This is a genomic window from Nesterenkonia aethiopica (assembly GCF_039534665.1).
Taxonomy (GTDB): Bacteria; Actinomycetota; Actinomycetes; order Actinomycetales; family Micrococcaceae; genus Nesterenkonia; species Nesterenkonia aethiopica.
In genome coordinates this window covers 57,332-111,796 of sequence record NZ_BAAAVT010000013.1, presented here as the reverse complement: position 1 = coordinate 111,796, position 54,465 = coordinate 57,332, and the positions used below count along the sequence as shown (strand labels likewise).

Sequence of the window (54,465 nt, the reverse complement as noted above, 5' to 3'; positions counted from 1 at the left end):
AAGCTTCTCGTGATTCCGCTCCGAGGCCGTGCCGAGAACCCTGGCACCGGAAGCCGAGGCCAGCTGGGCCGCGAGATGACCCACTCCCCCGGAGGCGCCGTGGATGAGCAGGGTGTCGTCCCCGGAGAGACGCAGGGTCTCCAGGGAGCGCAGCGCGGTGAGACCCGCCAACGGCAGGCCTGCGGCCTCATCGAAGGACACGCCCGCGGGCACGCGCGCCACGGAAGTGGCCGGCAGAGCCACAAACTCGGCATAGGTGCCGCCGTGGACGACATCCTTGCGGGCGTAGGACGCCACTCGGTCTCCTGGAGCGAACTCGGGGACGTCGGGGCCCACCGCCTCCACCACCCCGGAGACGTCCCATCCCGGGATCACGGGGAACACCGCATCAAGCATCGCGTCGAGCCCACCGGCCATGAGCTTCCAGTCGACGGGATTGACCGCGGCGCGCTCCACCGCGATCAGCACCGCGCCGGGGCCCAGCTTCGGGGTCGGCTGCTCGGTGAGCTGCAGAGTGTCAGGTGAACCGTACTCGGAATAAGTCATCGCACGCATGGTGGCGAAAACCGTCCCAGCCGCGCACGCATTCCCGCTGTTCGCCATCAGATGAGCTGCCGGACGCCGGCCGAGCCCCGGACGAACCCGCAGGCTTTGAACACAGCACGATCCTGAGGGTCAGAGAAATCGGCGAAGAGCCGCCTGTGTCCCGCCTCTCGTGCCATCTCCGCGGCGCGCTGCACCAGCGTCTCCCCCAGCCGGTGATGCTCGGGATCCAAGAGCAGCTCCAGGACGACGGCGTCCTGGTCCCGGTCGCCGATCACCCGCACGAACCCCACCAGCCGACCAGAAGACGTCGCGGTCACCCAGCTCTCCCGGCCGTCAGCGCTGCGCGGAGACCATCCCGAGGCGGCCCCGTCCGGGTGCACGCGGACGCGCAGGCCCTCAAGTGCCTCAGCATCGAGCTCTCCGTCCACCTGAACGTCGGGCTCGGAGTCCGAGTCTCCGTCCCGCCGCCGACGACGGCGCCCGGCCCTGCGCTCAGACCGGTTCCTGGCGAAGGCACCACCCAGAGAGGCGGCGATGGTGACGAACAACCCCACGGCCAGCAGCGCGTAGAGCATGGTGAAGACCTTCGCCAATGGGCTGCTCGGCACCAGGTCCCCATAGCCGACGGTGAGGCCGCTGACCACGGAGAAGTACAGGGCATCGAGGACGGGCCACCCCTCGCTGAGCGTGTAGAAGATCGTGGCGCTGAGCACGAGCATCAGCAGACTCAGCAAGGCTCCGCGAAAGACGAGGTCCTGCCACGCCGTGCGGAGGGCTGAGAGGAAGCGGGTGAGCATCAGCGTCAGTCCGAGCATGACGGCATCCTACGCCGACACCCGCCACCCCGGACCGGCCAGGACGCGTATGCTCGGGCCATGGAACACCAGCAGCTGAACTCCGGAACCAGCATTCCACGCATCGGATACGGCACCGGCCGGTCGTCGGACCCGGCCAGGAACGTGGCCGCGGCCCTGCAGGCCGGCTACCGTCACATCGATACTGCCCAGATGTACGGCAACGAGGCCGGCGTCGGGGAAGGACTTCGCGCCTCGGGCGTCGCCCGGAATGACGTCTTCATCACCACCAAGCTCGACAACGGCAACCATGCGCCCGACGACGTCGACCGCAGCCTGGACGAGTCGCTGGCCCATCTCGGCCTGGACGCCGTGGACCTGTTCCTCATCCACTGGCCGGTGCCGATGCTGGAGATCGACTACGTGGACACGTGGCGAGCCATGATCGCCGTCGCCGAGTCCGGACGGGCGCGAGCGATCGGCGTCTCCAACTTCGAATCCCACCATCTGGAGCGGATCATCGAGGCCACCGGCGTGTTCCCAGCCGTGGATCAGATCGAGGCGCACCCGTACTTCTCCAACGATGAGCTGCGCCGCTGGTGCTGGAACCACGGGATCGCCGTCGAAGCGTGGAGCCCGCTCGGCAAGGGGGACGACCTGACGGACCCCGCCGTCATCGAGCTCGCCGACCGGCTGGGACGCACCCCTGCCCAGGTGATCCTGCGCTGGCACCTGCAGCGCGGCGACGTGATCATCCCCAAGACGGACCAGACCGAGCGGATGGCCAGCAATCTGGAGGTCCTGGACTGGGAGCTCGCAGCCGAGGACGCCGCCGTCCTCGACGCCCTGGACCGGGGTGAGGACGGCCGCCGGACCGCGCACCCGGACCACGTGCCGGCCGCGGGCTGAGCCGGATCAGTCCTCGTAGACGATCTCCACGCGGCGATTCGCGGCGTAGGTGGCGGGGTCCTCCTCCTCTTCGGTGACTGCCGGCTCGGTGTCGCCCTTGCCGGAGACCTCCAGCGTCAGATCGGGCCTCTCCTCGCTCAGGACGTCGGCGACCGCTTCGGCCCGCCGCTCCGAGAGCTCCTGGTTGTCGAACTCCTCGCCCGTGGGGACGGAGTCGGTGTGCCCGGTGACCTGCACCTCGGCGCTCTCTGGTATCTCGTCCACCAGCTCGGCCAGGTGGTCGCCGGCCCTGTCAGGCAGCTCCCAGCTGTTGATGCGGAAGAGGATGTCGGTGGACAGGGAGATCAGGTTCTCCTCGGCGTCCTCCACGGTGGGATCACCCAGATGTTCAATGAAGTCCTGCGCCGCGTACCGGTAGATGAAGGGGTCAGCGTCGTAGGCGTGCACGGCGTCGTCCATCTTCAGGTCCTCGGGGCGCTCCGGCGGGCCATCGAGGGTCTCCGTCTGCTCGACCGGGCCCCCGACATGTCCGGGATGGACCGCCGCCGTCGTGCCCAGCAGGACGACCATGCCGACGGCGACCCCTGCGGGGATGCGCACATCATGGCTCCTCATCGCTGGATCTCCACGTCCTGGAACTCCTGAACCCCGGGGACGACCGCGACGTCGACCGTGTCGATGTCATCCTCAGGAGCAGGGAAGTACGCCCAATGCGTGATGAGCTCCCCATGCTGAGCCTCGATGTCACCGACTGGCGACGCCCACGCACCGGTGGCAAAGGATCCGCCGAGCCATCCGCCTCCCTGGGCGAACTGGTTCGTGGTCTGCCGCGGCACGTGATAGGCCTTCAGATTCTCACGGTCGTTCACCACGGGCAGCAGAGTGGTGCTGCCCAGGCTGTGCAGGTTCTGGAAGAGATGCACCTCGGAGGGGTCCTCGTACTCCGGCACGAAGCTCACCGTCAGCAGCATGGCGTCGTCCACCACCTCGAGGGAGTGCAGCCCCATGGTGACTTCCCCCTCGGCGAAGCTGCCCTGGATGGGGTACGTGATGGTCTTCACCGCGTCGTCCATGGTGAGCGTGACGTCCTCGGCGGGTTCACGCGGCTCGTCGGGCGAATCCTCAGACGCCGGTTCCGGGCTCTCCTCGGACGTGGACTCGGGGCTCTCCTGCCCCGAATCGTCGTGCGGTTCACCTCCGAGCGTTCCGCATCCGGTCAGGGCCACGACTCCTGTCAGTCCGATGATTGTGGTCAGCGATCGAGACACCATGACGACTCCTCGGAATTCACTGCAATTTGCATATGCAATACAGTATGTCGTGGAGCGTGGCGGGTCAAACCCTCCAGGGGGCTCAGGATCCGAGGAACTGCCGCAGGACTGAAGTGAAGACCTCCGGCTGAGCCGCGTGGACCCAGTGACCGGCGTCCTTGATACGCAGCAGCTGCACCTGAGGGAAGAGCTCTCGCATCACGGGCCGGTGTTCCTCGTCGATGTAGTCCGAGTCGGCGCCGGCGACCCAGAGCACGGGCCCGGTGAACTGCGCGTCACCGGCGTCAGGGAAGCCGCCGATCACGTCGAGCTCGGAGCGCAGGAGCTCCAGATTGGACAGCCACCGGAACGCCCCGCCCTCACGGACCAGGCTCTGCAGCAGGAAACCGCGGGTCATCGCTTCCGGAATCGGCTCCTGGAGCTGCTCCTCGGCCTCGCGGCGTGAGCTCAGCCGGGTCACGTCGAGGGTGGCGAGGCTGTCGAGAAGATGTTCGAACTGACCCATGGGTCCCCCGGAGGACACCGGAGAGATGTCCACCACCACGAGCCTGTCGATCAGCTCGGGATGACGCAGGGCCAGGACCATGGCAACCTTGCCGCCCATCGAATGCCCGACCAGATGGACGGGCCCCTCGGCCGCGACGCCGGAACTCAGCTTCGCAGCCACATGATCGGCCATCTCTGCATAGTCGATTCGCTCGGTCCACTCGGACCGCCCATGATTCGGCAGGTCCAGCAGCAGGCTCCGGTGCTCCGGAGTCAGGCCCTTCGCGATCTGGGTGAAGTTCTTCCCCTGCCCGAAGAGCCCGTGCAGGAAGACCACCACAGGGCCACCCTCTCCGATCAGGGTGGTGTGCAGGCTGAGATCCGTCGAGGTGCTCACAGCCCCCAGCCTACTGGCGGCGGACTCAGGTTCCCACCGGGACCTGCGTGACGGGCCGGACGGTGTGCGACCAGGCAGTGAAGACGCCGAGCAGTCGAGTGCCCACCGCAGCGAACGCGGCGTCGACGTCGGCACGCCAGGCATCCACCACGCCGCTGGGCACCGGCCGCGAGGAGGAGAAGGCCACCACCATGGAGGGCACACCGAGGGAGGCCAGCACCTCCAACATCTCGCGACGCTCCTGCCCGTCAGCCTGCCAGTCGGTCTCGCTGATGAGCATGGGCGGCGGGTAGGCGACTCCGCGCTCGTCACAGGGAATCAGCAGCAAAGTGTCCTCAGCACGCAGCTTCTCGCTGAGCACCCGGTCTACGACGGCGCCGGCCACGCGCGGCGAGGTCAGGGGGACGGCGGTCCAGTCCTGGGGGAGATCCTCGAAGTTCATGCCCCGATCCTGGCGGCCCGCAGCGGGCGGCCACCACCCCCTTCGGGCATCTGTGGAGAACCCATCCACACCTGCGCGGACCTCCGGCTGCCAGGTCGAGGTTCAGGCATCCGATGCGGCAGACTCGTCCCCATGGACGATCTGCATGTCTTTCCCGGCCCTGGTGCGCCGCACGGTCTGCGCGTGCCGGAGGCAGAGCTGGACGAACAGTTCTCCCGCGCCTCCGGCCCCGGCGGGCAAGGTGTCAACACCACAGCCTCCCGCGTGCAGCTCAGCGTGGATCTCGCCACGACGACGGCACTGACCGAGGAGCAGCGTCAGCGGGCCCTCCACCGCCTCGCCTCCCGGCTCACCGGGACCATGCTGACCATCAACGCCTCGGAGCACCGGTCTCAGCGACGCAACCGGGCCGCCGCGCGGCAGAGACTGGCCGCCCTGCTGCGCGATGCCGTGTTCCCAGAGACCCCGCGCCGGCCGACCCGCCCCACACGGGCCTCACGCCGTCGGCGGCTGGAGGCGAAACGGAGACGCTCCGAGACCAAGCAGCACCGTCGTCGCCCTCACCCCGAATGACGGCACTCTGCAAGCGCCTCAGACACCTGCGCGGCGCAGCACGGTGACGGCGAAGTCGGCGTCGTCATGCCAGGCCCGCAGGTCCCAGGTGGCGAAGCGATGCTCGACCCACAGCCCGGCGTCGGCGGCATGCCGGTCGAAGTCCTGCAGGCTCAGGTGGCGGTCCACGTGGAAGCCGAGGATCAGAAAACCCTCCCTGGTCACGCAGTCGCGGACGCTCCGCAGCACCTGGACCTCGGTCCCGGGGGCGACGAACACCATGACGTTGCCCGCCAGCAGGGCGGCATCGAAGGGCTCGGCCTCCCCCAGCATCTCCAGCGTCAGCTCGGAGAGGTCTGCCACGGCGTAGCGGGGGCCCGGGTGATCCTGCCGCGCTGCGGTGACGAGCGCGTCGTCGGCATCGACGCCGACCACCGTGTGGCCGCGGGCATGGAGCTCACCGGACAGCCGCCCGGTGCCGCAGCCGGCGTCGAGGATCCGGGCCTGCCGCGGGACCATGGCGTCCACCAGACGCGCCTCACCGACGAGGTCCTTCCCCTCGGCAGCCATGCGGCGGAAGCGGTCGATGTACCACTGCGAGTGGTCATCCCCGGTCTCGGTCACCCAGCGGGTCGGTTCAGTCATGGGCTCCACTGTACTGTCGGCGCGTACGACCATCGGGGGCAGCGCTCGGACGGGACACAGAAGTCCAGGCGACCGGAATCGCTGCAGGCAGGAGCCCTCCCGGGTTCAGGCGACGGCGGCGCGGACGATCTCTGCGACGCGACGCTCCGTCACATCGTCCAGCTCGTCGACGAACCACGCCGACGGAAGGAGCCGCCCCTCTCCTTCGCCTGCCGGAACGGGTCCGGCCTTCTCACTCACCCCGAGCGAGATCAGCTCGTCATTGCGGATGAACACCAGGACCGGGGAGCTCGCCGACTTCGCGTAACCGGGCATGCCATACCAGATACGTGGCTTCAGATCCGGCGCGGCCTCGAGGATCAGGTCATGCAGGCGGCGCATGACAGTCCGTCGGGGCTCGTCCATCGCCGCAATCTTGCTGACGACCTTCTCGTGGTTCTTCGCAGTCCTGTCCGTCATGATCATGTCCTTTCGTCAGCCGCCTCGGGCAGGCGGCACTGTGGTCTTCCGCGCAGGTCGATGCGCGGCACCCCATCCGGACATGTCCCGATCTCCTCAGGCCTCTCCGCAATGATTCAGGCGATCCGTCGCCTGGAAGTGCAGTCGACGACTGAGTCCGCCGTCACCGGAAGAGTACCAAACAGCGGGGCCGCGGGAGTGCCTGACGGTTCGTCTCATGACGGCGACGAGCGCCCCATCCTGACGCTGCGGAGGGGAGATCGACGTTTCCTTCCATCCCATCCAGCAGGCACCGACCGATGCCCGGGCGATAGTCAGCACGTGATGGTACGGCCGCCGGCGAGCGGCAGCGGTCACGCGTCCGTGACGCGGTAGCGGAGCAGGACGCCCCCGGTGTCCACCGTGCGTGACTCGAGGAACCGGACCGGACGCGCAGCGACGCGTGCCTTCAGCAACGGTGTGCCGGAGCCGAGGATCACCGGAGCGACACCGATCAAAAGTTCATCGACGAGGCCGGCCTCGAGAAGTGAATCTACGAGCTCCGCACTGCCGAAGACGTAGATGGGCAGGTCGGTGCTCTGTTTCCGGCGCGCGAGTTCCCCGACAGGATCGGCGGTGACCTCGGTGTTGTTCCACTCGGGCTCGGTCAGCGTCCGGGAGGCCACGAGCTTGGGGATTCTGTTCATGTACCGTGCGATCTCCGGCTCACTCGTGTCGCTCGGCCAGTGGGCCGCCATTCCTTCATAGGTGGCGCGTCCGAAGACGAGGAGCCCGGCCTCCTCGCCGAAGTGGAGGCTGAGATCGCGCAGATCGTCTTCCCAGATGTGTTCGTGGAGACGGAGGTCCCACGGCTCGTCCCCTTCGAAGAAGCCGTCGATCGACATGATGTTCCACGCGATGAGCTTTCCCACGGGGGACCTTCCTGACAGCGAGATCGAGTGAGGCCCACACAGTAGCCCGCTGGCCCACCCCGCACAACTGCTGCTCGGCCCGAGACGAGCGGGAAGCCTCACGCGCCCTTCAGCGGGGCCACAGGCCCGCCAGAACCATGGCCAGCACACCGTCGGCGAATTCGTCATCCAGCGGGCCGGTTCGCAGCAGCCAGCGATGGAAGACCGGGCCGAAGAGGAGCTCCGCCGCCAGCTGCGGATTCACGGACTCACCGGCCTGGCCAGCCTGCACCGCTGCCGTGATGCGCGCAGCGGTGGCGTCGAGCTGAGGCCGGAGCAGACGGTGCACCAACTCGTCAGCGACGACGAGGTCCGTCTGAATCTCTGCGGTGATCGCGCGCTGGAGGCGGTCGGTGGCGGGCTCGGTCAGCGCGGCGACGGTCCCCCGCAGCACGGCCCGGAGATCTGATTCGAGGTCACCGGTGTCCGGCAACGCCACGGACCCTCCGTCCTGAGAGTTGGCCTCCAGAATCGCATCAAAGACGACGGCGGCCTTCGACCTCCACCAGCGGTAGATCGTCTGCTTGCCGACGCCGGCGGCCGAGGCGATGCCTTCGATGCTCAGCCGGGCATAACCGACGTCGCTGATCAGCTCGCGCGTCGCAGAGAGGATCGCTCGGCGGGCTCGATCACTGCGTCGGGACGCGTCAGGTTCCCGCGCTCCCGACGTGGAGGTCTCCGGCGTAGGCGTCATGCCGGTAGAGTACCTCATCGCGAGACGAGACGCACCGTCTTGACAGGATCAAGCGTCGCTCATGATACTGGCGAGACGAACCGTTTCGCTGAAGGGAACTTGCCATGCCTGAGACACCAGCTCCCGTCCGCACCTGGCTCATCACCGGCGCAGGCCGCGGGCTGGGTCGCGCCTTCGCGCAGGCCGCCCTGGCACAGGGAGACCGCGTCATCGGAACCGTCCGCAGCCCCGGAGCGATGTCGCAGCTGCTCGATGCCCATCCGAGCTCAGTCCGGGAGGTTCTGCTCGACGTCCGTGACGCCGATGCCGTCGCCGCCGTCGTCGATGACGCCGCCCAGGAGTTCGGCGGTCTCGACGTCGTCGTGAACAACGCCGGCGCCGGCTTCGTCGGCGCGATCGAGGAGGTCGAGGAGCAGCAGGCCCGCGACCTCGTGGACCTGAACCTGTTCGGCGCCATGTGGGTCTCGCGCACCGCGATCCCCCACCTGCGGGCCGGCGGCGGTGGCGATATCGTGCAGATCTCCACGGTGGGCGCCGTCGGAGCCATGCCGACGTTCGGGGTGTACAACGCCAGCAAATGGGCTCTCGAAGGGTTCAGCGAGGCGCTGTCCGCCGAGGTCGCGCAGTTCGGGGTCCGGGTGACGATCGCCCAGTTGGGCGGCTTCGCGACCGACTGGGCCGGGACGAGCATGACGTTCGCCGAGCCGAAGCCCGAGTACGACGCGCTGCGCACCGACCTCTTCGGTACCCCCGCTGTCCCGTGGCCCGCCCCTGATGCCGACACGCAGCCGACGGACGCTGATCCTCGCCTCGCCGCCGACGCCCTGATCGCGCACCTAGGCGACCCCGACCGCCCCCTGCGGGTCCTGATCGGCGACGACGCCCCGGAGCAGGCCACCCTGGCCTACGCCGCCCGCCGTGATTCCTACGGGACACTCCGACGGTTCGACTGGCCGGAGGACTCGGCCTGATGAGTTCCCCTTCCCCTGCCTGCCGCTAGCATGAGCGCATGGAGAGTCGATGACGGGCTGGACCTTCGACGCAGAGCTCATCGAATGGCGCGGGCCTGCGCCGTTCGTGTTCGCGCCCATGCCGGAGGAGCTCTCCGCCCAGCTGAAGGAGGCCGCTCGGGGTCTCATGTACTGGGGGCAGGTGCCGGTGCGCGCCACCATCGGCGCCACCGACTTCGACACGGCCGTCTGGCCGAAGGACGGCCGATTCCTCGTGCCGGTGAAGGTGGCGGTGCAGCGGGCCGAGCGGATCGACGTCGGCGACCACGTCACCGTCACGGTGAAGGTGCGGGATCAGCGACCGTGACGGTCCGGGTTCTCCCAGGGCCAGGCGACGACCAGCCAGTCCGCCACCGCCTGGGCGAGCGGCTCGTCCAGCTCGGCGCGGTCCTGCCGCACCCAGGACTGCACCTCCACGTCACGCTCCGGGGAAGCGCAGGGATACAGGTACACGCAGCCGATGACGTCGTCGTCGGGATCGAGCACCGTGAAGGTGAAACCTCGACGCGCAACGAAGTCGGCCGCGTGCCGGGTGAGGTCGGTGAGGTTCTCGTCCGGGCTCATGCCCTGCTCCGGCGGCCAGGAGCCGTCCGGATACCCCGGAGTGGCCCTGATGTGCGCGATGCTCGATGTCCACGCCCGGAGGTCGGCCTCATTGTGCTGCGGACCCAGCGGCTCGAGCCGGAACTGCCGGGTGGCCAATGCGGTCGGCGGGTCGAAGTCTGCGGGGATGAACTCGTGAGGCGCCATGAGGAGAGCCTACGCGCCCCTTCGGGCGCAGAGCTGCCGCAGCCCGCTCACGCCGTGAGCCTCAGGGCCACCGGTTCCACCGTGCGAGGCCAGACGCTGAAGAACCCCAGCAGCCAGGTGCCCGCATCGTCGAAGATCTCCTGCAGATCAGTGGCCCAGGCTGCGACGACAGCGTCGGACAGGCGATGACGGAAGGACGCCGCCACCAACGCAGAGTTCAGCTGCAGGGAGGCCAGGGCTTCCACCATCTCTCGACGCTCGGACGGGCCGACGTGCCAGTCGATCTCGCTGATCAGCACCGGGGCGGGGTAGGCAACGCCTCGGGCATCGCAGGGCAGCAGAAGCATCGTGCTCCGAGCACGGTCCTTCTCACTGATCAGCAGATCCACCGCATCGGCGGCCAGCTGCTGGGAGGTCAGGGGCATGTCGGTCCAGTTCTCCGGGAGGTCTTCGAAACTCATGTCTCGATCCTCCGTCGGGCGCCGCACCGGCCACCACCCCCTCCGGGCATCTGTGGATAACTCGCGGCTGAGGATTATCTGCGCCCCCTGCACAGCGGCCATCGCCCACTCGAAGCGTGCCCAGCAGAGACTTCCGAGACGGTGCGCGTACCATCGGGAGCATGGATCGCATCTTCGACACCATCCGCTCGCTCGGCTTTCGGCGAGGCCCTGACCGTCTCGTCGCAGGAATCGGCGGGGCCATCGCCGAGAAGCTCGGGGCGAACGTCTGGCTCGTGCGGGCTCTGCTGCTCGCATCGTTCCTGCTCCCAGTGCTGGGGGTCGGTGCCTATGGGATCGTCTGGCTCCTGACGCCGCGGCAGGATGGCCGCATTCCGCTCGAGCAGGCCCTGCGGCGCACCTGAGAGCGGCGGGAGCCCTCAGTCCACCACTGCGGCCACGGCTTCGATCTCGACCAGCTGGTCGTCGTAGCCGAGGACGGTGACCCCCATCAGTGTGCTCGGGACATCATGGTCTCCGAACGCATCACGCACCACCTCCCAGGCCGCCACGAGATCAGCCTGGGACGACGACGCCACCAGCACGCGCGTGCTGACGACGTCATCGATCCGGGCTCCTGCCGCGGCCAAGGCGTCTTTCATCGTCGCCACACATACCGCCGCCTGACCGGCATAGTCACCGACGGATGAGACTCACGGCACTGGGCATAGGACCAACATCCCAGATCAGACGACCTTGTAGCCTGGGGATGATGGCACGTCCAACCGACGACAGGCCCAGCAATGTCGAAACGACTCACGCTCGATCTGCATGACATCTACAACAAGAGCCGCGACATCGACCGCGCACTGGCCGAGATCATCGACGAAGCCGAACGCACGAAGGTGAAGACCGTGGAGATCATCCCGGGCAAGGGCAGCGGACAGCTGAAGAAGCGGGTGCTGCGGTACCTGGACCGCAAGGACGTCAAAGCCAGGTACCACCGGGTGGAGAAGGACAGCAAGAACTTCGGGCGGCTTTTCGTCCATTTCAAGCACTGAGATGCTGGTCCACACCACGTCGCCCCAGTCCGACGCTGTCGAACCGCGCATACGTCCAGGACATAGACTCTGCCCATGGTGGACACCCCGACTCTTGCCCGCGCCTATCTCCACCGGCTTGAGGCTCGGGACTGGGAGACCTGGTCCGAGATGTTGCATGCCGACGTCGTCTACACGACTCCTCAGAGCCGCGAGCGCTGGCACGGAAGGCACGCCTTCCTGCGCTTCAATCGTTCCTACCCTGGCGAGTGGCACCTTCAGGAGAAGTGGATCCTCGGTGATGCCGGGCGCGCCGTCATCTGGTTCACGTGGACGGTGGGCGACGAACGAGGCGACGCGCAGGCGTTTCTGACCTTCGATGAGGCGGGGCTGATCACCGAGGTGACCGAATTCTGGCCCGAGCCGTATGAAGCTCCCGAACGGCCGGCGCCCGCGACCGTGCGGTATTGAAGCGACCGACCCGCTGACCGGCGGGGCCCGGACCGCATGTTCGCGGACCGTCAGTCCACGACGGCCGCGACGGCTTCGATCTCCACCAGCTGGTCGTCGTAGCCGAGGACGGTGACCCCCATCAGCGTGCTCGGGACGTCATGGTCGCCGAACGCATCGCGCACGACCTCCCAAGCCTCCACGAGGTCGGCCTGGGATGAGGAGGCCACCAACACGCGCGTGCTGATGACGTCGTCGATCGTGGACCCTGCGGCGGCCAACGCCTCCTTCATCGTCGCCACACATGCCGCGGCCTGGCCGGCGTAGTCCCCGACGGCAACCGTCGCGCCGTCGGCATCGAGCGGGCAGGAGCCGGCGAGAAAGATCAGCCGGGCCTCGGCCGGCGCGGTGGCCGCGTAGGCGTACTCGGCGACGTCGGAGAGCTTCTCGGAACGGATCAGAGTCACGGCGCTGGGCATAGGCCCAGCATGCCACACCGGGGGGTGGTGGACTGAGACGTCGACGACTCGCTCAGGACGCCTTCTTCGCCACACTCGATGTGAGCTGCATGCGGCCGAATCCGGGCACCGTGGCGTCGATGTCGTGGTCGCCGACGCCGTCGTCGATGAGGCGGATGCTCTTGATCTTGGTGTCGGCCTTGATCGTGCCGGACCCGGAGCCCTTCACCTTGAGGTCCTTGGCGATGGTCACCGTGTCGCCGTCGGCGAGCGGGTTGCCCACCGCATCGCGGATCATCACGGACCCGGGGGCTTCTCCGGCGTCGTCGGCGCCCGCCTCGGGCGACCACTCGTGACCGTCCATCGGGCAGACCAGCAGGGAACCCTGCTCATAGGTGTATTCAGATCCGCACTCGGGGCACGGCGGCAGCTGCTCAGACATGAAACGGGACTCTACCCGTTCCCGCGCCCCCTCGACCTCATTCGATGGGCTGCTGCAGATCGACGACCCACTTCGTGCCCTCGGGGTCCAACGGAGTCTCGCGATACACCTCGCGGCAGACTCCCGTCGGCGTCAGACCACGCGCGTCCACTTCGACGACAAGCGCCTGCCAGGCTGCCTGGATCCCCTCGATGCCGTCTGCCTCGAACGTCGTGGTCAATGCCCGTGGCACCGAACCCAATGTCACGACGTCCAGCCCAGGTGGCGGGGCGACGTCGCCGATCTGCTCACCAGCGGCGGCGAGCACTCCCGCATCCGTGACTGTGTAATGGGCGATGCCTGGCCCCGTTCGCGTCAGGCCCGCCTCGTCGATCTCCTGATTGACGCGCCCGAACATGGGCCCGATCTGAGGCTCGATCTCTTCCATGGACGACGCAGTCGCAGAGAGCTGGACAAGTCGGACTGCCGGGAGGCTCGTCTCGGTGAAGTTGCTCGTGGACATGGTGGTTCCCTTCTCTATCGATCGGAGCCTCGCTCGGACCCGCTGCAGCCGCAGCTGATCTGCATCGATCTGAGCCATCAGCGCGGCCTCGCGCTCGTGGAGCATTTCGACCAGCCGGGCGTCGCTGAGCCCCTCGAGGAGCATCTCACTCACCTCGTCGAGGGTGAACCCGAGCTCCTTCGTCGCCACGAGCTGATTGGCCCGATCCAGTTGGGCCACCTCGTAGTAGCGATACCCGGTGAACTCGTCAGTACGCGCCGGCGTCAGCAGCCCCAGCTGGTCGTAGTGCCTCAGCATGCGCACCGAGACACCGGCCAACCTCGCGAAATCTCCGATTCTCAACATGACCACTTCACCTCACAGGCTCACACAGTGTCAGAGTCAAGCCTGCGGTGTCACCATGTCCGAAGGATTTCCGCGGGGGATCCGGCTGCTGCTCCCGTCTTCCGTCGAGTGTGCCCTTCGCTAGGGCCGGATCAGGTCGCCCCCGTTAGCTTCTTAAGGGCACCGTTTCTCCGGCAGGATAAGTGGTGTTGTCCGGTCCGGCTCCTGGGCATGATCGTTTGCCCCCAGTCAATGTGATGATCCGGGGGGTGTTGTCACCCAGGAGCTGGTCACGGGCGGATCGTGGATCGCTGATAGAGGCACGACAGTCCCACTCCTTGAGGGCTTGTTTTCTAACGTGGATGCCGAGCATGACCCGCCCACCGACTCACCCCAGATCCTGGGCCGCGGACCGGATGACTGGCCGCGCTGAGCGCCTTGCCCAGGGCGGTGACGAGGATTCACACCGAAGAGGAGATAGCGCTCATGGCCTGGGATCTTCAGGACTTCGCGCTGTTCATCGGCCTAGACGTCGGCAAGGCCGAACATCACGCCACCGCACTGACCCGCACCGGCGAGAAGGTCTACGACAAGGCCCTGCCCAACGACGAGACCAAGCTGCGGCAGCTGCTGGACGAACTCACCCAGGAGCACGGGCCGGCGTTGTTGGTCGTCGATCAGCCCGCCACGATCGGAGCACTGCCGGTCACCGTGGCCCAGACGATGGAGCAGGTCGAGGTGGCCTACCTGCCGGGGTTGACCATGCGCCGGGTAGCTGACCTGCACGCCGGCTCGGCCAAGACCGATGCCCGGGACGCGTTCATCATCGCTGAGACCGCCCGCACCATGCCCTCTGCGCTGCGACAGATCGCCGCCTCTGATGAACAGATCGCCGAGCTGGCGGTGCTGGCTGGCTTCGATGATGACCTGCTGGGCCAGACCACCGCAGCCAGGAACCGGCTGCGCGGGCTGCTGACCCAGATCCACCCGGCTCTCGAGCGGGCTGTGGGCTCGCATCTGCATCACTACGGAGTCCTCGATGCTCTAGCGGCCTGGCCGACCCCGCAGAAGCTGAAGACCGCTGGCCGGGGCCATGTGCGCAACCGCATCAAGAAACACAACCCTCGCCTGGCCGAGAGGCTCACCGAGACGATCTTCGAAGCCTTGGATGCCCAGACCGTCGTGGTCGCCGGCACCGGGGCCGCGGCCACGATCATCCCGATCCTGGCCAACCAGCTCAAAGAGCTCTACACCCAGCGGGCCCACGTGCTGGAACAGGTCGAGGCACTGGTGGAGGCCCACCCTCTTGCCCAGGTCCTGACCTCGATGCCCGGAATCGGGGTCAGGACCGCCGCCAGAATCCTCACCGAAGTCGTCGGCAAGGACTTCAAGACCGCCGGCCACCTGGCCTCCTACGCCGGGATCGCCCCCACGACCCGGCGCTCCGGGACTTCCATTCGCGGGGAGTTCGCCAACCGCGGCGGCAACAAGAGACTGAAGTCCACTCTGTTCACCAGCGCCTTCGCCGCATTGCACCACGGGCCTTCACGGGCCTACTACGACAAGAAGAGAGCCGCTGGGAAGACCCATAAACAAGCCGTCCTCGCCCTGGCCCGCCGCCGTCTGGACACTCTCTACGCCATGCTGCGAGACGGCACTTTCTACCAGGAACCAGACAACGCCCGCGCAGGCTCAGGCCACGCCCTCGCGGCTTGACGAAAACCATAGAGGCACCCCCCGCCAGTCGACGGGCTGAGCGCGGCCCTGGAATACCGTGGAGCACGTAGAGCTGGCCACCGTGGGATGAGTGCACTGGCACAACACGGAACGTCCTCACGGCTATCTCTCAGATCTGCCGCCGGTGGAGTTCGAGGACCTGTTCTATGCTGAGCTAACCAGCGTCACCGACCTTGTGGAATCCCAATGGCCGGGGCCTCCATCGAACCCAGGGCGCTTCAGAACAAGAAGACCTGGTCGTCGCCCGAGAGCAGGGCAAGCATCGTCTACAAGGGGACCACCTACCGGGCGGTCGTGACCAGCCCACTCAAGGAACTGAGGTGCAAGCCGTGATCTTCACACGCCTCTTCCGCAAACCCGCATCGCAGACGGAAACCTCGACTGAGATGGTCCATGTGGTCTACAAGAAGCACCGGAGAACTCTCGATGAGGCCGTCATCCTAGCGACGGCCGACGAAGAGATCGCCAGGCACCTGTCCAGAGGCTACGAACGAGACCCTGAGTATGTCCTGGAATGGGAGAGCCTCCCGGTGCCCGACGCCTCACCACAGGAGCTCGCCGACGGGGTCACCATCCACGTGCTGAGCAACGGCGGCCCCTCAGACACTGAAGCTGAAGACATCTCAGCCATCGGACTGATGGCCTTCCTCTCCCGAGAACGCGCAGAACAGGCCCTGGAAGATGCCTCCCGTGATGAGTCCTTGATCGCCCCTCGGCTGAGGACTCTGGTCCTCGGACGCGAACTTCCACACGGTGTCTGAGGAGCATTCGTGGCCGTCGATGAACCAACTCAAGATCACCGGAGACCAGTGCAGCCTAGGCATGAGAGACCGCAGCGGCGAACCACTCCGACGGCTCACACGTCGAAGCGGACCAGCACCGCATTCAACCACGTCGGGCGATCCTACACACGGCACTGCTCAGCCTCAGACCCTCAACCCTGGCCAGCATCTCAAGACAGCCTACTGGTTGTGTTTTACGATCAGTCACCGATATCCTCAGACTGATCGCAAAGTGAGATCAGTCAGGAGAGCGCCATGACCACGCCAGCAGCGAAAGCCATCCTCGTCCCCGGAGCCTGGATGGGACGTTGGATCTGGCAGCAGTCCGCCGAGCGGCTGCGAAACCGAGGCATCGACGCGGAAGCGATCACGCTCAAGGGGCTGGCATACGGTCAATCCGATGCAGACATCGCAGCAGTACGCCTCGACGACCATGTCAATCAACTCGTCGAACACGTCAGCGGAGACAGCTCGCGGCCTGTCGTACTGATCTCACACTCCTACTCAGGCATCGTCACATCCTCAGCGGCGGACCGCCTCAAAGACCACGTAGTTGGCCTCATCCATGTCGGTGCATTCATCGCGAAGGACAAGCGATCCCTCCTCGACGACTGGGGCGGGTCAGACGTACAGCGCGCGCAGGAGCGAGCCGACATCGAGGCAGCGGGCAACTTGTGGCACGCCCCCACTCGGCAGATGCTCGACTTCGAGACCGACCTCTCCACCAGTGACCGAGACCATCTGGCCTCAAGCTTCTCACCACACCCAGGACGAACTATCCTCGACCAGGCCCACCTATCGACCCCTGCAGAACGGCAGCCTTCGACCTATGTCGCCCTCACACCCAGCGGAGGGTTCGACGAGGCCTGGAAGGAGGCTCCCCCCGTCGCCAGGTCGGCTGCCGGATGGCGGCGCAGGCATCTCGTCAGCGGACACTGGCCCATGGTCTCGGCCCTCGACGCCACGGTCGATCTGCTCGAGGCGGAGGTCCGGCACTACGCTTCCGCGAAGGCCTGAGCAGTGGCTGCGACCGGACGGTCGGGTTGCCCGATCAACCTCGCCGTCGAGCTGTTCGGAGACCGGTGGACGTTGCTGATCCTGCGTGACATCGCCTTCGCCCATCGTCGACACTTCCGCGAAATTCTGCGCGGCTCGGATGAGGGCCTGACCAGCAGCGTCCTCGCCGACCGCCTCGACCGACTCGTCGCCGCCGGCATCCTCACCCGCGCCGATGACCCGACGCACAAGCAGAAAGCTGTCTACAACCTCACTGACAGCGGCATCGATCTCGTCCCCGTCCTCGCGACGATCGGGACCTGGGGCGCAGCACATTGCCCCGCCGACCCCGACAAGGCCGTCATTGCGCGCGAACTGGACTACGAGATCCCTGCGTCGTGGGCTGCGCTCATGAAGAGTCTTCGAGCCAGGAACGCAACGTGACACCTACGCATACGGAACGGCCAGGCCTGCGCTGCCCGCACATGCAAGCTAGACGTTGAAGCGGAACTCCACCACGTCGCCGTCCTTCATCACGTAGTCCTTGCCCTCCATGCGCACCTTGCCGGCGGACTTGGCGTCGTTCATGGAGCCGGCGGCCACCAGGTCGTCGAAGGAGACGATCTCGGCCTTGATGAAGCCCTTCTGGAAGTCGGTGTGGATGACACCTGCCGCTTCCGGGGCGGTGTCGCCCTTGTTGATCGTCCACGCGCGGGCCTCCTTGGGCCCAGCGGTGAGGTAGGTCTGCAGGCCGAGGGTGTCGAAGCCGACGCGGGCCAGCTGGTCCAGGCCTGACTCCTCCTGGCCGTTGAGCTCCAGCATCTCGCGGGCCTCCTCCTCGGAGAGCTCCACGAGGTCCGCCTCCAGCTTGGCGTCCAGGAACACGGCCTGGGCCGGGGCCACCAGATCGGCGAGCTCCTGCTGCCGCTCGGCGGAGCCGAGCACGGAGTCGTCCACGTTGAAGACGTAGATGAACGGCTTGGCGGTCAGCAGGGACAGCTGAGCCAGGTTCTCCATGTCGAGCTTCTCCGACGCGATGGCTGAGAAGATCGTGTCGCCGCGCTCCAGCACCGTCTGCGCGGCCAGATAGGCGTCCAGCTGCGCCTGTTCGGCCTTCTTCTGCTTGACCTGCTTCTCGAGCTTCGGGATCGCGTTCTCCAGCGTCTGGAGGTCGGCGAGCACCAGCTCGGTGTTGATGGTCTCCATGTCCGAGGTGGGGTCGACCTTGCCGTCGACGTGCACGACGTTGTCGTCCTCGAAGACGCGCACCACCTGGGCGATGGCATGGGCCTCACGGATGTTGGCCAGGAACTGGTTGCCCAGCCCCTCCCCCTCGGAGGCGCCCTTGACGATGCCGGCGATGTCCACGAAGGAGACGGTCGCCGGCAGGATCTTCTGCGAGCCGAAGATCCCGGCGAGCGTGTCGAGCCGCTCGTCAGGCAGATTCACCACCCCGACGTTGGGCTCGATCGTCGCGAACGGGTAGTTCGCCGCGAGGATCGTCTGGCGGGTGAGCGCGTTGAAGAGTGTCGACTTGCCCACGTTGGGGAGTCCCACGATTCCGATAGTCAGTGCCACGGTCACCTAACCTATCGCGCGCAGTCACACGGATGCGACTCGGAAGGCCTCTTCTGGTCCTCCCTCAAGACTTAAGAGAAAGTCGGCGACAAGCCGACTCCGCCCCGATAGGATCACACCACGTCGACCGCCCGATCAACTCCACGTCGCTCTGATGAGGCGCAACTGAGGGAAGGACACCCCATGGCATCTGCCACGGAACACTCACCCCATGAAGCAGAACAGGAGGACGGGCCCACCACCGGGGGGCGCCTGAAGAACTCCAAGCTCAATCCTCCGGTCTTCTTCGGTGCGGCGGCCATCATCGTCGCCTTCACGCTCTGGGCCTGGCTGGCCCCCGAGACGGCCTACACCACGCTGGAGGCGGCGTTCCTCTGGATCGGTGAGAACCTCGGCTGGTACTACATCCTCACCGCCGGCATCGTCGTCCTGTTCGTCCTCATCGTCGCCTTCTCCCGAGTGGGCCGCACCAAGATGGGGCCGGACCACTCCTCCCCGAAATACAACCTCTTCACCTGGACGGCCATGCTGTTCGCCGCCGGCATCGGCGTCGACCTCATGTTCTTCGCCATCTCCGGGCCGGCCACCAACGTGCTGACCGCCCCGGGCACCGAGGAGGGCACCGCGCAGGCCACCGAGATGGCCGTGCTGTGGACCCTCTTCCACTACGGGATCCCCGGCTGGGCCATGTACGCCCTGATGGGCATGGCCTTCGGCCTCTTCGCCTACCGGTACCACCTGCCGCTGAGCATCCGCAGCGCCCTGTACCCCATCATCGGCAAGCGGGCCAAGGGCGTGGCCGGGGACGGCATCGAGATCGCCGCCGTCGTCGGCACCATCTTCGGCATCGCCACCAGCCTCGGCATCGGGGTGGTGTTCCTCAACTACGGCCTCGAATGGCTCTTCGGCATCCCCCAGGGCACCGCCGCCCAGGTGGGCCTCATCGGCCTCTCGGTGATCGTGGTGACCTTCTCCACCGTCTCCGGTGTGGACAAGGGCATCCGCCGCCTGGCCGAGCTGAACGTGGTCTTCGCCATCATCCTGATGCTCTACGTGCTCATCGCCGGCCAGACGGTGGACCTGCTCAACGGCCTGGTGAAGAACGTCGGCGACTTCATCGCCTACTTCCCCTCCATGCTGCTGGACACCTTCGCCTACGACATGCCCGCTGACGGCTGGCGCGAATGGTGGACCCTCTTCTTCTGGGCCTGGTGGATCGCCTGGGCGCCCTTCGTGGGCCTCTTCCTCGCCCGCATCTCGCGAGGCCGCACCCTGCGCCAGTTCGTGGTCGGCACCCTCATCATCCCGTTCGGCTTCATCCTGCTATGGATCTCCATCTTCGGCAACGGCGTGATCTGGGAGTTCATCTCCGGGAACATGGACTTCATCGAATCGGCGGTCAACACCCCCGAATCCGGCTACTACACGCTCTTGGAGCAGTACCCGGGGGCCACCTTCACCATCGGGCTCTCCGTGCTGACCGGCCTGCTGTTCTACATCACCTCTGCTGACTCCGGCGCCCTGGTGATGTCCAACTTCACCTCCAAGGCGGAGAACACCACCGACGACGGCGCGCCCTGGCTGCGGATCTTCTGGGCCCTGGCCACCGGTGCCCTCACCCTGGCGGTGCTGATGCTCGACGGCGTGTTCACGCTGCAGATGGCCACGGTCATCATCGGTCTGCCCTTCTCCGTGGTGATGTACATCCTCATGCTGGGGATCTGGCGCGCCCTGCGCATGGAGCACTACAGCCAGGCCTCCCAGGAGGCGTCCATGCCCTGGGTGCTCTCCGGACGCATCCGGGACGCCTCCGACCGTGGCGGCGGCTGGCGACGGCGCCTGGCCCGACACATGAACTTCCCCACGGCCAAGCAGGCCACCCGCTTCATGGAGGAGACCGCGATCCCCGCCGTGGAGGAGGTCGCCGCCGAGCTGAAGGCCCAGGGGGCGGACGTCAGCTGCAGCCGTGGCCATCACCACGACACGGGCATCCCGCATGTGGACCTGCACGTGCGCTTCGGCGAGCAGAGCGAGTTCAAGTACCAGGCGTACCCGGTCTCCTACGCGGCGCCCAACTTCGCGCAGAACATGAAGGCCGTGGAGGACGAGTACTACCGGGTGGAGATCTTCTCCGCCACGGGCTCCCAGGGCCACGACATCATGGGCTACACGAAGGAGCAGATCATCAGCGACATCCTCGACGCCTATGAACGGCACCTGACGTTCCTCACGTTGAGCGAGGACGTCCACACGCAGGCACTCAACACGGTGAGCCACGCACCGGATGAGTGGGAGACCGACCACAAGAGCTGACCCCGAGCTCGGCCACGAGCTTGACGACGAGCTGACAAGGAGCACCATGACCACTGCAACGCTGTTCATCGACGGAGCGTGGGTCCCCGCGGCCTCCGGCGAGACCCGCACCATCCACTGTCCCGCTGACGGCCGCGAGGTCGGCGTCGTCTCCGAGGCGGGCGAGGCCGACGCTCTGGCCGCCATCGCCGCGGCACGACGGGCCTTCGACTCCCGCGAATGGGCCGACACCCCCGCCGCCCAACGCGGAGAGCTGCTGCTCGGGGTCGCCGCGGCGATGACCGAACGCAAGGACGAATTCGCCCGGGCCGAGGCCCTGGACACCGGCAAGCGCCTGGTCGAGGCCGAGATCGACATGGACGACATCATCGGCTGCTTCAAGCACTTCGGGAAGCTGGCCGACTCCGACCCGGGGCGCCTGGTCGACGCCGGGGACCCGACGGTCATCTCCAAGGTCGTCTACGAGCCCGTGGGTGTCTGCGGGATGATCACCCCGTGGAACTTCCCGCTGCTGCAGGCCGCCTGGAAGATCGCCCCCGCCCTGGCCGCCGGCAACACGTTCGTCCTCAAGCCCGCCGAGCTGACCCCGCACACCGCCATCCTGATCATGGACGTCCTGGACAAGCTCGGGCTGCCGGCCGGTGTGGCGAACCTGGTCACCGGTGCCGGCGCCGCCGCCGGCGCCCCGCTGGCCTCGCACCCGGATGTGGACCTCATCTCCTTCACCGGTGGACTGGTCACGGGCCGGAAGATCGCCGCCGCCGCCTCCGAGACGGTCAAGAAGGTCGCCTTGGAGCTGGGTGGGAAGAACCCCAACGTGGTCTTCGCCGACGCCGACTTCGACGCCGCCGTCGACAACGCCCTGAACGCGGGTTTCCTGGACTCCGGGCTGGTCTGCTCCGCCGGCAGCCGGCTGATCGTCGAGGAGTCCATCGCCGAGAAGTTCGTGGACGAGCTGGTCCGCCGGGCGGAGAACATCCGCATGGGCGGCCCCTTCGATGAGCAGGCCGAGACCGGTCCGCTGATCTCCGCGGAGCACCGGGACAAGGTCACCGCCTACGTCAAGCAGGGCGTCGAGGAGGGCGCGACTCTGCGCACCGGCGGCCACTGGGGCGGTGAGGAGCACAAGGACGGCTGCTTCTACGCCCCCACGGTGCTCACCGACGTCCGCCGCGGCATGAGCGTGGTCATCGAGGAGGCCTTCGGCCCGGTGATCACCGTGGAGACCTTCACCACCGAGGAAGAGGCCATCACCACCGCGAACGACACGAACTACGGCCTCGCCGGCGCGGTGTGGACCTCCGACGCCGGCCGTGCCCACCGGGTCTCCTCCCGGCTGCGCCACGGCACCATCTGGATCAACGACTACCATCCCTACCTGCCGCAGGCCGAGTGGGGCGGCTTCAAGCAGTCAGGCATCGGCCGTGAGCTCGGCCACGCCGGCCTGGACGAGTACCGCGAGGCCAAGCACATCTACCAGAACACCGAACCGGCCGTCTCCGGCTGGTTCTCCATGCCCGAGAAGTGAGTGAGGAGACCTTCGTGACTGAGAAGACCTTCGACTACGTCGTCGTCGGCGGCGGCCCCGCCGCCCCCGCCGTCGCCGCCCGCCTCAGCGAGGACGCCGACGTGACCGTGGCCCTGCTGGAGGCCGGCCCGACCGACACCGACAAGGACGTGGTGCTGCAGCTCAACCGCTGGATGGAGCTGCTCGAGTCCGGCTATGACTGGGACTACCCCATCGAGGAGCAGGCCAAGGGCAACTCCTTCATGCGGCACGCCCGCGCCAAGGTGCTGGGCGGATGCTCCTCCCACAACTCCTGCATCGCCTTCTGGGCGCCCAAGGAGGACATGGACGAGTGGGAGCAGCTGGGCGCGGCCGGATGGAACGCCGAGTCCACCTACCCGCTGTTCCAGCGTCTGGAGACCAACGACGCCGACGGCGACCACCACGGTCGCTCCGGCCCTGTGCACCTGATGACCATCCCGCCGCACGACCCCTGCGGCGTGGCCCTGCTGGACGCCTGCGAGCAGGCCGGCATCCCGCGCACCGAGTTCAACTCCGGCGAGACCGTGGTCAAGGGCGCGAACTTCTTCCAGATCAACCGGCAGGAAGACGGCACCCGCGCGTCGTCGTCGGTGTCCTACCTGCACCCGATCCTGGAGCGGGAGAACCTGACCGTCCTCACCGACAGCTGGGTGCGGAAGATCCTGATCGACGACGAGAAGCGCGCCACCGGCGTGGAGATTGTCGCCAACGCGTTCGGCCGCGGAGAGACCATCACCGCGAACCGGGAGGTCATCGTCTCGGCAGGGGCCATCGACTCCCCGAAGCTGCTCATGCTCTCCGGCATCGGCCCGGCCGAGCATCTGGCTGAGCACGGCATCGAGGCGGTCGTGGACTCCCCCGGGGTGGGCGAGCACCTGCAGGACCACCCGGAAGCCGTCATCGCCTGGGACGCCAAGCAGCCGATGATCACCGAGGGCTACCAGTGGTGGGAGATCGGTATCTTCGCCGACACCCGCGAAGGCACCGACGTCCCCTCGGACAAGCCCGGGCGTCCGGACCTGATGATGCACTACGGCTCGGTGCCCTTCGACATGCACACGCTGCGGCAGGGCTACCCCACCAGTGACAACACCTTCTGTCTGACCCCGAACATCACCCACGCGAAGTCCCGTGGCACGGTGCGGCTGCGCTCCCGCGACTTCCGGGACAAGCCGAAGGTCGACCCCCGGTACTTCACCGACGCGGAGGGCCACGACATGCGCGTGGCCGTCGAAGGCATCAAGCTGGCCCGGCAGATCGTCTCCCAGCCGGCCATGGCCGACTGGGCCGGCGAGGAGCTCTTCCCCGGCAAGGACGTGCAGACCGACGAGGAGATCGCCGACTACGTCTCCCGCACGCACAACACCGTCTACCACCCGGCCGGCACCGTCCGGATGGGCGCGGTGCAGGACGAGATGTCCCCGCTGGACCCGGAGCTGCGGGTCAAGGGCGTGACGGGCCTGCGCGTGGCCGACGCCTCGGTGATGCCGGAGCTGACCACGGTGAACCCGAACATCACCACCATGATGATCGGCGAGCGCTGTGCCGACCTGGTGAAGGCCTCCCGCTGACATCTGTCATGGGGCATCGATGACATCGTCCCTATGATCTTCGCGACGCCCCGGGCGAGACTGATGGCATGAACACCGCCATCATCTCCGCCCGGGGCGTCTCCATGTCGTTCCCCGACGGCGCCGGGGGCCGCACTCAGGCGCTCGACGGCGTCGACCTGTCCGTCACCCGCGGCGAGGTCCTCGCCCTGCTGGGCCCCAACGGGGCCGGCAAGACCACGCTGCTGGACACTCTGCTGGGCCTCACTGTCCCGGAATCCGGCCAGGTGCTGGTCGACGACGACACCCCGCGGGCCGCCGTCCAGTCGGGTCGGCTCTCCGCCCTGCTCCAGACCGGGGGGCTGCTGCCCGACCTCACCGCCGCGGAGACCGTGCGTATGGTCGCCGCCCTGCACCGGGACCCGGCCGATGTCGACGAGGTCATGGACATCGCCGGGGTCCGGCCGTTCGCCTCGCGGCCTGTGGGCAAATGTTCGGGCGGGCAGCAGCAGCGCCTGCGGTTCGCCCTCGCGCTGCTCCCCCGTCCGGAGATCATCATCCTGGACGAGCCCACCGCCGGCATGGACGTCTCCGCCCGGCATGAGTTCTGGGCCCGGATGCGCACGCAGGCCGACGACGGCGCCACGGTCATCTTCGCCACGCACTACCTGGAGGAGGCCGAGCAGTTCGCCCGACGCACCGTGCTGATGGACCGTGGGCGAGTGCTCGCCGACGGGCCCACCGACGAGGTCCGATCCCGGGCCGGGGCCGCCCATGTGGGCGTCATCTGGACGCCCACGCCGGAGGAGCTCGAGGCGGTCCCGCACGTACTGTCCGTGACCTCTGAGGGACAGCGCATCAGCTTCCGCACCGACGACGCCGACGCCCTCGCCAGGCACCTGCTCACCCGGACCGGGGCTCACGGGCTGACGGTCCGCCCGGCGAGCTTGGAGGAGGCATTCCGGCTGCTGACCGAGGACACCGCATCGGAGGACACCGCATCCGAGGAGGTGCCGGCATGAGCGGGCACTACCGACTGGGGCGGTACATCGCTCTGGACTTCTGGCGGAACCTGCGCAACATCGGCAACAGCTTCTTCGTGATCGTGCTGCCCACCGCGCTGTTCCTGTTCTTCGGCACCACCATGGACTGGTCGGACAATCCGGTGGGCGAAGGCAATGTCAGCGCGTGGACGATGATCGCGATCGCCTCCTACGGCGCGGCGATGGCCACCACCTCCATGGCCGGGGCCGCAGCCCTGGAGATCCAGCAGGGCTGGGGGCGCCAGCTGGCGCTGACCGCCATGCCGCACGGCGCCTTCGTGGTGGCGAAGTCAGTGGTCGCCGTCGGCATCGCGGTGCTCCCGGTGGTGGTGCTCAACGTCGTCGGCATCCTCACCGTGGCGGACATGCCGCCGGGGGTCTGGCTGGCCACGGCCGCACTGACCGTGCTCGGCTCCCTGCCGTTCGCGCTCTATGGGCTGGCCATCGGCCTGAGCTTCCGCTCAGACGCCGCCGTCGGTGCGGCCACCGGGCTGCTGGTGATCTTCAGCTTCCTGGGCAATGCGTTCATGCCGCTGGACGGGGTCCTGCTGGACATCGGCCGTTTCACCCCGATGTACGGAGTGGTGGCGCTGGCCCGCTACCCGCTCACCGACGGGGACCTGATCTCCATGGGGGCGATGGGTGAGACCGACCCGCTGTGGGCCGTGCTGGCGAACGTGCTGGCCTGGACGATCATCTTCGGGACCGCCTGCCTGCTGCTGCAGCGCCGCCGGACCGCCCGGCGCTGACTAGCGGCGGGGCGGAGAGGGGTCTTGGCATGATGGGGCAGGATGGTGCCATGGGGATTCGCATCTACCGGCTGCTCTACACCGGCATCTGGCTGGTGTTCCTGAGCCTCCCCGTGGCCTACGCATTCGACCCTGAGGTCTCCCCCGGCGCGAGGCTTCTCGCCCTCGGCGCCACGGCCGTCTTCATCGGCATCTACATCGCCCACTTCTGGCGCGATGTCCCGGCGTTGGAATCCCCAGCAGGGGTGCGTCGGACAGTGCTCATCGTGATCATCCTGGGCCTGCTCGCGGCGGCCACCCTCCCGGCAGCCGGATATGCGGCGATCTCCTTCGCCCCCTTCCTGACCGCGTCCCTGGTCTTCGCTCTGCCGGTACGCCCCGGGGTGCTCAGCGGGATCGCCGTGTGGGTGCTCGCCGCCCTGGCCTGTCTGCCCTTTGCGGCGTCGCTGTGGCCGATCCTCGGCACGGGCCTGGGTGTGCTGTTCATCGTGCTGATCCGGTTGGCGGACAGCATGGAGCATCGGCAGCAGGCCGCCGAGGAGGAGCTGCGGCGCGCGGCGGAGCGGGACGCGATCGCCCGGGATGTGCACGATGTGCTGGGCCACTCCCTGACCGTGCTGTCCATCCGTGCCCAGCTGGCGGCCCGGCTCATCGACCACGACCCGGCCCAGGCCCGGGAGGAGGTCCAGCGCATCGACGCCTTGGCCCGTGAGTCCTTGGGCCAGGTCCGCTCCACGGTGGCCCGGCTGCGCACTCCGCGGCTGGAGGCCGAGCTGGACTCCGCGCGGGAGGCCCTGTCCGCTGCGGGCATCAGCGCCGAGGTCACGTCCGAAGGGCAGCCTGACTCCGCCCATGCGGAGCTGTTCGCCTGGGCGCTGCGGGAGGCGGTCACCAACGTGGTCCGGCATGCGGAGGCGACATGCTGCCGGATCCGGGTCCAGCCCCAGCGGCTCCAGGTGGAAGACGACGGCGTGGGGCTGCCCGGTGATGCTGAGGGGACCGAGGCCGGACAGGGTCAGGGCTTACGTGGTCTGAAGGAACGTGCGGCCGGAGCAGGCGCGGACCTTCAGCTCAGAGAATCCAGGATTCGCCCGGACCGTCCCGGCACCGTGGTGGCGGTGGTCCTGTGATGAGTTCCCCGACGATCCGGCTGCTGCTGGCCGATGACCAGGACCTCGTGCGAGGCGGACTCGCCGCTCTGCTGTCCCTGGAGCCGGACCTGGAGGTCGTGGCCCAGGTGGGCCGCGGCGACGAGGTGCTGCCAGCCGTCCAGGCGCACCATCCCGACGTCGCCCTGCTGGACATCGAGATGCCCGGGATGGACGGGATCGAGGCGACCGCCGCCGTGGTCGGTTCCGGAGCACAGTGCCGGTGCCTGATGGTGACCACCTTCGGGCGTCCCGGCTACCTGCGACGCGCCATGGAGGCCGGGGCGGCGGGTTTCGTGGTCAAGGACACCCCGGCCGAGCAGCTGGCGCAGATGGTCCGGCGTGTGGCCGCGGGACACCGGGTGGTGGACCCCGCGCTGGCTGCCGACTCGCTGTCCGGAGGCATCGACCCGCTGACGGACCGAGAACGTGAGGTGCTTCGCGCCGCGGCCGACGGGGCCTCGGTGCGGCACATCGCCGAACAGCTGCACCTGTCCCCCGGCACCGTGCGCAATCACCTCTCGGCCGCGATCGGCAAGACGGACGCGGAGAACCGGTATGGGGCGGCTCGCGTCGCCCGGGAGCGGGGCTGGATCTGATGCGGGCGCCCTGCTGATGCGCAGCAGTCTCCTGGACCTGGCCCCGTTGCGTGACTCCGCAGCGTTCCGGCGCCTCTGGCTGGGCGGCACCGCGTCCGCGTTCGCCGCGCAGCTGGCGGTCATCGCCGTGCTGTTCCATGTGTGGGAGGAGACCGGCAGCCCGCTGGCCACCGGCCTGGTCGGCTTGGTCTCCGCCGTGGCGATGACCGCCGGATCTCTGCTGGGCGGCACCGCAGCCGACGTCCACGACCGGACCCGGGTGCTGCGCTGGACCACGCTGGGTCAGCTGGTGGCCGCTCTCGGGCTCACCGTGCAGGCGTTGCCCGGGCTGGCGCTCGGTGGGCACTCCGGTGTGGCTCTGGTGCTGGGACTGGTGGCCGGCAACGCCTTCTGTGCCGGATTCGGGGCGGCCTCCCGGCGCAGCCTGCCGGCCCGGTTCCTGGAGGCCGCCCAGCTGCCGGCGGGTATCGCGCTGCTGCACCTGGGGACGCAGGCGGCGATGCTGCTGGGCCCGGCCCTGGGTGGGGTCCTGATCGGCGCGTTCGGCCTGGCCACCTGCTTCGGCGTGTGCGGCGCGGCGCTGACCGTCGCCTGGTGGACGGTGCTGCGCCTGCCCCGCGTGGCTCCGCCGCCAGGGTCCGGCGCCCGGCCGTGGGCGATGACCTGGGAGGGTGTGCGCCACGTGAGTCGGCCCGGTGCCGTGCGGGGCGCCTTCGGCACCGACCTGTTCGCCACGCTGCTGGTGATGCCGGTCTCGCTGTTCCCGATGATCAACGACCTGCGTCTCGACGGCGCCCCGGAGACCCTGGGACTGATGACCACCTCTGTAGCCGTGGGCGGGCTGCTGGCCGGGGTGCTCTCCGGGACGGTGGTGCGCCGTCAGCGGCTCGGTCGGATCCAGTCCGCGGCGGCGGCGGTGTGGTGTCTGGCGCTGATCGGGTACGGCCTCAGCCCCGTCCTGGCGCCGATGCTGCTGTGTCTGGCCCTCGCCGGAGCTGCGGACACCGTCAGTGTGATCACCCGCGGGGCGATCGTGCAGCTGGTGACCCCGGACTCACGCCGCGGGAGGGTCTCCGCGGCGGAGCATGTCATCGGTGCCGCGGGTCCGGATCTGGGCAATGCCCGTGCCGGCTTGGTCGCGCAGTTGGTGGGTGCTCCGGCCAGCCTGGTGGGCGGCGGAGTGCTGGCCCTGGTGGGCATCGGCTGGATCGCCGTCCGGAACCGGCATCTGCGGGACTTCCGGCGCTCAGCCGAGCGCTGGACGGACCGAGGCGAGCAGTGAGCTACAGCGCCACGCTCTCCGCGGCCGGGTTCAGCAGCTCCGGGGAGAGGTTCAGCACCCGCAGCCGGGACTGGGCGATGATCTGCTCATCGGTCAGTGCGGCGATCTGTGCGGACTCCTGGTCCTGGCTGCGGCCGTCGTCGAGCCCACCCTTCGGCAGGGAGCTGGACACCGGCCCCAGCGTCAGCGGCACATCCACCACCGTCACCGAAGCGGGTGTCAGGGGGATGGACTGGGCCCGGTCGATCAGGCCCAGGTGCTCCAGCAGCACCCGCAGCGCCGCGCCGTGGCTGACCGCGACAGCGGTGCGCACCTCGAAGCTCAGGTCCGGCGAGGCTGTGGGCTCGATCTGCGCGGTGTCCCGCACGATTCCGCAGAAGGCGGCGAGCATCCTCTCCGCCAGCTGCTGGTGGGTCTCTCCCCCGGCCGGCGTGTAGGTGCCGGCCCGCCACCCGGCGAACTCCTCCGCTTCGCGGTCACGGATGTCCGCGGCGTAGGCGCCCTCCCACTCCCCGAGGTTCTGCTCCATGAGCTCGTCCCATACCCGCGGCCGCAGGTCCAGCCCGAACTGTGCAAAGGTCTGCTGGGTGCGCGCCAGGGAGGAGACGTGCCCCTGCCGAGGGTTCTGCGCCCTGACGAAGCCTCCGGTGATGGCGGCCTGCCGCTGTCCCGAGGACGCCAGAGAGATGTCGGAGCGGCCCTGCAGACGGTGGTCGCGGTTCCAGTCGGTCTCACCGTGGCGGCACAGCAGCACGCGGATCATGGCAGGGCACTCCTGAAGATGGGGATCTGGTGACGAGGACACTCTATGCTCGAACGATGACACAGGCCCAGCGGAGCAGCAGCGGATCGGCCTCCGTGACGTACCACCGGTTCTTCCCGAACACTGACCTGATCCGGGAGGTTCATCTGCACCTGGAGGACTCCCCTCGGCTGGCGGCCCGTGTCTCGGCACGCGACGTGACGGCGCTCCGAGATGCGCGCGACGTCGCGTCCACGATCCTCGCGGAACGAGGTCTGGGGACTGAACTCGCCGCGCTCGTCGATGCCCTGTCTCCCGGAGCCGGCCTTGCCGATCCCACGACCGCTGCGGTGACGGACTGGCGTGATGTCCTGCTCGCCATCGCCGTCATCGACGGGCTGGCTCCCCCGGACTGCGACCCCCTGCTGGCCTCGCTGGACCCCGACGATCCGCTGGGACGTCTGGTGGGACCGTATCTGCCGCACGGCCCCGGCTGCCCCTGCGAGCCGTTGCACTGAACGTGTCACAGGAGGATGGAATGCTGGTGGGCATGGAATCCTTGCTGTTTCTTCTCGGTCTGCTGCTCGGCGCGATCCTCGGGGCGGTGGTCGCTGTCGTGCTGCTGCGCCGACTGCGCCGGGAGCCGGAGGAGGATGATCGGGATCAGCTGCGGGACGCGTGGCATGCCGCTCAGCTGGACGCCGAGGCTGCGAAGGCCCGCCTGCAGGCTCTGGAGCAGCGCCGGGACGACGACGCTGAGGCCGCCCGTGAACGCGAGTCCCTGGTGGAGATGCTGCACCCGGTGCGCCAGGGCGTCACCGAGATGCAGCGCCGCATCCAGGAGCTGGAGAAGGAAAGGGCCGCGCAGCATGCCGCGCTGAGCCGGCAGCTCACCGAGGCCGCGCACAATGACCAGAAGCTGTACGCCTCCACGCAGACGCTGCTGGGGAGCCTGCACTCCACCTCCGCGCGGGGGTACTGGGGCGAGGTGCAGCTGCGCCGCATCGTGGAGGCCGCCGGGATGATCCCCCATGTGGACTTCGTGGAGCAGCACTCCGGCACCGGAGGCGACGGCGCCATGCTCCGACCGGACATGGTGGTCCGCCTGCCGGGCAACCGCCAGCTGATCATCGACTCCAAGGCCCCACTGAGCCCGGAGGATCCCGCCGCTCAGGCGAAGGCGCTGAGGCACCATGTGGGAGTGCTGGCCTCCAAGGACTATGCCTCCACGGTGGAGCACTCCCCTGAGGTCATCTTCTGCTTCGTGCCCGCCGAGTCTCTGCTCTCCTCCGCCCTCGAGGCCGAGCCGGAGCTGCTGGACCACGCCCTGTCGCGCGGCGTCTCGCTGGTCTCTCCCGCGTCACTGCTCGCCGCGCTCAAGGCGGTGGAGACCTCCTGGCGGCAGGAGCGGCTCGCGCAGAACATCCGAGAGATCGTGGAACACTCCCGGGAGCTCTACCGTCGCCTCGCCAAGATGAACACGCACCTCTCCGCCACGGGCAACCGGCTCCGCCAGGCGGTGAGCGCCTACAACCAGCTGATCGGCAATATGGAACGTCAGGTGCTGCCCAAGGTGGAGACGATCAGCCGCCTGCAGCTCGCCCCGCAGGACGACGAGCCCGGCGGCGACGAGCAGGCGCCCTTGGAGGACCTCGGCGAGACGCTCACGCTGGACCCAGTCGACGCCGACGTCAACGAGCTCGGCCCCCGGCTCTCCCGCGGCGCGGAGTGACGTCCCGGCGGCAGGAGTCTCAGCGGTCAGCTGAGTAGGCGTAGTAGGCTCTGCCAGGAATCACCACCCACGATGAGGGACACCATGAGCGACCAGCACCAGCCCCCACACGGCCAGCAGTGGCAGCAGCCGCCCCACTTTCCGCAGCAGGGCCAGCAGCCCCCGCCCCCATACGGGGCCTACCCGCCCCTGGGGCCTCCCACCAAGAACCATGCGGTAGCGATCATCCTGTCGCTCTTCCTCGGGACCCTCGGGATCGACCGCTTCTACCTCGGGCACATCGGTCTGGGCATCGCGAAGCTGCTCCTCAGCTGGGCCACGTTCGGGATCTGGCAGCTGATCGACCTCATCGTGATCATCACCAAGGGCACCCAGACGCTGAAAGCCATCCGCTGGGAGTGACGGGCGGCATAGGCTCGGGTCACAGGCTCAGGCCGAAGACCCACAGCAGCAGCGTCATCGAGACCAGAGTAATCACGACGACGGCGGCGACGTTGAGCCACACGCCTCCCTTGACCATCTGTCCGATGGTCACGTACCCGGAACCGTAGGCGATCGCGTTCGGCGGGGTCGCCACCGGCAGCATGAAGGCGCAGGTGGCGGCGAGCGCCACCGGTGCTGCGAGCACCAGCGGGTCGACACCGGTGCCCATCGCGACGCCGGAGGCCACCGGCAGGAACGTCGCCGCCGTCGCCGTGTTGGAGGTCATCTCCGTCAGGATCAGCACGCCGGCAGCAGCCAGCAGCACCAGCACCCAGACGGGCACGGTGTTCAGGCCCTCCATCTGCTCACCCATCCAGGCGCTCAGGCCGGAGGCAGAGAACTGCGAGGACAGCGCGAGCCCGCCGCCGAAGAGCAGCAGCACGCCCCACGGCAGTTTCGCCGCGTACTCCCAGTCCAGCAGGCGGCCCCCACGCTGGGCCCCACCGGGCAGCAGGAACAGCAGCAGCCCCACCACCATGGCGATGCCGGCATCGGAGATGAACGGGTCATCCATGCCCATCAGCTGCTCGGACACCAACGGGATGAACACCCAGGCCACCGCCGCGGCCACGAAGATCAGCAGCACGCGCAGCTCCCCCGAGCTCATCGGGCCCAGCTTGTGCAGCTCGCGGCTGATCAGATCGGCACCACCCGGGATGGTCTTGATCTCGGGGCGGAACAGAAACCGGGTGAGGACCACCCACACCACCACCAGCATCACGATCGCGATCGGCACACCCACCAGCATCCACTGGCCGAAGCCGATGGTGACGTCATGGTTGCTGGCCATATGACCCACCAGCAGCGCGTTCGGCGGGGTACCGATGATCGTGGACACCGAGCCCACCGAGGCCGCGTAGGCGATCCCCAGCATCAGGGCGGTCCCGAAGTTGGACTTCACCGCCTGGGCCGCCTCCCCTGGATCGGCGTCGCCGTCGGCGTCGGCGGCCGAGGCTGTGGCAGGGTCCTCCCCCTGGGTGATGCGGTGGACCAGCATGAGCACCGAGATGCCGATGGGCAGCATCATCACGGCGGTGGCGGTGTTGGAGACCCACATGGACAGGAATGCGGTGGCGATCATGAAGCCACCGATGAGGTTCGCCGGCTTCGAGCCCATGGCCCGCAGCGTCATCAGAGCGATCCGCCGGTGCAGGTTCCATCGCTGCATCGCCAGGGCCAGCATGAACCCGCCCATGAAGAGGAAGATGATGTTGTGCCCGTAGTTGGCACCGATGACGTCGACGGTGACCGGGTCGTCACCGGCCTCCGCGGCGGGCACGAGCACCGGGAAGACGACCAGGGGCACCAATGCGGTGGCCGGGATCGGGATCGCCTCGGTCATCCACCACACCGCCATCAGCACGGCAGTGGCGGCGGTGAGCCGCGGCCAGACCTCGAGGTCGCCGGGCATCACCAGGTAGATGAGCACCGCACCCAGCAGTCCGCCGAACAGGCCGATCATGCGACGCAGGAAGGTCGGCTTCGGCAGGGGCTCGGCCCGAGCGCCCACGGAGAGATGCTCACGCTGATCGCGGGCAGAGGCCTGCGGGTCGTACTTCTTCAGGTGGTCGCCGGTGACACGGGAACTCGGGGTCATCATCGATCTGCGCTCCTGGTCTGAGGTCGTCAGGGCGTCACAGATCACACAGCGTGACGCACCGCACAGATTCTACCCCGTGGTAGGTCTCCCTCAGTCGCGCTTGCGGCCCCCGCGCGTGTTCGACTCGTCCCCGACCTCCTGCAGCGCCTTGCGGATCTCCTTAGGCAAGCTGAAGATGATGTCCTCCTCGGCGGTGACGACCTCCTCGACGTCGTCGTAGCCGTACTCCTCCAGCAGCCGCAGCACGTCCTGGACCAGGACCTCCGGCACCGACGCACCAGAGGTCACCCCGATGGTCTGGGCGTCCTGGAACCAGGCCTCGTCCACCTGGTTGGCGAAGTCCACCCGCTCGGCGCGCGTGGCCCCGTACTCCTTGGCGACCTCCTTGAGCCGCACGGAGTTCGAGGAGTTCGCCGAGCCCACCACGATCACCAGGTCGGTCTGCGGGGCTACCTTCTTGATGGCGGCCTGCCGGTTGGAGGTGGCGTAGCAGATGTCATCGCTGGGCGGGTCCTGCAGGTTCGGGAACCGCTCCTTGAGCTTCTGCACGGTCTCCATGGTCTCGTCCACCGACAGCGTGGTCTGCGAGAGCCAGATGAGCCGGTCCGGGTCCGGGACCTCGATCTGGTCGACCTCCCAGGGGCCGTTGACGATCGTAGTGCTCTCCGGCGCATGCCCGAAGGTGCCCTCGACCTCCTCGTGCCCGTCATGGCCGATGAGCAGGATGTGATAGTCGTCCTTGGTGGTGAATCGGACGGCCTCCCGGTGGACCTTGGTCACCAGCGGGCAGGTCGCGTCGATGGTCCGCAGCTTCCGGTCCTCGGCGGTCTGCTTCACCGCCGGGGAGACGCCGTGGGCGGAGAAGATCAGCAGCTCACCCTCGGGGACCTCGTCGGCCTCCTCCACGAAGATCACGCCCTTCTCCGTGAGCGTGTCCACCACGTGGCGGTTGTGCACGATCTCCTTGCGCACGTACACCGGGGGCCCGTAGCGCTCCAGGGCCTTCTCCACGGCGACGACGGCGCGGTCCACTCCTGCGCAGTAGCCGCGCGGGGCGGCGAGCAGCACCTTCCGATCGCCCGAGAACGACGATGCGGCGGCCACCTCCTCCGGGCTGCGGCGCTTGCGCGGCACCATCGGCGTGGGCACGGAGATGTGCCGGGCGCGCGAAGGAGCTTCCGTGGTCGCACTGGTAGTCATGCGGCCCAGTCTACCGGCCGGACCCCGCGGAATCAGACCCGGTGCAGGGGATCGTGACCCACGGAACGTCGCCCCCGCGCACCGGTGGCCGCCGCCCCCAGCAGGCCGATCACGACGGCGGCGCCTCCTGCGGCGGAGAAGACCCACCAGGCCGGCTGGGCCCAGTCCGTGAAGCGTCCCTCCACATGGTCCAGCAGCACCGCCACGGCCTCCGGCACCGGCTGGTGCGGGGTCATGTCCGGGGAGGCCACGGTCAACGCCATCCAGATCCCCGCCACCACGGCGACCAGCCCGGCCAGCGTCAACGCCGCCCAGCGTCCTCTCCCCGCGCCGATCAGCAGCGCCAGCGCACCCAGCACGACGGCGGCCCCGGCGATCATGGGCCAGTGGCGGGCCGCCTCGGCGGCGGTCGCCCAGGGGTAGGGATCCACGCCGTCCTCGGCGAGGGCGTCGAGGTCGACGACCACTTCAGGGGCCAGTGCGTCGAAGCTGGACTCGTCGAGGAACGGCAGCCAGCCGAGGATCCCGTCGAGGCCGTCGCGCAGGGGCTCGGTCATGGCTGCCGCCACGGGGCTGAGGTCCAGCGTGATGTCCAGATCCTGGGGGGATCCGGTGCCGCCCTCGTGGAACAGCCGGTCCAGCTCGGCGTCCACCCCTTCCCGGGTGGTCTGCAGCGTCTCGTCCCAGGCCTGGAGGGTGCGGTCCTCCTGCAGCAGGGATCCGGCGACCCCGGAGACGGCGTCCCGCACCCCCGAGGGCAGTGCGTCGACGTCCTGACCGGTGAGCTCCTCCGCCAGGAGCCCCACCACGGCCTCGCCGAAGGGCTCCTGCGCGGGGAGATCTCCGGCGATCTCCCGGACGGGCTCCTCCTCGCGGAGCAGCTGGTCGATCTGGCCTCCGGCGAGCGCGGCCGCCGCCAGCAGGGCGGCGAGCAGGGCGCACAGTGTGCTGAGCAGGTGTCGCACGAGCCTCCTGTCCGCGTCCCGACTGCGTTCCTCCACAGGACGGGACAGCCCAGGGGCGTCGTCCACAGTCCGGTCGGCCGGGAGGAACGTGTCGGCGGGGATGAGTAGAGTGTCTGGCAGCACCGATGGTACCGGCGTCCGAGGAGGAACAGTGACCCAGGCACACCCCGGGGACGGTCCGCAGCGCTCTGCGATGCCGGCCAACAGCCGGGAGACCTCTCCGGAGACTCCGTGGCCGCTGAGCCACTTCTCCGGGAAGCTCAAGGCGCACATCGAGAAGGTCACTCCCACCTGGGTGGAGGGCCAGCTGGTGGAGTTCACCCTGCGCAACGGCAATGCGTGGATGACGCTGCGGGACCTGGAGCAGGAGGTCTCCTTCAGCGCGGTGGCCTGGCGCAACGTCGCCTCCGGGCTCGACGGCGTGGTTCAACCCGGCTCCCGGGTGGTGGCCCAGGTGCGTCCCAACCTCTATGAGAAGACCGGCAGGCTCTCCCTGGTCACCCAGCAGATGCGCCCGGTGGGTCTGGGCGATCTGCTGGCCCGGGTGGAGCAGCTGAAGAAGCAGCTGGCCGCCGAGGGGCTGTTCGCCGCCGACCGCAAGAAGCCGCTGCCGCTGCTGCCGGCCCGCATCGGGCTGATCACCGGTCGGGACTCGGATGCGAAGAAGGACATCCTGCGCAACACCCACGCCCGGTGGTCCGCCGCGCAGTTCGAGATCCGGGAGGTGGCCACGCAGGGCGCCGCCGCCCCGGTGGAGGTGGCCGCGGCCCTGGCCGAGCTGGACGCGGACCAGCACGTGGACGTCATCGTGATCGCCCGCGGCGGCGGCGCGCTGGAAGAGGTCGTCCTGCCGTTCTCCGACGAGCGTCTCATCCGTGCCGTGGCCGCCGCCCGGACCCCCGTGGTCTCGGCCATCGGCCACGAGGCGGACCGTCCCCTGCTGGACGAGGTGGCCGATGTGCGCGCTTCCACCCCCACCGGCTCGGCCAAGCTTCTGGTGGTGGACGAGGCGCTCGAGCGGGAGAACATCTCCCAGGCACGCGCCCGGATGTCCACCGGGGTTCAGCGCATGGTGGCCCGGGAGGCCGAATGGCTCAGCGCCGTACGCTCCCGTCCGGTGCTGGCCCAGCCGGAGACGATGGTCACGGTGCGCGCCGAGGAGCTGACAGGGCTGCGCCGCCGGGCCCTGGTCTCCGTGGAGGCCTCCGTGGCACGGGCACGGGACTGGGTCGGTCAGGCCCGGGCGCGGGTCACCGGCCTCTCGCCGCAGTCCACGCTGGACCGCGGCTATGCGGTGGTCCAGACCCATGCCGACGACGGTGCCCTGGACGCCGAAGGGCTGCCCGCGGCGCGCGGCGGGTGGCAGATCGTCCGCGACACCGAGACGGTCGCCGTCGGGGCACCGCTGCGCGTGATGGTCGCCCGCGGAGAGCTGACGGCACGGGCCGCGCGGGTGATCGAGGCCGAGGACGAGAACGGATCGAGAGAAGGCAGCACATGACGCAGAGCACTGAGCAGAACTCCGAGCTGAATCCCCAGCACGACCCCGGGCAGAGCTTCGCCGGGGCCCAGCTGGAGGACATCGAGACGATGAGCTACGAGCAGGCCCGGGAGGAGCTGATCTCCGTGGTCACCAAGCTGGAGACCGGGGGCGCCCCGCTGGAGGAGTCGCTCGCCCTCTGGCAGCGCGGTGAGGCTCTGGCCGACCGTTGCGAGCGGTGGCTCGACGGTGCCTCCGCCCGCCTGGAGGAGGTCCGGCGCAGCCTGGAGGGGGCCGAACCCGACCAGGGCTGAACCGCAGCCGGCTGACCTGCTGCGGGGCGCGCCGGAGCTCAGCTGCTCAGCAGTCGCTGCCGCTCCGTCTCGATGTCGAATCCGGCCCGCGGCCACCCCAGCTCCAGGTCCTCCAAGGTGGAGATCAGAAGCTCCTGCACGGCCAGTCGGGAGTACCACTTCCGGTCTGCCGGCACCACGTGCCAGGGAGCCCAGTCGGTGTCGGTCGCCTGCAGCAGCCCGGAGTAGACAGTGCGGAACAGACCGAAGTCAGCCCGTGCGTCAGCATCGGAGGGGTCGTACTTCCAGTGCTTCTCCGGACGGTCCAGCCGGGAGAGCAGGCGCTCCAGCTGCTCCTGCGGAGACAGGTGCAGGAACACCTTCACCACGGCGATGCCGCGGCGGACCAGCTCCTCCTCGAACAGTCGCAGGACTTCGGTCCGTTCGGCCAGGGCCTCCGGGCCGAGCGTCCCGGTGACGGCCGGGACCAGCACGTCCTCATAATGCGACCGATCGAGGACTCCCACATGGCCCGGCGCCGGGAGCCGGCGGATGATCCGGCGCAGGAAGTGTTCGCGCCGTTCGGCCTCCGTCGGCCGACCGAAGCCGGTCACCGAGACGCCCAGGGGATCCATCGACCCGACCACATGCTTGACGGTGCCGCCCTTGCCGGAGGCATCCATCCCCTGCAGCACCAGCAGCACCCGAGGCCCCGGCGACACCTCGGCCAGGGCGGCCGTCACCTCGGAGGTGAGCAGCCGTGCGGGGCGATCCCGCTCGGACGCCTCGCCAGACGGCGCCCGGTGGACGAGTCTCTCCATGACGGCGCGGCGGGTCGGCTCTCCTGCGGCCGCCTGATGCGCCCAGAGCCGCTCCTGCGCCTCGGCCAACACCTCCGCACGCTCGGCGAGCAGCCTCTGGCCCCGGGCCTTCTTGCCGGAGAACTGCAGACGCCGCCGGGTGGGGACCTCGTCGAGACGCAGCGGGGATCCCCACCGATCGGCCCTGAAGATCCGGCGGGGGTCGGCGTCGAAGGGCTGGTCTCCCATGGCTGGCCTCTCAGCCGCGTGCCGCGGCGGTGCGATACTCCTCCAGGAACTCGGCGATCCCGGCGATGGCGACCTCCAGGTCCTCCACACTGGGGAGCGTGACGAGCCGGAAGTGGTTGTCATCGATCCAGTTGAACGCCCGTCCGTGGGAGACCAGGATCTTCTGCTGCCGCAGCAGCTCGATGACGAACTGCTCGTCGTCGCTGATCGGGTACATTTCCGGGTCCAGGCGCGGGAACAGGTACAGGGCGCCGTCGGCCTGCTCCACCGTGACCCCGGGGATCTCCGCCAGCAGCCGGTGGGCCGTGGTGCGCTGTTCGTAGAGACGCCCGCCCGGCGCGATCAGGTCCTCGATGGACTGGTGACCTCCCAGGGCCGCCTGGATCGCATGCTGGGCCGGCACATTGGCGCACATACGCATGTTCATCAGCAGGGTCAGGCCCTCCAGATAGTTCTTCGCCCGGTGCGTCGGCCCCGAGACGAAGATCCATCCGGACCGGAAGCCCGCCACCCGCCAAGTCTTCGACAGTCCGGAGAACGTGATGGTGAAGACGTCGTCGGCCAGCGTGCAGACGTTGACCATCTCCGCGTCGTCGAAAGTGATGTTCTCGTAGATCTCATCGGCCAGCAGGATGAGGTTGTGCCTGCGGGCGATGTCCGCCATCGCCTCCAGGACATGGCGGGGGTACACCGCCCCTGTGGGGTTGTTCGGGTTGATGATCACCAGGGCCTTGGTGCGGTCGGTGACCTTCGACTCGATCTCCTCCGGGTCCGGCCACCAGTGGTTCTGCTCGTCGCAGACGTAGTGCACGGCCCGGCCCCCGGCCAGGGTGGTCGCACCGGTCCACAACGGGTAGTCCGGAGCGGGGATCAGCACTTCGTCCCCGGGGCCCAGCATCGCCTGCAGCACCATGGTGATCAGCTCGGAGACCCCGTTGCCCAGGTAGATGTCATCCGGGTCGGTGTCGGTCATGCCGCGGGACTGGTAGTACTGGGCCACCGCGATGCGGGCCGAGTAGATCCCCTGCGAGTCCGAGTAGCCCTGGGCGTTCGCCAGGTTGTTGATCATGGTCATCCGGATCGAGTCCGGCGCCTCGAAGCCGAACGGGGCCGGATTGCCGATGTTCAGCCGGGTGATCCTGTGCCCCTCGCGCTCCAGCCGGGCCGCCTCCTGGGCGATCGGGCCGCGGACGTCGTAGCGGACGTCCCGAAGCTTGGGCGACTGGGTGAAATCCTCGAACTCCTGCATTCCCCCATCTTGCCTCACCGCGGGGCGGCCCGGCGCAGATGACACCCTGAAGACTCCTCGCGCACTCCGCGAGGCTCAGCCCCAGTCCTCCGGCTCGGCGATGAGGTTCTCCTCCACCAGCCAGTACTCGGCGGCCTCCTGCGGGTCCAGCCCGTCGTCACCGTCGATGAGCTGCCGCAGGGTCACCATCGCCTCGTCGTCCAGCCGGGCGGCGATCTGGTCCACCACATCAGGCATCTCCTCGGAGATCCCGGCGTGGACCACCGGGACATGCTGCTCCTCTCCGAACGCCTGTTCCCCGTCCTGCAGGGCGACCAGCGCGTGCTCCAGGATGCCCGGATGGGAGTCGGTGATGATGGCCGCATCGATCTCGGCGGTGATCACCTGATGCAGCAGCTCCGCCTCGGTGCCCGTGAGGACCTCCTCCGGCTCACAGTCATAGAGCTCCTCCAGCAGCGGCTCCGGATCCGGCAGGTCCTGCCGAATGCCGATGCGCAGTTCGTCACAGGCGGTGGCGAAGGCGGGATCGTCCGCCTCGGCGCTGAGGTCGATCTCATGCTGCTCCGCTGTGACCGTGGTGATGACCATGGCGTTCGAGAGCACGGCGGCAGCCGGCTCCAGCAGCTCGGTGCCCGGCGCCTGGGCCTCCAGCTGGGACTCGACGACGTCCAGCAGCTCCTCCGCGGACGGACCCGGCTCCACCTCCTCGGCCGTGTCGTCCTCCGCCTGCAGCTGCTCGGCCAGCGGCAGCGTCCGTGCCAGGACCATGTCGTAACCGGGATCCTGCTCCTCGGCCATGGCCAGGACGAGATCGCCGACGTCGGCGTCGCGGGGCTCCACCACCGCAGGGGTCTCCCGGGAGTTCAGCGCCAGCGAATAGATGTGCGCCACCGTCCGGTCCAGTCCGTGGTCCGGAACCGCGATGGTCCACGCACGTTCGGCCGCCTCCCCCGTCGGCTCCTGGGCAGGCGGCGGCCCCGAGCAGGCCGAGACGACGAGGAGCACCGGAAGAAGCACCGGAAGCAGGGCCGGAAGCAGGGCTGAGCGACGGCCGGGCGGAGAGGTCATGGCTGCCATTCTAGGGGCGGACCGCCGGCCTGCAGTGCGTAGCAGGAGGCACCGTGGCCGCACACGCGCGACGGCGTCCGTGCACGTCACGCGCCCTGAACGCTTAGGCTGGAGGTGATGACACGTGATCCTGCCGATGTCGAGGTGGAGCTCAGCGGTGCGGCGCCGCTGATCACCCGTCTGCAGTCCCTGCTCCACGGACCGCAGGCCGATGAGCCGCGCGCCGAGACCGCGCGCGGCTGGCTGGACCTGGCCTACGAGGCCGCCTACGGCGAACGGTATTCAGCCGCCGCTGCCGCCGCACAGGCGGGCCTGTCCGCCGCCGGCGGGCAGGACCCGGAGAACCGGCTGATGCTGCTGCGGATCCTCGCCGGCGTCCACGAGATGCGCGGCGACACGGAAGCCTCCACTCCCTACGTGACCCAGCGTGTCGCCCTGCTCCGGGAGCTGAGGCGCACGCGCCAGGCCCGTATCGAAGAGGAGCTGGGCCCGATGCTGCTGCGAGAACCCGATCACGTGGAGGGCGAGATCCTGGCCCGTGTGGCCGAGCAGCTGCGCGACGAGGATGCGACCGCTGGCCGACCCAGCCTGGAGCTGGCCGATGTGCTCTCCTCCCAGGCGGTCCGGGTGCTGCATGACGAGGGCCCCGAGGCCGCTTTGCCGGTGGTCGAGGAGGCCGTCGACATCCTCATCCGCCTGGATCGCCCCGAGGCGCTGGCCGGGGCCCGCATGTTCCTGGCCCACACGTTGCTGCTTACCGGCGAGTCCGCCCGGGCCCTGCACGTGGCCGAAGAGGTCATGGCCGCGCCGGCGAACCGTGCGGTCCGCGGAGCGATGGCGATGCTGCGGGCCACCATCCACCACCATGACGACCGGCCCGAGCAGGCGATCGCCGACGCGATGACCTCCACCGAGCTCTACGCGGCCTGCGGAGTGCGCAAGGGTGCGGCCTCCGCGGCGGCCCTGCTGGCCAGCCTGACCTCCGCCGCCGACCAGGACGAGACCTCCGTGCTGGCGTGGCGGGTCGCCGTCCAGCAGGCAGAGCTCGGTGAGTTCCCCGAATCGCGGATGCTCACCCTCGCCCTGGGCCAGCAGCTGCTCGAGCTCGAGCGGTTCGAGGAGGCAGAGAAGGTCCTCGACGCCCTCTCGGTGCGGCTGACGGGATCCTCCGAGGACGCGTCCGTGCGCGCGCGGGCGCTCATGGGTCTCGGCCACGCGGTCACCCAGCAGAAGCGCCCCCTGGAGGCCATGGCGCACTGGGAGGAGGCCGCCGCCCTCTTCCGCTCGGTGGACGAGATCGAAGAGTCGGCGCGGGCCCACCTCGCCGCCGGTTCCCTGGCGGCCTCTCTGGAGCGCCTCGACGCCGCAGAGTCGCACCACCGCAAGGCCCTCGAACTGGCCCGGACCTCCCAGGAGGACGACCCTGCGGTGCTCGTCCAGGCGCTGCATTCGCTGGGCCATCTGCTGACCCGCACCGAGGACCCCTCCGGGGTGGCGCATCTGCAGGAAGCCCTCGACGTCGCCCAGGAGCACGGCACCGACTGGCAGGTCGCCGACATCACCGACTCCCTGGCGCGCGGCTATGTGGCCCTCGGCGACGGCGCCGCCGCCGTCGCCCGCGCCCTGGACGCCGCGGACCTGTTCCTCGCCGCCGGGGACGATCGGTCCGCCGGCGGGGCGGAGATCTTCGCCGGGAAGGTCCTGCTGGAGATGGGCCGCGCGGACGAGGCCGAGGCGATCCTGCGCATGGCCGTGGGCGACCGGCAGTCCGAGCATGATCTGGTCGCCGAGGCGCTGGAAGGGCGCATCGACGCGCTCATGCGGCAGGGCAAGCCCGAGGAGGCCGCCGAGCTGCGGCGGGAGCTCACGCGCCTCAAGCGCCGGATGAAGCCGTGAGACAGCTGACCGTCCGCACGCGGGCGCTGCTGGTCATGGTGTTCCTCACCGTGCTCACCCTCGTGCTGGCCGGCACGGCCGCCTACCTGCTCCAGCGCGTCGAGACCTACCGGACCATGGACGACTCCCTGGCCCGGACCGTCACCGAGTTCATCCAGCTCGGCGAGGACGGCAACGACCCCGAGACCGGAGAGCCGTGGCGAACCGCGGACCGGCTCATCTACGTGGGCATGCAGCGCACTCTGCTGGCCGAGAACGAGTCCATGGTCGCGATGCGGGAGGGGAACGTACGCCAGACCCCCAACGCACAGCAGCCGGTGCGGCTGGAGAACGACCCTCAGTTCCTGGACTGGGTCCTGGCGCAGGATCCCATCACCGAGAGGCGCATCCAGACCGTGACCACCGATGTCTCCACCTACCGCGCCGTGGCCGTGCCGGTGCAGATGGCCGAGGACGACTCGCACACCCTGTTCGTGCTGGCCGTCGACGTCGAGGCAGGGATGACGGCCCTGAACCGAACGTTCCTGACCTACGCCGGAGTCGGCCTGGGCGCGGTGGCGATCACCGGAGTCGTCGGCTGGCTGATGGTCGGGCGCCTGCTCGAGCCGATCCGGCGGCTGCGCCAGACCGCCCGCTCCATCACCGAGACCGACATCTCGCGGCGCATCGACGTCCACTCCCGGGACGACCTCGGCGAGCTCACCGTCACCGTGAACGAGATGCTGGACCGGCTCGAGACCGCCGTGACCTCCCAACGCCAGCTGCTCGACGACGTCGGCCATGAGCTGCGCACCCCGCTGACCATCGTGCGGGGCCACCTCGAGCTGGTGGACGCCCACGACCCCGACGACGTCGTCGCCACCCGTGACCTCAGCCTGGATGAGCTGGACCGCATGAGTCGGCTCGTGGAAGACCTGGTCACGCTGGCAAAGTCCGCACAGGTGGACTTCCTCGCCCCGGCCGCCACCGATGTGGACCTGCTCACCGACCAGGTCTTCGACAAGGCGGCCCTGCTGGGTGACCGCAGGTGGCGGCAGGACGGCACGGCCCGGGCCGTCGTGCCCCTCGACGCCCAGCGCATCACCCAGGCGTGGCTGCAGCTGGCGCACAACGCCGTGAAGTTCTCCGAGCCCGGTTCCGAGATCGCGGTGGGCTCCGCGCTGCGCGGCGGCGCCCTGCGCCTGTGGGTGCAGGACTCCGGAGCAGGGATCAGCCCAGAGGACCAGGAGGCGATCTTCTCCCGCTTCGCCCGCGGGACGAACTCCTCCCGCACGGAGGGCTCCGGGCTGGGGCTGACCATCGTGGACAGCATCGCCCAGGGCCACGGCGGGTGGGTGGACGTCATGTCCTCCCCGGGTCATGGATCCACCTTCACCATCGTGCTGCCGATCCAGAGTCTCGAGATGCTCGAGACCGCCCGCCCGACCAGCGTGACCAGCCTGACCAGTCTGACCAACCCAGGAGGGACCCGATGAGCAGGATCCTCGTCGTCGAGGACGAAGAACGGATCAGCGCATTCGTCGCCAAAGGACTCCGAGCCGCCGGCTTCGAGCCGCACATCGCCCGCACGGGGACGGAGGCGATCGTGGCGCTGGCCAACGCCCACTTCGACCTGGTGATCCTGGACCTCGGGCTGCCCCAGATGGACGGCTTCGAGGTGCTGCAGAAGGTCCGCTCCACCGGCAACGCGGTGCCGGTGATCATCCTCACCGCCCGGTCCTCCGTGGAGGACACCGTCCAGGGGCTGTCCTCGGGTGCCCAGGACTACATGGCCAAGCCGTTTCGGGTGGAGGAGCTCGTGGCCCGCGTCCGGCTGCGCCTGCGGCCCGACCCGCAGGCGCCCAGCGGCCCCGAGGAGGTCACCGAGCTGGAGCACGCCGGACTCCGTCTGGACCTGCCCAGCCGGCAGGCCAGCGTGGACGGCCGGGCCGTGGAGCTCTCCGCCCGGGAGTTCACCCTGGCAGAGGTGCTGCTGGAACATCCGCGGCAGGTCCTCTCACGGGACCAGCTGCTGGACATGGTCTGGGAGTCCAGCTCGGAGACCAGCTCGAACGTCGTCGACGTCTACATCCGGTACCTGCGCGCCAAGCTGGGTGCCGAGCGGATCGTCACGGTGCGGGGCGCCGGATATCGTCTGGCCACTGCGGAAGAGCTGGCCCGGCGCTGACGAAGCCCAGCAGCGCCTCCGCACAGGTGAGCCGATGCTCGGCCTGCGCCTCCCAACCATCCCGCCGCGAGTCCCGGGCGCCAGCCACCAGGGACAGCGCCACCGAAGCCGCCCGCAGGCGCAGCGCCTGAGGATCCACCGCCTGGGCGAAGACCCGGGCGAACCGGTCCAGGGCGGCCGGGGCGTGGACGTACCGCGAGTCCACCGCCGGCAGGACCGCGACGTGCCCCAGGAAGCAGGCCAGGTCGTCCACCCGGTGCCCCGGCCCCAGGGAGTCCACGTCCAGCAGGCAAGAGATCGTCTCCTCCTGCATCAGGACGTTCGCCTCGTAGAAGTCACCGTGGGTGGGCACCACAGGGCCGCGCTGAGTGAGCGGCAGCCCCTCCATGATGGCCCGCTCCAGCCGGCGGATCCGATCGGCACAGTACGGCAGCGCCGACACGGCCGCGGAGGCATAGGCAGGAAGGCGGTCCGTCCAGGCGTCGCGCGCCGGCAGAGTCATCACCGCCGCCGGCATCGCATCGAGCAGCTGGACGAAACGGGACGGGTCGACGGCCGCGCCGCCGTCGGCGAGCAGCTGCTCCGCCAGCGACTCCCCCGCTCCCTCCTGCAGCGCGACGACGTCGCCCACCGGCTCACGGACCGGCCGCGGCGCAGGGATGCCGGCGTCAAGAAGCATACGGTGGCGGGCATCGAGGTCGCGCGCCCGTCCGGCCCGCAGCACCTTCAGGTACAGGCGCGTGCCGTCGTCGAAGTCCGCGGCGATGACCGCCCGGCGCAGCGGCCGGTAGCTGATCGTCTCCAAGGCGACGAGCCGTCGCCCGGCTCCCCAGTGCTCCACCACGGAGGCCGGGTCGGTGGCCAGGCGCAGACCGGGAAGGCAGGGGTCCAACGGATGCTGCCAGATCGCCAGTCGGCCGTAGGGACTGTGCGAGTGGACGATGCCGTCGGCGTCGGCCGGCACGGACTCGGTCGTCATCCCCACATAGAGCTCGTCCACGTGGTCCGAGGTCTCCGTGTACACCCCGGAGGGCCAGTGCCGGGGCACCACCGGGCGGGCGGTGGCCACACGGTAGATGCCGGTCACCCCGGCGCCGGGACGGTGCTGGAGGGACTCCAGGTGGATGGAGGTGGCGTAGACCCCCGTGTGCTGGACGGCCACCGAGATCGGCGAGTGGGCGTCATAGGACTCCATGAAGGCCAGCTGCTTGGCCTCCAGCTGCGCCGTGCTGGGCGAAGGGGCGGCCCGAGGGGCCTGCGGCGGTAGGTCGACGGCCATGGAGTGGTCGCGGCTCAGGCGCGTCGGCGCTTGAGCACCGCGTCGAGGTCGAGGGACTGCTGGACCGCCGTCTGGGGGCGGGTCGGCGTCGGCGGAGCGACAGCCGGACTCGAGGCCGTCCGGCCGATCTTCACCTCACCGGAGGGCTTCGGCTCCGACGGCGTGAGCGGCTCCGGAAGGGGCCGTTCGGCCTTCTCCGCCTCCAGGTACTTCGGAAGCGGCAGCTCCCGGGGCTCCCACGGCTCGGCCGGCGAGGAGGCGGCTGCCGCGGGTGCGGCGGGCTCCTCATCAGCGGGGAACGTCTCAGCCAGGTCCACCGGCAGGCCGTCGTCGTCGACCTCCTGCAGCGACCGCGGACCGCCCACGCCGCGCTCATCAGAGGTCAGGGCGTCGAACGGCGCCGTGCGGCCGGTCTGCTCCGGCACCGCCGCCGCCGTGTTCGGCACGGTGGGACGGCGCAGCCCCGCGGCGTCGACGTCCGGGTTCATCGCCTCCTGCAGGGCGGCGTCGAGACGCCGCCGCCGGCCACGACGACGGCGCGTCACGGCCATGGTGCGCAGCGTGGCCAGGCTGGCCAGCACCACGGCGGCGCAGAGCAGCGGGGTGACGACGGTCAGTGAAGTGACGGCGGCCAGGACACCGGTGACGACGGCGGCCAGCAGCGCGATCAGCCCGATCACCGTCACCAGGGTCCTGCCCCAGTGGATGGTGAGTCGGCCCGACGCCGCGGCCGCGGGCGCTCCGGTCCTCGATGCGGCGCTGGCTCCGCCGCGTGGAGTGGTCGCAGACATGCTTGCCCTTCTTCGGGAGGTCTCCGAGGGTCGGCTCGGGAGGCGCTGGGCCCGGATGATCAGCGCCGCCAGGAAGAGCCCGGCGATCAGGGCGAACAGCACCGACGAGTGGATGGGCAGGCTGGGGATCACGTTGATGATCGCCATGTCGAGGCGACCGATGCCCAGCGTCACCGTGAGTCCACCTGCCCTTCGTCGGCACCATCGCGTCCTGCACACCGGGGGTTACGCAGATCATGAGGTACGGCACCAGCGTAGCCGATCCGCGGCCCGGTTCCGGCGATCTGCGGCCGGCGACGCGAGGCGTGTCACATCAGCCGCCTCAGCAGCCCGTCACCGATCTCCTCCGAGGTCAGCGCGAAGCTGTGATGGTCCCGCCACTCCCCCGCGATGTGCAGGAACCGCTCACGCAGTCCCTCCTGCCGGAAGCCGAGCTTCTCCACCACGCGCAGGCTCGCGGCGTTCTCCGGCCGGATGCTGATCTCCACCCGATGCAGACCCCGGGAGATGAACAGGTGGTCACACGCCAGCGCGACGGCGGCGGTCATCAGGCCACGCCCGGCGTGCCCCTGATCCATCCAGTAGCCGATCGAGGTGCTGCGCGCAGACCCTCCGATGATGGGGCCCACGGTGACCTGGCCGATGAGACGCTCGGCGGCGTCCTCAAAGTCGGCGACGACGTCGCCCTGTTCCGCGGGGCGGAACCACAGCAGCCAGGGCAGGTGGCTGCCGGCCCGGGCCTGGCGGGCCATGGTGCGGGCCATCTCCCGGAATCCGGCCGGAGTCACCTCCGTGACAGGATGCTCGGGGGTGGTGGCGTCCCAGGGGGCGAGCCAGTCACGGTTGGCCGCCCGCAGTGCCAGATAGCGGTGCTCGTCCCGCATCGTCAGCGGGCGGAGTCGGATCTCCCCCGCCGGGACGGCGGCTCTGAGAGTGGTCGGCCAGTCCATGGCTGTGCGTCTGCGTGCCATCGTCGGCGAGCCCCTCAGTCCCGAGAGAGCGCGAAGCTCAACGTGTCCAGCCCCAGCATGCCCAGCTGGAGGACCTCAGTGTGGAAGGCTCGCAGGTCGAAGGCGGCCCCGTCGACGGTCTCACGCCGAGCCCGCTGCTGTTCGATGATGCGCTGACCCACCTTGTAGGAGGGCGCCTGTCCGGGCCAGCCGAGGTACCGGAGGAACTCGAAGTCCAGCTGAGCCTCGGAGATCGGCAGGTGCTCCCGGAGGAAGGCGCGCCCTGCCTCCGGGGTCCAGGTTCCGCCGCCGTGTTCCCGAGGCGCCGGCATTCTGCAGTGGACCCCGATGTCGAACACCACGCGGGCGACCCGCATACGCTGCATGTCCAGCATGCCCATCTGGTCGCCGAGGTCGTCGAGGTGCCCGAGCTCGGCCATCAGCGTCTCCGCGTACAGCGCCCATCCCTCGGCGTATCCGGAGACGAAGCAGCCGTGGCGCCGCCAGGAGTTCAGTCGGTCCTTCACCAGGGTGGCGGTGGCGATCTGCAGGTGATGGCCGGGCACGCCTTCATGGTAGACCGTGGTGGTCTCGGCCCAGGTGGTGAACCGGGTGTCCGACGGCGGCACCGACCACCACATCCGGCCCGGCCGGGTGAAGTCGTCGCTGGGGCCCGTGTAGTACACCCCTCCGTCCTGGGTGGGTGCGATGCGGCACTCCAGGACGTCCATGGGTGCGGGGATGTCGAAGTGGGTGTCCTTCAGCGCGGCGACGGCGTCGTCGGAGAGGCGCTGCATCCACGCCTGCAGGGCCTCGGTGCCGTGCAGCTGCCGGGCGGGGTCCTCGTCCAGGATCCGTTTGGCCTCCGCGATGTCGGCGCCGGGGCGGATCCTCTCCGCCACCTGCTGCTGAGCCTCGACGATCCTGGCCAGCTCCTCGAGCCCCCACCGGTAGGTCTCCTCGAGGTCCAGCACGGTCCCGGTGAACACCTGGGAGGCCAGCCGGTAGTGGTCCGGGCCCACCGCGTCCTCCTCGGGAGCATCGGGCAGCAGATCGTCGGAGAGCCGGCCCGCGAGCCGCTGGTAGCCTGCGGCGGCCGCGGCGACGCCCTCGGCGACCTCGTCGACCGTGCTCTCCTGGACTCCGGCTCTCCGAGCGGCGTCGACGAAGGTGCTCAGAGCGCCCTCGGACCGCGCATAGTCCCGGCACTGCTCGGCCACGGCGACGACCTGTCGACGGGCCGGGACCTGACCGAGGCTGCGCGAGTGGCGCAGCGACTCCCAGTACCCGTCCAGCGCACCGGGCAGGTTGCGCAGCCGCCCGGCGATCTGGGCGAAGTCCTCTGCGGTGTCCTGGGGCATCAGCTCCAGGACCATGCGCACGTCCTGAGGCGCGGAGGCGAGGTTGTTCAGCTCAGTGCGACCGGTCTCGTGCAGGGCGACCTCCAGGCCCAGCCGTTCACGCATCGCGTGCAGCGTCACCGCGTCGGTGTGGTCTTCCGGGATGAGCCCGTCCAGCCCGGCCAGTGCCCGACGGTGCTCCGCGACGACCTCCTCCCGTCCCGCCGGGGACAGGTCGGAGTACTCGGTCTCGACGCCGCGTCGACCCAGGATCGTGGCCTGTTCTGGGCTGAGCGCGAGCAGCCGCTCGAAGTGCTCCTCGGCGTGGGCGTCGACGGCGGTGGGTGTGCGTGAGGTCATATCCGCATGCTATCGCGCGCTGATCAGGCGAGGCGCGGGCAGCGGACCCGTCGGGCCGGGTGCTACAGGTGCACGTGCAGGCGGCGGGCCGCCTCCGCCAGGGAGCCCGACAGCGACGGGTACACGGTGAAGGTGGCGGCGACGTCGTCGACGTGGATCTTCTGCGTGACCGCCAGAGCCAGCGGGAAGATCAGCTCGGAGGCGCGCGGGGCGACCACGACGGCGCCGATCACCGTGCCCGAACCCTTGCGGGAGAAGATCTTGACGAAGCCGTCCTTGACGTTGGTCATCTTGGCCCGCGGGTTGGTGGCCAGGTCCAGCTTCACGACGTCGGCCTGATACTTCCCGGAGTCCACCTGCTCCTGGGTCACCCCCACAGTGGCGATCTCCGGAGAGGTGAACACGTTGGAGGCCACCTGGTGCAGCTTCAGGGGCTTCACGGCGTCGCCCTGCATGTGGGAGATCGCCACCCGGCCCTGCATGGCGGCCACGGAGGCCAGCGGCATGACCCCGGTGCAGTCGCCCGCGGCATAGACGTTGTTCGCGGTGGTGCGGGAGACGCTGTCCACCAGGATGTGCCCGGACTCGGCGGTCTCCACGCCGCATTCGGCCAGCCCGATGTCCTCGGTGTTGGGGATCCCGCCCACGGCCATCAGGCAGTGGGAACCCTCGAGCACGCTGCCGTCGGTCAGGGTGACACGCACTCCCTCGGCGGTGCGCTCCACCGCCTCGGCACGGGACTGGGAGGCGACCTGCACGCCGACCCGAGCGAAGGAGTTCTCCAGCACGCGGGCGGCGTCGGCGTCCTCTCCGGGGAGCACGCGGTCACGCGAGGAGACCAGGGTGACCCCGGCCCCGAGGCGCCGGTAGGCGGAGGCGAACTCGGCACCGGTGACGCCCGAGCCGACCACGATCATGTGCTCGGGCACCTCGGTGAGGTTGTAGGCCTGGGTCCAGTTGAGGATCCGCTCGCCGTCGGGCTGCGCACTGGGCAGCTCCCGCGGGTGCGCCCCGGTGGCGACCAGGACGGCGTCGGCCTCCACCAGCTGCGTCTCCCCGCCGGCAGTGGTGACCTCGAGGTGATGCGGCGGCACCAGTCGACCGCGGCCCCTGATGATCGTGACCCCGATGGCCTCCAGGGAGGCCTGGATGTCCCGGGACTGGTCATGGGCGAGCTTGAGCAGACGTTCGTTGACCTTGGAGATGTCGGCCCAGGCCTCGGTCTCATAGGCGTCGCTGCTGTGGTCTCCGAAGCGGACGCCGAAGGCGGTGGAGGCGTTGACCCGACGCATCGCGTCCGCCGTGGCGATCAGCGTCTTGGACGGCACCACATCGGTGAGGACCGCCGAGCCGCCGAGCCCCTTGTCCTCCACCACGGTGACCTGGGCCCCGGCGTCGGCGGCGACGAGCGCGGCCTCATATCCGCCCGGGCCGCCGCCCAGGATCGCAACACGGTCAGGGGCGAAGTGCGTGCGGAAGTCAGGTGAAGTCACGGGGACCATTGTGCCGACTCGTCGGGGGTTTTCATAGCTGGCCGCGGGACCGCCCAGGTAGATTGGTGTCGATGAGCGAGAACATGCAGCACGTGGCCCATGAGCCCGACCTGACCCCCACCAACGACCCGACCGCCCCGGCGAACAAGCTCGCCGAACAGGCGGCGTCTGTCCTGCTCGAACGCGCCGGCGTCGACGCCTTCGACCTCGCCTGCACCCTGGGCTCCGGCTGGGGCGAGGCCGCCGGGCAGCTCGGCGAGCAGATCGCCGAGATCAGCGCCGACGACGTCCCCGGCTTCCACCTCTCCGGGGTCTCCGGCCACACCGGCACCCTGAAGGTCTTCCGCACGCCCGCCGGCGCCACGATCCTGGTGGTGGGCGCCCGCACCCACTACTACGAAGGGCGCGGCGTGGACGCTGTGGCCCACGGAGTGCGCACCGCGGCAGCGGCCGGGGCGCGGACCATGGTGCTGACCAACGGCTGCGGCGGACTCGACCCGGACTGGGCGCCCGGGACTCCCGTGCTCATCAAGGACCACATCAACCTCACGGCGACCTCCCCGCTGCGCGGGGCGCACTTCGTGGACATGACGGACCTGTACTCCCCACGGATCCGGCAGATCGCCCGGCAGATCGACCCTGCGCTGCCCGAGGGCGTCTACGCGCAGTTCCCGGGCCCGCACTACGAGACCCCCGCCGAGGTCCAGCACGCCCGGATCATCGGCGCCGACCTGGTGGGCATGTCCACCGCGCTGGAAGCGATCGCGGCACGGGCCGCCGGCATGGAGGTCTTCGGGATCTCCCTGGTCACCAACCTGGCCGCCGGCATCTCCGACGAGCCGCTGAGTCACCAGGAGGTCCTCGACGCCGGACGCGAAGCCGCCCCGCGCATCGCCTCGCTGCTGGCGAAGATCATCGCCGGATCCCTGGAGGCCTGAGGAGGGCTGGATCTCCCGTCGTGCTCGCCGCCGCGCCCGGATAAGCTGGACCCACCGCTGGACACCAGGGTGAGCCCACGACCGAGGAGCTGAGACGAGTGCCGGAGACCACGAACGTCACTGTCAAGGACGAGCTGCGCAGCACCGTCCGCCGCTGGATCCAGCTGGATCCGGATCCCGCCACCCGCGGAGAGCTCAGCTCCCTGCTGACCCGGGCCGAGGGCTCCGACGCCGAGGCGGCCGACCAGCTGGCCCGACTCTTCGCCGGTCGGCTGGCGTTCGGCACCGCCGGGCTGCGCGCCGAACTCGGCCCGGGCCCGCTGCGCATGAACCGGCTGGTGGTCCGGCAGACCGCCGCGGGGCTGCTGCGGCACGCCGAGGAGAAGCTGGCCGAGGCGGACGGCGACGCCGCCGGCGCGCGGCGGATCGTGATCGGCTACGACGCCCGTCACCAGTCCGACGAGTTCGCCGCAGAGACCGCCCAGATCTTCGCGGCGGCCGGCTGGGAGGTCCACGCCTTCGACCGACCGGGCCCCACTCCCCTGCTGGCTCGTCAGGTGTTGGTCCGGGACGCCTCGGTGGGTGTGATGGTGACCGCCAGCCACAACCCTCCCCGGGACAACGGCTACAAGGTCTATCTGGGCGGCGTGCTGTCCCGCCTGCTGGAGCCTCACGGCCGCGGTGCCGGAGCGCAGATCACCGCCCCGGTGGACACGCAGATCGCGGCGACCATCGCCGCCGTGGTGGCCGAGGAGTTCGCCGGCGACCTGGAGGTCCGGCCGGCGGCGGCCCCGCAGATGCCCGAGGGCACGCTGCCCATCGACGACGACGCCCGCGCCGCCTACCGGGAGGAGGCTCTGGAGCTCCTGGATCCGGCGGAGTTCCCGCACCGGGACCTGACAGTCGTCTACACCGCCATGCACGGCGTGGGCGGAGAGATGGTCACCGAGCTGCTCGGCAAGGGCGGCTTCGCCCGCGTGGTCCCGGTGGCCGAGCAGTTCGACCCCGACCCCGACTTCCCCACCGCGGACTTCCCCAATCCGGAGGAGCCCGGCGCCCTGGACCTGGCCCTGCAGGCCGCCGCCGAGCACGACGCCGACCTGGTGCTCGCCAACGACCCCGACGCCGACCGGCTCTCCGCCGCCGTCGTCGACCCCGCCACGGGCCGGTGGCGGCAGCTCTCCGGCGACGAGATGGGGGCGCTGTTCGGCGCCCATCTGCTGCGCCGGGGTCCGCTGCGGGGCGCCGCGGACGGCGCGGCGCCGGTGATGGCCAACTCGATCGTCTCCTCCCGGCTGCTGGAGCGGCTCTGCGAGGTCCGCGGCGTCGGCCATTCGGCCACCCTGACCGGATTCAAGTGGCTGGCCCGGGTGGAGCACATGAGCTTCGGATACGAAGAGGCCATCGGCTTCAACGTCGATCCGACGCACGTCAAGGACAAGGACGGCGTCTCGGCGGCGCTGATCTTCGCGGAGCTGGTCGCCGATCTCAAGGCCCGCGGCAGCTCGGCCGTCGACGCCCTGGACGAGATCGCCGCCGAGGCCGGGGTGTTCGTCACCGACCAGGTGACCATCCGGGTGGACGACCTCAGCCAGCTGGGCGAGGTCACTGCGGGGCTGCGGCCGGAGCCGCCGGCCGAGATCGCCGGGGCCGCCGTCGTCGAGGCCCTGGACCTGACCCGGGACCCGCTGCCCGGCGGTGTCCTCGACGAGGCCACCGTGACCGACGCCCTGATCTACCTGACCGCGCAGGGCGATCGCGTGATCGTGCGGCCCTCCGGGACCGAGCCCAAGGTCAAGTGCTATCTGGAGGCCGTGGCCGACACTCCCGGCGTCGACTCCTCCACCGAGGCCATCGCGGAGGCCCGGCAGCGTGCCGCCGCGCGGCTGGGCGAGCTCCGTGAGAGCATGGAGCGGCTTCTCGGCTGACCGCCGCAGACGGCATCCACCATCCCTCGGCCGACCCGCCGAGACACGACCTCAGCGACATCCGCGCAGGAGAGACCCATGAGCACCACGCCCGACGGCGCCCCTGTCCCCGCCCCCCGCGACATGGCCGGCCTGATCGACCACACCGTGCTGAAGCCGGAGACCGACGAGTCCACGGTGCGCCGTGTGGCCGCCGAGGCCCGCGAGCACGGCTTCGCGTCGGTGTGCGTCAACCCGCGCTGGGTGCCGCTGGTCGTGGAGCTGCTGGACGACAGCCCGGTGAGGACCTGCACCGTGGTCGGCTTCCCGCTCGGCGCCACGACGACGGCGGCGAAGGTCGCCGAGACCCAGGAGGCGACGGTCTCCGGCGCCGAAGAGATCGACATGGTGGTCGACATGGCCGCGGCGAACGCCGGTGACGCCGAAGCAGTCGAGTCCCAGATCCGGGCGATCGCCGAGGCGGCGCACGCCGGGGGCGCCACCCTGAAGGTCATCCTCGAGACCGCCCTGCTCAGCGAGTCCGCCAAGGAGCTCGTGTGCCGGGCTGCTGAGGCCGCGGGCGCGGACTTCGTGAA

Annotated in this window: 58 protein-coding genes and 1 pseudogene (2 of these 59 only partly in view); 30 read left to right on the top strand and 29 right to left on the bottom strand. The window is 69.2% G+C overall.

The genetic code is table 11. From position 1 onward, the window contains the following. Together ABD658_RS11070 and ABD658_RS11065 are read right to left on the bottom strand one after the other, a co-directional pair. A protein-coding gene (locus ABD658_RS11070) for an NADP-dependent oxidoreductase (RefSeq protein WP_344681329.1) crosses the window boundary here: on the bottom strand, positions 1–546 show its 5' portion. 369 nt of this gene lie to the left of the window's left edge; the window shows 546 of its 915 coding nt (coding positions 1–546); it begins with the start codon at positions 544–546; the stop codon falls past the left edge of the window. A 56-nt stretch (positions 547–602) separates the two neighbouring features. Continuing rightward, positions 603–1,361, bottom strand: coding sequence for a GNAT family N-acetyltransferase (locus tag ABD658_RS11065; protein WP_344681327.1), 759 nt, complete (start codon positions 1,359–1,361; stop codon positions 603–605). Between the two features lie 60 nt (positions 1,362–1,421). Between ABD658_RS11065 and ABD658_RS11060 the strand changes: the two genes are divergently transcribed. Next, positions 1,422–2,249 carry an aldo/keto reductase gene (locus ABD658_RS11060; protein WP_344681325.1) on the top strand — a complete coding sequence of 276 codons (828 nt, stop codon included), beginning with the start codon at positions 1,422–1,424 and terminating at the stop codon, positions 2,247–2,249. Positions 2,250–2,255: 6 nt separating this feature from the next. Here the strand turns inward: ABD658_RS11060 and ABD658_RS11055 are convergent, their stop codons facing one another. The 4 genes from ABD658_RS11055 to ABD658_RS11040 form a co-directional block, all read right to left on the bottom strand. Then, complete coding sequence (locus ABD658_RS11055) at positions 2,256–2,864, bottom strand: OmpA family protein (RefSeq protein WP_344681323.1); 609 nt, start codon at positions 2,862–2,864, stop codon at positions 2,256–2,258. After that, entirely contained in the window at positions 2,861–3,520 is a 660-nt protein-coding gene (locus ABD658_RS11050; RefSeq protein WP_344681321.1) for a hypothetical protein, read from the bottom strand. The genes ABD658_RS11055 and ABD658_RS11050 overlap by 4 nt, the downstream gene beginning before the upstream one ends. Positions 3,521–3,602: 82 nt before the next feature. After that, positions 3,603–4,403, bottom strand: a complete 801-nt coding sequence (locus ABD658_RS11045; RefSeq protein WP_344681319.1) for an alpha/beta fold hydrolase — start codon at positions 4,401–4,403, stop codon at positions 3,603–3,605. A 25-nt stretch (positions 4,404–4,428) separates the two neighbouring features. After that, positions 4,429–4,845 (bottom strand): hypothetical protein, encoded by a 417-nt coding sequence (locus ABD658_RS11040; protein ID WP_344681317.1) that lies wholly within the window; start codon positions 4,843–4,845, stop codon positions 4,429–4,431. Positions 4,846–4,977: 132 nt separating this feature from the next. On the opposite strand from ABD658_RS11040, the gene arfB reads away from it, so the two are divergent. Next, on the top strand, positions 4,978–5,418 hold the full coding sequence (arfB, locus tag ABD658_RS11035) for an alternative ribosome rescue aminoacyl-tRNA hydrolase ArfB (RefSeq protein WP_344681315.1): 441 nt from the start codon (positions 4,978–4,980) through the stop codon (positions 5,416–5,418). Between the two features lie 18 nt (positions 5,419–5,436). On the opposite strand, the gene ABD658_RS11030 is transcribed toward arfB, so the two are convergent. From ABD658_RS11030 to ABD658_RS11015, 4 genes are all read right to left on the bottom strand, one after another. After that, complete coding sequence (locus tag ABD658_RS11030) at positions 5,437–6,042, bottom strand: class I SAM-dependent methyltransferase (RefSeq protein WP_344681313.1); 606 nt, start codon at positions 6,040–6,042, stop codon at positions 5,437–5,439. Positions 6,043–6,147: 105 nt separating this feature from the next. Continuing rightward, positions 6,148–6,501 (bottom strand): DUF1801 domain-containing protein, encoded by a 354-nt coding sequence (locus ABD658_RS11025; protein WP_344681311.1) that lies wholly within the window; start codon positions 6,499–6,501, stop codon positions 6,148–6,150. Between the two features lie 353 nt (positions 6,502–6,854). After that, positions 6,855–7,412, bottom strand: a complete 558-nt coding sequence (locus ABD658_RS11020; protein ID WP_344681309.1) for a dihydrofolate reductase family protein — start codon at positions 7,410–7,412, stop codon at positions 6,855–6,857. Positions 7,413–7,521: 109 nt separating this feature from the next. Next, positions 7,522–8,145 carry a TetR/AcrR family transcriptional regulator gene (locus ABD658_RS11015; protein WP_344681307.1) on the bottom strand — a complete coding sequence of 208 codons (624 nt, stop codon included), beginning with the start codon at positions 8,143–8,145 and terminating at the stop codon, positions 7,522–7,524. A gap of 104 nt (positions 8,146–8,249) precedes the next feature. Between ABD658_RS11015 and ABD658_RS11010 the strand changes: the two genes are divergently transcribed. Both ABD658_RS11010 and ABD658_RS11005 read left to right on the top strand, forming a co-directional pair. Next, positions 8,250–9,116 carry an SDR family NAD(P)-dependent oxidoreductase gene (locus ABD658_RS11010; RefSeq protein ID WP_344681305.1) on the top strand — a complete coding sequence of 289 codons (867 nt, stop codon included), beginning with the start codon at positions 8,250–8,252 and terminating at the stop codon, positions 9,114–9,116. A gap of 49 nt (positions 9,117–9,165) precedes the next feature. Continuing rightward, entirely contained in the window at positions 9,166–9,462 is a 297-nt protein-coding gene (locus ABD658_RS11005; RefSeq protein ID WP_344681303.1) for a DUF1905 domain-containing protein, read from the top strand. Here the strand turns inward: ABD658_RS11005 and ABD658_RS11000 are convergent. Next, positions 9,450–9,905 carry a GNAT family N-acetyltransferase gene (locus ABD658_RS11000; protein WP_344681301.1) on the bottom strand — a complete coding sequence of 152 codons (456 nt, stop codon included), beginning with the start codon at positions 9,903–9,905 and terminating at the stop codon, positions 9,450–9,452. The two genes, ABD658_RS11005 and ABD658_RS11000, sit on opposite strands and share 13 nt — an antisense overlap. Positions 9,906–9,952: 47 nt before the next feature. Next, positions 9,953–10,366 carry a hypothetical protein gene (locus ABD658_RS10995; RefSeq protein WP_344681299.1) on the bottom strand — a complete coding sequence of 138 codons (414 nt, stop codon included), beginning with the start codon at positions 10,364–10,366 and terminating at the stop codon, positions 9,953–9,955. A gap of 161 nt (positions 10,367–10,527) precedes the next feature. Between ABD658_RS10995 and ABD658_RS10990 the strand changes: the two genes are divergently transcribed. After that, on the top strand, positions 10,528–10,770 hold the full coding sequence (locus ABD658_RS10990) for a PspC domain-containing protein (RefSeq protein WP_344681297.1): 243 nt from the start codon (positions 10,528–10,530) through the stop codon (positions 10,768–10,770). 15 nt (positions 10,771–10,785) lie between these two features. Here ABD658_RS10990 and ABD658_RS10985 read toward each other — a convergent pair. Continuing rightward, positions 10,786–11,052, bottom strand: a pseudogene (locus ABD658_RS10985) (RidA family protein); the annotation flags it as partial. Between the two features lie 96 nt (positions 11,053–11,148). On the opposite strand from ABD658_RS10985, the gene ABD658_RS10980 reads away from it, so the two are divergent. Both ABD658_RS10980 and ABD658_RS10975 read left to right on the top strand, forming a co-directional pair. Beyond that, the gene (locus ABD658_RS10980; protein WP_344681295.1) at positions 11,149–11,406 is read left to right on the top strand and encodes a Smr/MutS family protein; all 258 of its coding nucleotides are present in this window, start codon (positions 11,149–11,151) and stop codon (positions 11,404–11,406) included. 75 nt (positions 11,407–11,481) lie between these two features. Then, entirely contained in the window at positions 11,482–11,856 is a 375-nt protein-coding gene (locus tag ABD658_RS10975; protein WP_344681293.1) for a nuclear transport factor 2 family protein, read from the top strand. Positions 11,857–11,906: 50 nt separating this feature from the next. Here ABD658_RS10975 and ABD658_RS10970 read toward each other — a convergent pair whose 3' ends face one another. From ABD658_RS10970 to ABD658_RS10960, 3 genes are read right to left on the bottom strand one after another with little or no spacing between them, the layout of a single operon-like run. Continuing rightward, positions 11,907–12,314: a RidA family protein gene (locus tag ABD658_RS10970; protein WP_344681291.1), complete on the bottom strand. Its 408-nt coding sequence runs from the start codon at positions 12,312–12,314 to the stop codon at positions 11,907–11,909. 52 nt (positions 12,315–12,366) lie between these two features. Next, positions 12,367–12,735 carry a zinc ribbon domain-containing protein YjdM gene (locus ABD658_RS10965; RefSeq protein ID WP_344681289.1) on the bottom strand — a complete coding sequence of 123 codons (369 nt, stop codon included), beginning with the start codon at positions 12,733–12,735 and terminating at the stop codon, positions 12,367–12,369. A 37-nt stretch (positions 12,736–12,772) separates the two neighbouring features. Then, the gene (locus tag ABD658_RS10960; protein WP_344681287.1) at positions 12,773–13,582 is read right to left on the bottom strand and encodes a MerR family transcriptional regulator; all 810 of its coding nucleotides are present in this window, start codon (positions 13,580–13,582) and stop codon (positions 12,773–12,775) included. Positions 13,583–14,047: 465 nt separating this feature from the next. On the opposite strand from ABD658_RS10960, the gene ABD658_RS10955 reads away from it, so the two are divergent. The 4 genes from ABD658_RS10955 (at position 14,048) to ABD658_RS10935 (ending at position 17,520) form a co-directional block, all read left to right on the top strand. Then, positions 14,048–15,277: an IS110 family RNA-guided transposase gene (locus tag ABD658_RS10955; protein ID WP_344681285.1), complete on the top strand. Its 1,230-nt coding sequence runs from the start codon at positions 14,048–14,050 to the stop codon at positions 15,275–15,277. 350 nt (positions 15,278–15,627) lie between these two features. Beyond that, positions 15,628–16,059, top strand: a complete 432-nt coding sequence (locus ABD658_RS10945) for a hypothetical protein (protein WP_344681283.1) — start codon at positions 15,628–15,630, stop codon at positions 16,057–16,059. Between the two features lie 276 nt (positions 16,060–16,335). After that, entirely contained in the window at positions 16,336–17,097 is a 762-nt protein-coding gene (locus ABD658_RS10940) for an alpha/beta hydrolase (RefSeq protein WP_344681281.1), read from the top strand. Between the two features lie 3 nt (positions 17,098–17,100). Then, on the top strand, positions 17,101–17,520 hold the full coding sequence (locus ABD658_RS10935) for a winged helix-turn-helix transcriptional regulator (protein WP_344681279.1): 420 nt from the start codon (positions 17,101–17,103) through the stop codon (positions 17,518–17,520). 48 nt (positions 17,521–17,568) lie between these two features. Here ABD658_RS10935 and ychF read toward each other — a convergent pair whose 3' ends face one another. Next, positions 17,569–18,654 (bottom strand): redox-regulated ATPase YchF, encoded by a 1,086-nt coding sequence (gene ychF / locus ABD658_RS10930; RefSeq protein WP_344681277.1) that lies wholly within the window; start codon positions 18,652–18,654, stop codon positions 17,569–17,571. Between the two features lie 183 nt (positions 18,655–18,837). Between ychF and betT the strand changes: the two genes are divergently transcribed. From betT to ABD658_RS10890, 8 genes are all read left to right on the top strand, one after another. Further along, positions 18,838–20,967 (top strand): choline BCCT transporter BetT, encoded by a 2,130-nt coding sequence (gene betT / locus ABD658_RS10925; protein WP_344681275.1) that lies wholly within the window; start codon positions 18,838–18,840, stop codon positions 20,965–20,967. Between the two features lie 46 nt (positions 20,968–21,013). Continuing rightward, on the top strand, positions 21,014–22,495 hold the full coding sequence (locus tag ABD658_RS10920) for an aldehyde dehydrogenase family protein (protein ID WP_344681273.1): 1,482 nt from the start codon (positions 21,014–21,016) through the stop codon (positions 22,493–22,495). A 14-nt stretch (positions 22,496–22,509) separates the two neighbouring features. Beyond that, a complete protein-coding gene (locus ABD658_RS10915) occupies positions 22,510–24,087 on the top strand; it encodes a GMC family oxidoreductase (RefSeq protein WP_344744535.1) in 1,578 nt (525 codons plus the stop codon). Positions 24,088–24,155: 68 nt separating this feature from the next. Next, a complete protein-coding gene (locus tag ABD658_RS10910; RefSeq protein ID WP_344681269.1) occupies positions 24,156–25,088 on the top strand; it encodes an ABC transporter ATP-binding protein in 933 nt (310 codons plus the stop codon). After that, positions 25,085–25,858 (top strand): ABC transporter permease, encoded by a 774-nt coding sequence (locus ABD658_RS10905; RefSeq protein WP_344681267.1) that lies wholly within the window; start codon positions 25,085–25,087, stop codon positions 25,856–25,858. The genes ABD658_RS10910 and ABD658_RS10905 overlap by 4 nt, the downstream gene beginning before the upstream one ends. A 50-nt stretch (positions 25,859–25,908) precedes the next feature. Continuing rightward, a complete protein-coding gene (locus tag ABD658_RS10900; RefSeq protein ID WP_344681265.1) occupies positions 25,909–26,988 on the top strand; it encodes a sensor histidine kinase in 1,080 nt (359 codons plus the stop codon). Beyond that, on the top strand, positions 26,988–27,605 hold the full coding sequence (locus tag ABD658_RS10895; RefSeq protein WP_344681263.1) for a response regulator transcription factor: 618 nt from the start codon (positions 26,988–26,990) through the stop codon (positions 27,603–27,605). The genes ABD658_RS10900 and ABD658_RS10895 overlap by 1 nt, the downstream gene beginning before the upstream one ends. 16 nt (positions 27,606–27,621) lie before the next feature. After that, the gene (locus ABD658_RS10890) at positions 27,622–28,887 is read left to right on the top strand and encodes an MFS transporter (protein WP_344681261.1); all 1,266 of its coding nucleotides are present in this window, start codon (positions 27,622–27,624) and stop codon (positions 28,885–28,887) included. A gap of 1 nt (position 28,888) precedes the next feature. Here the strand turns inward: ABD658_RS10890 and ABD658_RS10885 are convergent, their stop codons facing one another. Next, entirely contained in the window at positions 28,889–29,650 is a 762-nt protein-coding gene (locus ABD658_RS10885) for a histidine phosphatase family protein (RefSeq protein WP_344681259.1), read from the bottom strand. Positions 29,651–29,706: 56 nt separating this feature from the next. Between ABD658_RS10885 and ABD658_RS10880 the strand changes: the two genes are divergently transcribed. The 3 genes from ABD658_RS10880 to ABD658_RS10870 all read left to right on the top strand — a co-directional run bounded on the left by ABD658_RS10880 (position 29,707) and on the right by ABD658_RS10870 (position 31,763). Then, positions 29,707–30,147 carry a hypothetical protein gene (locus ABD658_RS10880; RefSeq protein WP_344681257.1) on the top strand — a complete coding sequence of 147 codons (441 nt, stop codon included), beginning with the start codon at positions 29,707–29,709 and terminating at the stop codon, positions 30,145–30,147. Between the two features lie 32 nt (positions 30,148–30,179). Then, positions 30,180–31,361 (top strand): DNA recombination protein RmuC, encoded by a 1,182-nt coding sequence (locus ABD658_RS10875; protein WP_344681255.1) that lies wholly within the window; start codon positions 30,180–30,182, stop codon positions 31,359–31,361. Between the two features lie 84 nt (positions 31,362–31,445). Further along, entirely contained in the window at positions 31,446–31,763 is a 318-nt protein-coding gene (locus ABD658_RS10870; RefSeq protein ID WP_344681253.1) for a TM2 domain-containing protein, read from the top strand. 19 nt (positions 31,764–31,782) lie between these two features. On the opposite strand, the gene ABD658_RS10865 is transcribed toward ABD658_RS10870, so the two are convergent. From ABD658_RS10865 to ABD658_RS10855, 3 genes are all read right to left on the bottom strand, one after another. Then, the gene (locus ABD658_RS10865) at positions 31,783–33,441 is read right to left on the bottom strand and encodes an SLC13 family permease (protein WP_425544534.1); all 1,659 of its coding nucleotides are present in this window, start codon (positions 33,439–33,441) and stop codon (positions 31,783–31,785) included. A gap of 93 nt (positions 33,442–33,534) precedes the next feature. Beyond that, positions 33,535–34,644, bottom strand: coding sequence for a 4-hydroxy-3-methylbut-2-enyl diphosphate reductase (locus ABD658_RS10860; RefSeq protein ID WP_070159824.1), 1,110 nt, complete (start codon positions 34,642–34,644; stop codon positions 33,535–33,537). A 32-nt stretch (positions 34,645–34,676) separates the two neighbouring features. After that, positions 34,677–35,609, bottom strand: coding sequence for a hypothetical protein (locus ABD658_RS10855; protein WP_344681247.1), 933 nt, complete (start codon positions 35,607–35,609; stop codon positions 34,677–34,679). Between the two features lie 193 nt (positions 35,610–35,802). On the opposite strand from ABD658_RS10855, the gene xseA reads away from it, so the two are divergent. Together xseA and ABD658_RS10845 are read left to right on the top strand one after the other, a co-directional pair. Further along, the gene (gene xseA / locus ABD658_RS10850) at positions 35,803–37,110 is read left to right on the top strand and encodes an exodeoxyribonuclease VII large subunit (protein WP_425574507.1); all 1,308 of its coding nucleotides are present in this window, start codon (positions 35,803–35,805) and stop codon (positions 37,108–37,110) included. Continuing rightward, positions 37,107–37,403: an exodeoxyribonuclease VII small subunit gene (locus ABD658_RS10845; RefSeq protein ID WP_344681243.1), complete on the top strand. Its 297-nt coding sequence runs from the start codon at positions 37,107–37,109 to the stop codon at positions 37,401–37,403. Before xseA ends, ABD658_RS10845 begins: the two co-directional genes overlap by 4 nt. Positions 37,404–37,441: 38 nt before the next feature. Here ABD658_RS10845 and ABD658_RS10840 read toward each other — a convergent pair whose 3' ends face one another. The 3 genes from ABD658_RS10840 to ABD658_RS10830 form a co-directional block, all read right to left on the bottom strand. Then, positions 37,442–38,431 (bottom strand): PPK2 family polyphosphate kinase, encoded by a 990-nt coding sequence (locus ABD658_RS10840; protein WP_344681241.1) that lies wholly within the window; start codon positions 38,429–38,431, stop codon positions 37,442–37,444. Positions 38,432–38,441: 10 nt separating this feature from the next. Continuing rightward, positions 38,442–39,680 (bottom strand): pyridoxal phosphate-dependent aminotransferase, encoded by a 1,239-nt coding sequence (locus tag ABD658_RS10835; RefSeq protein WP_344681239.1) that lies wholly within the window; start codon positions 39,678–39,680, stop codon positions 38,442–38,444. Between the two features lie 75 nt (positions 39,681–39,755). Then, on the bottom strand, positions 39,756–40,748 hold the full coding sequence (locus tag ABD658_RS10830; protein ID WP_344681237.1) for a glycine betaine ABC transporter substrate-binding protein: 993 nt from the start codon (positions 40,746–40,748) through the stop codon (positions 39,756–39,758). 117 nt (positions 40,749–40,865) lie between these two features. On the opposite strand from ABD658_RS10830, the gene ABD658_RS10825 reads away from it, so the two are divergent. The 3 genes from ABD658_RS10825 to ABD658_RS10815 are packed head-to-tail and all read left to right on the top strand — an operon-like array spanning position 40,866 to position 44,811. Beyond that, positions 40,866–42,644, top strand: a complete 1,779-nt coding sequence (locus tag ABD658_RS10825; protein ID WP_344681235.1) for a tetratricopeptide repeat protein — start codon at positions 40,866–40,868, stop codon at positions 42,642–42,644. Further along, positions 42,641–44,119 carry a sensor histidine kinase gene (locus ABD658_RS10820; protein ID WP_344681233.1) on the top strand — a complete coding sequence of 493 codons (1,479 nt, stop codon included), beginning with the start codon at positions 42,641–42,643 and terminating at the stop codon, positions 44,117–44,119. Before ABD658_RS10825 ends, ABD658_RS10820 begins: the two co-directional genes overlap by 4 nt. Continuing rightward, complete coding sequence (locus ABD658_RS10815) at positions 44,116–44,811, top strand: response regulator transcription factor (RefSeq protein WP_311025926.1); 696 nt, start codon at positions 44,116–44,118, stop codon at positions 44,809–44,811. The genes ABD658_RS10820 and ABD658_RS10815 overlap by 4 nt, the downstream gene beginning before the upstream one ends. Here ABD658_RS10815 and ABD658_RS10810 read toward each other — a convergent pair. From ABD658_RS10810 to ABD658_RS10790, 5 genes are all read right to left on the bottom strand, one after another. Next, the gene (locus tag ABD658_RS10810) at positions 44,753–46,090 is read right to left on the bottom strand and encodes an aminoglycoside phosphotransferase family protein (protein ID WP_344744527.1); all 1,338 of its coding nucleotides are present in this window, start codon (positions 46,088–46,090) and stop codon (positions 44,753–44,755) included. The two genes, ABD658_RS10815 and ABD658_RS10810, sit on opposite strands and share 59 nt — an antisense overlap. 14 nt (positions 46,091–46,104) lie before the next feature. Next, positions 46,105–47,055 (bottom strand): hypothetical protein, encoded by a 951-nt coding sequence (locus ABD658_RS10805; protein ID WP_344681228.1) that lies wholly within the window; start codon positions 47,053–47,055, stop codon positions 46,105–46,107. Positions 47,056–47,189: 134 nt separating this feature from the next. Continuing rightward, positions 47,190–47,852 (bottom strand): GNAT family N-acetyltransferase, encoded by a 663-nt coding sequence (locus ABD658_RS10800; protein WP_344681226.1) that lies wholly within the window; start codon positions 47,850–47,852, stop codon positions 47,190–47,192. 14 nt (positions 47,853–47,866) lie between these two features. Next, a complete protein-coding gene (locus ABD658_RS10795) occupies positions 47,867–49,531 on the bottom strand; it encodes a DUF885 domain-containing protein (RefSeq protein WP_344681224.1) in 1,665 nt (554 codons plus the stop codon). A 62-nt stretch (positions 49,532–49,593) separates the two neighbouring features. Next, the gene (locus ABD658_RS10790) at positions 49,594–51,033 is read right to left on the bottom strand and encodes an NAD(P)H-quinone dehydrogenase (RefSeq protein ID WP_344744524.1); all 1,440 of its coding nucleotides are present in this window, start codon (positions 51,031–51,033) and stop codon (positions 49,594–49,596) included. A 62-nt stretch (positions 51,034–51,095) separates the two neighbouring features. On the opposite strand from ABD658_RS10790, the gene ABD658_RS10785 reads away from it, so the two are divergent. The 3 genes from ABD658_RS10785 to deoC all read left to right on the top strand — a co-directional run. Further along, positions 51,096–51,962, top strand: a complete 867-nt coding sequence (locus ABD658_RS10785; RefSeq protein WP_344681220.1) for a purine-nucleoside phosphorylase — start codon at positions 51,096–51,098, stop codon at positions 51,960–51,962. 98 nt (positions 51,963–52,060) lie between these two features. Next, positions 52,061–53,890, top strand: a complete 1,830-nt coding sequence (locus tag ABD658_RS10780) for a phospho-sugar mutase (RefSeq protein WP_344681218.1) — start codon at positions 52,061–52,063, stop codon at positions 53,888–53,890. A gap of 78 nt (positions 53,891–53,968) precedes the next feature. Further along, positions 53,969–54,465, top strand: partial view of a deoxyribose-phosphate aldolase gene (deoC, locus tag ABD658_RS10775; protein WP_344681216.1) — the 5' portion only. It continues 229 nt past the right edge of the window; the window shows 497 of its 726 coding nt (coding positions 1–497); the start codon lies at positions 53,969–53,971; the stop codon falls past the right edge of the window.

Coding starts and splice junctions, on each gene's coding strand:
- ABD658_RS11065 (WP_344681327.1), bottom strand. CDS start 1,361: ATGCTCGGACTGACGCTGATGCTCACCCGCTTCCTCTCAGCCCTCCGC.
- ABD658_RS11060 (WP_344681325.1), top strand. CDS start 1,422: ATGGAACACCAGCAGCTGAACTCCGGAACCAGCATTCCACGCATCGGA.
- ABD658_RS11055 (WP_344681323.1), bottom strand. CDS start 2,864: ATGAGGAGCCATGATGTGCGCATCCCCGCAGGGGTCGCCGTCGGCATG.
- ABD658_RS11050 (WP_344681321.1), bottom strand. CDS start 3,520: ATGGTGTCTCGATCGCTGACCACAATCATCGGACTGACAGGAGTCGTG.
- ABD658_RS11040 (WP_344681317.1), bottom strand. CDS start 4,845: ATGAACTTCGAGGATCTCCCCCAGGACTGGACCGCCGTCCCCCTGACC.
- arfB (WP_344681315.1), top strand. CDS start 4,978: ATGGACGATCTGCATGTCTTTCCCGGCCCTGGTGCGCCGCACGGTCTG.
- ABD658_RS11030 (WP_344681313.1), bottom strand. CDS start 6,042: ATGACTGAACCGACCCGCTGGGTGACCGAGACCGGGGATGACCACTCG.
- ABD658_RS11025 (WP_344681311.1), bottom strand. CDS start 6,501: ATGACGGACAGGACTGCGAAGAACCACGAGAAGGTCGTCAGCAAGATT.
- ABD658_RS11015 (WP_344681307.1), bottom strand. CDS start 8,145: ATGACGCCTACGCCGGAGACCTCCACGTCGGGAGCGCGGGAACCTGAC.
- ABD658_RS11010 (WP_344681305.1), top strand. CDS start 8,250: ATGCCTGAGACACCAGCTCCCGTCCGCACCTGGCTCATCACCGGCGCA.
- ABD658_RS11005 (WP_344681303.1), top strand. CDS start 9,166: ATGACGGGCTGGACCTTCGACGCAGAGCTCATCGAATGGCGCGGGCCT.
- ABD658_RS11000 (WP_344681301.1), bottom strand. CDS start 9,905: ATGGCGCCTCACGAGTTCATCCCCGCAGACTTCGACCCGCCGACCGCA.
- ABD658_RS10995 (WP_344681299.1), bottom strand. CDS start 10,366: ATGAGTTTCGAAGACCTCCCGGAGAACTGGACCGACATGCCCCTGACC.
- ABD658_RS10990 (WP_344681297.1), top strand. CDS start 10,528: ATGGATCGCATCTTCGACACCATCCGCTCGCTCGGCTTTCGGCGAGGC.
- ABD658_RS10980 (WP_344681295.1), top strand. CDS start 11,149: ATGTCGAAACGACTCACGCTCGATCTGCATGACATCTACAACAAGAGC.
- ABD658_RS10975 (WP_344681293.1), top strand. CDS start 11,482: ATGGTGGACACCCCGACTCTTGCCCGCGCCTATCTCCACCGGCTTGAG.
- ABD658_RS10970 (WP_344681291.1), bottom strand. CDS start 12,314: ATGCCCAGCGCCGTGACTCTGATCCGTTCCGAGAAGCTCTCCGACGTC.
- ABD658_RS10965 (WP_344681289.1), bottom strand. CDS start 12,735: ATGTCTGAGCAGCTGCCGCCGTGCCCCGAGTGCGGATCTGAATACACC.
- ABD658_RS10960 (WP_344681287.1), bottom strand. CDS start 13,582: ATGTTGAGAATCGGAGATTTCGCGAGGTTGGCCGGTGTCTCGGTGCGC.
- ABD658_RS10955 (WP_344681285.1), top strand. CDS start 14,048: ATGGCCTGGGATCTTCAGGACTTCGCGCTGTTCATCGGCCTAGACGTC.
- ABD658_RS10940 (WP_344681281.1), top strand. CDS start 16,336: ATGACCACGCCAGCAGCGAAAGCCATCCTCGTCCCCGGAGCCTGGATG.
- betT (WP_344681275.1), top strand. CDS start 18,838: ATGGCATCTGCCACGGAACACTCACCCCATGAAGCAGAACAGGAGGAC.
- ABD658_RS10920 (WP_344681273.1), top strand. CDS start 21,014: ATGACCACTGCAACGCTGTTCATCGACGGAGCGTGGGTCCCCGCGGCC.
- ABD658_RS10910 (WP_344681269.1), top strand. CDS start 24,156: ATGAACACCGCCATCATCTCCGCCCGGGGCGTCTCCATGTCGTTCCCC.
- ABD658_RS10905 (WP_344681267.1), top strand. CDS start 25,085: ATGAGCGGGCACTACCGACTGGGGCGGTACATCGCTCTGGACTTCTGG.
- ABD658_RS10900 (WP_344681265.1), top strand. CDS start 25,909: ATGGGGATTCGCATCTACCGGCTGCTCTACACCGGCATCTGGCTGGTG.
- ABD658_RS10895 (WP_344681263.1), top strand. CDS start 26,988: ATGAGTTCCCCGACGATCCGGCTGCTGCTGGCCGATGACCAGGACCTC.
- ABD658_RS10890 (WP_344681261.1), top strand. CDS start 27,622: ATGCGCAGCAGTCTCCTGGACCTGGCCCCGTTGCGTGACTCCGCAGCG.
- ABD658_RS10885 (WP_344681259.1), bottom strand. CDS start 29,650: ATGATCCGCGTGCTGCTGTGCCGCCACGGTGAGACCGACTGGAACCGC.
- ABD658_RS10880 (WP_344681257.1), top strand. CDS start 29,707: ATGACACAGGCCCAGCGGAGCAGCAGCGGATCGGCCTCCGTGACGTAC.
- ABD658_RS10875 (WP_344681255.1), top strand. CDS start 30,180: ATGGAATCCTTGCTGTTTCTTCTCGGTCTGCTGCTCGGCGCGATCCTC.
- ABD658_RS10870 (WP_344681253.1), top strand. CDS start 31,446: ATGAGCGACCAGCACCAGCCCCCACACGGCCAGCAGTGGCAGCAGCCG.
- ABD658_RS10865 (WP_425544534.1), bottom strand. CDS start 33,441: ATGACCCCGAGTTCCCGTGTCACCGGCGACCACCTGAAGAAGTACGAC.
- ABD658_RS10860 (WP_070159824.1), bottom strand. CDS start 34,644: ATGACTACCAGTGCGACCACGGAAGCTCCTTCGCGCGCCCGGCACATC.
- xseA (WP_425574507.1), top strand. CDS start 35,803: ATGCCGGCCAACAGCCGGGAGACCTCTCCGGAGACTCCGTGGCCGCTG.
- ABD658_RS10845 (WP_344681243.1), top strand. CDS start 37,107: ATGACGCAGAGCACTGAGCAGAACTCCGAGCTGAATCCCCAGCACGAC.
- ABD658_RS10840 (WP_344681241.1), bottom strand. CDS start 38,431: ATGGGAGACCAGCCCTTCGACGCCGACCCCCGCCGGATCTTCAGGGCC.
- ABD658_RS10835 (WP_344681239.1), bottom strand. CDS start 39,680: ATGCAGGAGTTCGAGGATTTCACCCAGTCGCCCAAGCTTCGGGACGTC.
- ABD658_RS10830 (WP_344681237.1), bottom strand. CDS start 40,748: ATGACCTCTCCGCCCGGCCGTCGCTCAGCCCTGCTTCCGGCCCTGCTT.
- ABD658_RS10825 (WP_344681235.1), top strand. CDS start 40,866: ATGACACGTGATCCTGCCGATGTCGAGGTGGAGCTCAGCGGTGCGGCG.
- ABD658_RS10815 (WP_311025926.1), top strand. CDS start 44,116: ATGAGCAGGATCCTCGTCGTCGAGGACGAAGAACGGATCAGCGCATTC.
- ABD658_RS10810 (WP_344744527.1), bottom strand. CDS start 46,090: ATGGCCGTCGACCTACCGCCGCAGGCCCCTCGGGCCGCCCCTTCGCCC.
- ABD658_RS10800 (WP_344681226.1), bottom strand. CDS start 47,852: ATGGCACGCAGACGCACAGCCATGGACTGGCCGACCACTCTCAGAGCC.
- ABD658_RS10795 (WP_344681224.1), bottom strand. CDS start 49,531: ATGACCTCACGCACACCCACCGCCGTCGACGCCCACGCCGAGGAGCAC.
- ABD658_RS10790 (WP_344744524.1), bottom strand. CDS start 51,033: ATGGTCCCCGTGACTTCACCTGACTTCCGCACGCACTTCGCCCCTGAC.
- ABD658_RS10785 (WP_344681220.1), top strand. CDS start 51,096: ATGAGCGAGAACATGCAGCACGTGGCCCATGAGCCCGACCTGACCCCC.